Raw genomic sequence first — 54,175 nt, 5'->3', positions numbered from 1 at the left:
TCCTCCCACCAGGATCCACGCGACGTAGGTGAGTGCGAAGCCAGCCAGGCCGAGGATGGTGGTGAGGACGGTCCAGGTCTTGAGGCCGTCCGTGACAGTGAGCCCGTAGTAGCGGATGACGGTCCAGAAACCTGCATCCGTCACGTGGGACAGCCCCAGCGCGCCGAATCCAATGGCGATCACGATCACGGCGATCTGGGCGGGAGTGTAGCCGCCTTCCATCACGGCGGAGGTGAGCAGGCCGGTGGTCGTGACAATCGCAACTGTGGCCGAACCTTGGGCGGCCCGGAGTGCCAGGGAGATGATGAACCCGAGCACGATCACCGGCAGTCCGAGGCTGTCCAGGGTGTGGGACAGTGCGGCGCCGATGCCGGAGGTGCGGAGGACTTCACCGAACACGCCTCCCGCGGCGACCACCATGAGGATGGACGCAATGGGAGGAAGCGCGCCTTCGAAGATCTCGCCGGTTTCCTTGAGGGACCAGTTGCGACGAACCGCCAGCAGGAAGAAGGAGAGGGCTACAGCCACGAGCAGTGCGAAGAACGGGTTGCCAACGAACGCGGCCACGCCATACAAGTAGTTGTCCTTGGCGAGAGTCAGCGTCCCCAAGGTGCCGACGAGTATCTGGACGATCGGAGCAGCGATCAGGAACATGATCAGGCCGGGACGCGGAGGGGCGATTGCGCGGGCGCCGGGACCGTTAGAGCCAACGTGCACCAGCGAATCAGCCGAACCGAACTCGTCCACCTGCGCCTTGACGCCGGGGAGCAGTTCGTAGTCCTTGCGGTTCATGATGCTGGCAACCCAGTAGGACAGGAAACCGAGGGGCACGCAGATGATCAGCGAGATCAGGGTGATCAGTCCAATGTCGGCGCCAAAGACGCCGGCGCCTGCAACAATGCCCGGGTGCGGCGGGACGGCCACATGGATAGACAGCATGATGCCAGCCATGGGCAAGCCGAACTTGATCGGGTGAACGTTGGCGATCTTGGCGAAAGCGTAGACGATCGGCACGAGGACGATAACGCCGACCTCAAAGAACACGGGGATAGCAACCAGGAAGCCCACGGCCGTCAAGGCGATGGCGACACGCTTTGCACCGAGCTTCTCAGTGAAGTGGCTGGCCAGCGACTGCACGCCGCCGGAGACCTCGATCATGCGGCCAAGAATGGCTCCGAGGGCAATCAACAAAGCGACCTTGCCCATGGTGCTGCCAACGCCGTTGGCCACCACAGTGAAGATGTCCTTGAGCGGGATCTGGGCTGCGACGCCCACCAGGATGCTGACGGCCAACAGTGCAACAAAGGCCTGGATCTTGAAGCGGATGATCAGCACCAGCAGCAGGGCAATGCCCGCGGCCGCAATGGTCAGCAACAGGGGTGTTCCCAGTTCCACTGCCGGTTTGATAGCGGGGGCATCAGCAGCCCGGACCATCAAGGAGTTGATGAGGGGATTCATTGGGGGTGTCTCCTTTGACATACCAGTCTAGAGAAGACCGGCGGGAGGTGGCGGCGACGGCGAAGGGGGGATCGCCGTCGTCGCGGGTTTTATTGGGGTGCTTAGGCGGTGCGCTTTGCGGGCGCTACAACCTTGATGACGGCGGAGTCGTCGGCGGCGGCGAGGCCCTGGGCCTGGCCGAGAAGGTAAAGCTGTTCCGCAGCAGCAGCAACGGGTGCGGCAAGGCCGGCAGCGCGGGTGGCCTTGCCGACGATGCCCATGTCCTTGACGAAGATGTCCAGGCGGCTGAGGACCTCGGCTCCTTCGTCGGTGTAGGCCTCGAGGATGCGCGGGCCACGGTTGGAGAGCATGAAGGAGCCTGCAGCGCCGGCTTCGAGAGCCGCGAGCGTCTTGGCTTGGTCGAGGCCGAGGGCGTCGGCAAGGGCCATGGCCTCAGCAGCGGCGGCAATGTGTACGCCGCAGAGGAGCTGGTTTACGGTCTTGAGGGCCTGGCCGTCGCCGGGCTTGTCACCCACGATGCTCAGGGTGGACGCGAGCAGTTCCAGCGCAGGGCGGGCCTTTTCCAGGGCCTCGGGTTCGGCCCCAACAACGATCAGCAGGTCACCTTCGCCGGCACGCTTGGGGCCGCCGGACAGAGGAGCGTCCACCAGCGCGACGCCGTACTCGGCCAGCTTGGCCACCGTGGCCGGGATGGCTTCGGTGCCGACGGTGCTGCCGAGGATGACCACGGCTCCCGGCTTCAACACCGAGGCCACGCCGTTCTCGCCGAAAAGGACATCGTTGAGTTGCTCGCCGTTCCGGACGGCGAGGAGCAGCGCGTCGGCGTCCTGGGAAGCTTCGCGGGCTGAGGCGAAGGTCTTGATGCCGGCCGCCGCGGCAAGCTCCAAGCGGGGCTCTGCGATGTCGAAGCCGTGGACGGTCAGCTGGGACGCGAGGCGGGTTGCCATGGGCAGGCCCATGGCACCAAGGCCCAGGACGGTGACGGTGTAGTTGCTGCTGGTCATGGTGTTCTCCATTGAATTCAGGTGGTTCTAGAAGGTGGCGCTGAGTTTGCGGGTGACCTGGGCCAGGGACTGGTCGTCGCCCACGTTGCCGGCGAACACGATGTACGGGATGCCCTTCGCGGGGCCGTCCACCGGTTCCCAGAGGGAGACGATGCCCGGCAGCATGGGACCGCGGACTATCGCGTGGCGGATCTCCAGTCCGTGCGCGGCGACGTCAGAGGACGTGATGCCCCCCTTGGCGATGACGAACCGCGGCGGGAAGGTCTTCAGCGTCCGGTTCACAACAGCCACGACGGCGGCCGAGACCGTGCGGGCGATCTTCAGGCTCGCTGCGGCGTCGTCGGTCTTGATGAGCAGGCGGCTGGTGTGGACGATGACGTCGCCTTGGTGCAGGGCATCGACGACGTCGGACACGACGGTTGCGATGTATGCGTCGGCTTCTGCAGCTGTGTGGGTTTCGGCAACGAGTCTCTCAACGTCGATTTCGATGGTCCGTGCCGAGCTGTGCGCGGCCGTCAGGGCGTTGAGCTGGCGGGTGGTGACGCCAACGTGCGAGCCAACCACAATCAGGCCGCCGGCTGTGGAGGGAGTGTTGCCGGCGTAGGCCTCTTCGGAGGTCAGTGCGGTGCGGATTTCCTGGCCGATGCGGCCACGGACGAACGGCGGGCCCACGCGGTAGAGGAGCTTCTTGCCGCGGCGTTCGGCTTCCTCCAGGCCCAGGGCCAGGGCACGAAAGTCGTTTTCGGTGACGATGTCGGCCACGATCGGCGTGGAGTTCGTGGCCGACTCAATGGCGTCGGCGATGGCCTTCGCCGAGATGGCCGGTTCCTGAGCCGATGCGCCGGCACGGATGGTGTTGAGGTCAAGGACGATCACATCGCTGGCGGGGAACCGGCCCTGCGACTTCTCCTCCACGTACTTGGCCATCTCGGAGTTGGCGAAACCGAAGGACGCGTCCTTCGCGAATTCTGTCTCGGCAACTGGGGTTAGGGTGCCGGCATCGCCGCGCATGTAGTGCACACCGCCGATGGTGACCCTGCCGGCGTCGGGGAATGCCGGGACGATGACGACGCCGTCGGTGACCTCACCGGTTTCGGCGGCCACAGTAGCGGCAATGACGTCCGGTTCCAGGGGGTAGTGGCCGCGGAGGGTGGAGTCGCTGCGGCTGACGAAGCCAAGGCTGACCTTTCCGGCCGCTGCTGCCAGTGCATTCCGAACGATTTCCTCGTTCCGTGCTGCTGCTTCGGCCGGGTCCAGGCTGCGGGTGTTGGTGAGGACGTAGACGGCGGGCTTGGTCTGGTTCTCGCGAATGTGGGTGAAGGCCCAGGTGAAGTCCGCGACGTCCCAACGGGTGAGGACAGCGAGATCCGCGACGGACTGCGTGCCGGTGGGGTCGTCGTCGAGGACTACCAGGACTCGGGGGGACGTCGCCGAGGACGCGGCAACGGCGTCGGCAACCAACTGAGCCGGAATCTGGACCTCCGCCGGGAAAGCGGCCAGAACGTCTGCTTCAAGGGTCACGGTGCACTCCATCGTGGGAAATCTGTCTAGCGGTTTAGTGAATGTAAGATGTCAGACATCTAACATTTGATTGCCAGTGTGACACACTCCTCTTCACCGCGCAAGGTGGCCCGCGTCACTAGGCTGGACGCATGGCTAACAGCGTGGTTCCGATCCCTTTCATAGACGTTCGGTCACCCGCGGACACTGCCGGCGATCAGCTTCCAGCCGTGCTCATCCACGGCTGGGCTTCGGGATCCGTGTACTGGCAGCCGTTAGCGAAGTTACTGCTCGACGCCGGACGCGAAGTTTGGATCCTCGACCTCCCGGGGTACCACCCAGGCGAGCAACTGCCGACGGACTTCGAGTGGACGCTGGACTCTGCTGCCGCTTCCGTGGCCGCCGCAGTTCAGGCGCGGACTGACGGTCCGGTGCACGTGGTGGGGCACTCCATGGGCGGCAGCGTCTCACTGACCCTGGCAGCAAAGCATCCAGGACTAGTGGCAACAGTGACGCTGGTAGGAATGGTTCCGGCGCCACCGAACGAGGCCTTCAAGAACCTCCTGCTGTCACAGTTGGAGCAGGGATTCTTCGACGCCGATACCAAGCTGAAGCTCATGAACGCCTGGTACGGGCAACTGTCCGCGGAAGACATGGAGCGGCTCAGCAAAGGGTTCGATACGCCGTTCCCGATCCTGGCCGCCAGCGCCTGGGCGGCTACCACCGGCGTCGAACCTTCAGTACCCGCGCGTGTCCATGCGCCGCTGCTGGTGCTGGCCGGAACCGGGGACCGCGTGCGGTCCCTCGAGCAGATGACCGCGTTCGTGGAGGCCAGTCCAACGCGGAGCTTGAAGGCGATTCCCAACGCCGGACACAACGTCCACTGGGAGCAGCCAGACGAATGCGCCAAGACGTTGCATGAATTTTGGAAAGAGAGCTGGCCACCGCCAGCGTAAGATGTCTGGCAACCATCTGTGCCTGAAGGAAAACATCCACGAGGCACCGGACGGTCTGAAATACAGGAAATGGGGATACATGGCACGCAAGTCGCTGGTCGGCGTAGTTGCTGATGAGCTGCTGGATCGGATCATCGCGGGCGAATTTCCGCCAGGAACGATTGTCCCGGGCGAACTGGAGCTCAGCGCCCGGCACGAGGTGAGCCGCATGACCGTGCGCGAAGCCATGAAAACACTTGAGGCCCAGCGGATCCTCAGCGTGGAACGCGGCCGCGGTACGTTCGTTAACCCCCTGAACCAGTGGGCATCCCTGGAGGCCGTCCTGCGTGCGGCATCCGAAGGAACCAAAGACGCGGCTGCCGCCGTGCAGCTAATCGAGCTACGCCGCATGCTCGAGACGGGCGCTTGTGAACTCGCCGCGGAACGCATCTCGGACGACGAGCTGATAACGCTCAAAGAACACGTGGAAAAAATGCACTCGGCCCACGAAGTTAATGACGTTGCCGCCTTTGTGGAAGCCGATCTTGCCTTCCACGATGTCATCCTCCACGCCTCCGGCAACGTCTTCGTAGCCGTGCTGTTCGAGCCGCTGCACCGCGTGCTCGAGGCCCGCCGCGCCCAGACCTCGGCATTCCCGGAAATCCAGGAGCACGCAATCGGCCATCACCGGAAGATCGCGGCGGCCCTGGAGTCACGGAATCCACAGGAGGCACGGCTGGCCATGGACGCCCACATGCAGCAAACCTTGGACGACCTGAAGACGTACGTCCTGGAGGCGAAACCCAACTGAGGGACAGCACTTGTCGCTACGCGTGCTCAGAGCGACAAGTGCTGTCCTCTACATGGGAGGGGCTACGCGTCCACGTCCGTGTTCACGATGTAGACGTCGCACGGAGCGCCATGTGCCACGCTGTTGGCGATGCTGCCCAGAACACGGCCAATGCCCTTCATCCGCTTGTTGCCCACAACGATCAACGAGGCGTTGTTGGTCTCGGCGTAGTTGATGAGCGCGTTGGCTGGCGTACCACGGGCTGCGAAGTACTTGATGTTACCGCTGGGAACATCAAGTTCCTCAGAGACCTTACGGGCTACGTATTCTGCAGAGTCCGCCGAAGAAACCGTGATGCGGTCGCTGCCACTGCCAAATTCTTCAATGCGGTCATCGGAGAACCCGCTGATGACGTGCAGCTCGGCGCCAAGGGCTGTGGCGAGCTTCGCTGCTGCCACTGCTGCGCGTTTGGCCGTTTCGCTGCTGTCAACGCCGACAACAATAACTTCTGACATGAGTACTCCTGGTTGTGGGAATTCACTGGTGCTGCAGCTAAGAATCTACACGCCCTAATGATCTGCCGCGGGGATGCGGGAAGAACGGGCATCTTCCCGCCAGGTGTTTACGGTCGGGTGTGTCCGGGTAGGGATTAGTCGTCGGAACCACCACGCGACCGAAAGGCAAGGACATGAGCGATGCATCGTTTTCCCCGCAAACCGCCATCGTCACAGGATCAGACTCAGGCATAGGCCGCGCCACGGCCGTTGCGCTGGCCGCGGCGGACGCATCATCGCTGTCACCAGCGTCCACGAGTTCCAGCCGCGCGTTGGAGCCTCTGCCTACGACGCCTCGAAGCACGGGCTTGGCGGGCTCATCAAGACCATGGCGCTGGAGCTCGCGGAGTTCGGCATTACTGCCAACAACGTTGCGCCCGGCGAGATCGCAACACCCATGACGGGGCAAACGGACGAGGACCCAAGGCAGAAGGAACGGCCGGGCGTGCCGCTTGGCCGTCCCGGTGACGCACGCGAAATTGCGGCGGTTATCGCTTTCCTGGCTTCCCCGGATTCCAGCTACGTCACTGGCGCCTCGTGGCCTGTGGACGGTGGAATGCTCCAGATGGGACCGCATGCGGGATCGCACATCACGGGCAATGAATGGCGCGAAAGCTGAGCCCGCCGGACCTCTGGCCCGCACGGACGTCCGTGGGCTAGTCTGCATGAACGGCCTGCCGAGCGGGCCAGCATTTTCAAGATTCAGGGACGATGATGAGGAGCACCATGGCTGACCACACATATAGCGTTTCCGAAATTGTTGGCACTTCTTCCGAGGGCGTCGATGCGGCCGTCAGGAATGGCATCGCCGCAGCCGCCCAGACCTTGCGTAACCTCGACTGGTTCGAGGTGAAGGAGATCCGCGGCCACCTGGAGGACGGCGCAATTGCCGATTGGCAGGTAACCATCAAGCTTGGCTTCCGTTTGGAGCGCTAATCCCTCCGCGGGATGACAGTTAACGCCCATGTTTCCCAAAAATATGGGCGTTAACTGTCATCCCGGCGGGCAGGTTCGGGTGCAGAAACAGGCTCAGCGCCAACCTCCCCAAAGCTGCTGAGCAGCGTCAGGGCGTCCGACGACGCCGAGCCCACCTTTGCGGAATACACCCGCAGGAGCTGGTCGGGATCGTCCGGGAGACTCAGCGTCTCAAAGTTCAATTCGAGGTCACCGACAATCGCGTGGTGCAACCTCACTGTGCCGGCTGAGCGCGAGGCCACCCGGTGCCCGGCCCACCATTGGCGGAAATGCTCACTGTGCACCGCTAGTTCGCCCACGAGCTGGTTGGTCTGGGGATCGTTGGGGTGCCGGCCGACATCCATCCGCAATGCCCCCACTGCCTCGGCGGCAACGGTCTTCCAGTCCCTGAAAAGGTCCTTGGCTGCAGGATCCAGAATGATCCACCGGGTGAGGTTCCGTTCAGCGGCGGGCAGTGATGGGAAGTCCGTGAAAAGCAGGTGCGCCATCCGGTTTCCGGCCAATACGTCTGCGCGTCGTCCCAGGACCATCGCCGGAACATCCCCGACGGCGTCCAGCAGCTGCCGCAAGGCAGGGCGCACCTTTTGGGCTGGGCCGGGATTACCGGCCGAGCTGGCGCAGTGCTCCAGAAGGTCCATCATGTGTGCCTGCTCCCCCGCGTCCAGGCGCAGTGCCCTTGCTACAGACTCCAGGACAGCCTTGGAGGGGTGGATGTTCCGGCCTTGCTCCAGGCGCGTGTAGTAGTCGGTGCTCACGCCGGATAGCCTCGCCACCTCTTCGCGGCGGAGGCCCGGAACCCTGCGGGAGCCGCTGGAGTCCGGAGCCCCGGCGTCCTCGGGCGAGAGGCGGGCACGCATGACTTTGAGGAATTTTCCGAACTCGGCACTTTGACCCATTCGTCCATTCTGCCGTTATCGCAGCCGGCAGGACCAGAGCAGACCCACCATTTTGGGTAGGACTATCAGACCTAGGAAAAACAGGATCAGGCTGGATTGCTGACTCTGCCACGAAAACTGAATAGGCTCAGTACAGAGCCTCCCGAAAACGCTTTCTGGCAACCGGCGCACACAGCCGAACCCACAGGAAGCAGCGGCCAGGCCCAGAAATATCTACCTCTAAGGAGACCTCATGCCAGAGCTGACCCTAAACAACGGCGTCACCATTCCCCAGCTCGGATTCGGCGTTTTCCAGGTGCCTCCGGAAGAAACACAGAAGGTGGTGGAGGACGCTCTGGAGGCAGGCTACCGGCACATCGATACCGCGGCCGCCTACCGTAACGAGGCAGGTGTGGGCGCAGCCATCGCCGCTTCGGGCCTTCCCAGGGAAGACCTTTTCATTACCACCAAGCTCCGGAACGGCGAGCAAGGCGAGGCCTACGATGCTTTCCAGCGCAGCCGCGACGCACTTGGCCTGGAAGCAGTGGACCTGTACCTGATCCACTGGCCCGTCCCTTCGCAGGGGCTGTACACCCAGGCTTGGAAGGAGATGGAGAAGCTCTACCAGGACAAGCAGATCCGGGCCATCGGCGTTTCCAACTTCCTTGCGGACCACCTGGATACCTTGCTGCGGGAAGCGGACATAGTGCCGGCCGTCAACCAGATCGAGCTTCACCCCACGTACCAACAGGGCGATCTGGCAAACAAGTGCCGCGATCTCAGCATCGCCGTGGAGGCCTACAGCCCCCTGGGACAGGGCAAGGACCTGAACGCCGAGGTGGTGGCCCTGGTGGCTGCGGCACATGAAACCACCCCAGCACAGGTGATCCTGGCCTGGCACCTCGCACAGGGAACAATCGTGATCCCCAAGTCCGCGGACTCAGCCAGGATGCGCGAAAACCTCGCAGCCGCCGACCTCACCCTCACCCAATCCGAACTGGCCGCCATCACGGCACTGGAGGCCGGAGCGCGCATAGGTTCCGATCCCGCCGTCGCGGCTTTTACGCAGTTCTAAATACCCCTACGCAGTTCTAAACAAAGGACAAGAACATGCAGTACACCCACCTTGGCCGTTCCGGCCTTAAAGTCTCCCGTCTCTGCCTGGGCACCATGAACTTCGGCCCGCAGACTGACGAGGCCACCGCGCACTCAATCATGGATTCCGCGCTGGATTCCGGCATTAACTTCTTCGATACCGCCAACGTCTACGGCGGCTCGGGTCACCGGGGCTGGACCGAGGAAATCATCGGGCGCTGGTTCGCAAAGGGCGGCGAGCGCCGGGAACGGACGGTGTTGGCCACCAAGCTGTACGGGACCATGACGGATCGTCCCAATGAGTCCAAGCTCTCCGCCCTGAACATCCGTCGTGCCCTGGACGCCAGCCTGAAGCGGTTGCAGACGGACTACATCGACATCTACCAGTTCCATCACATCGACCGCCAGACGCCGTGGGATGAGATCTGGCAGGCGATTGAGGTGGCCGTGCAGCAGGGCAAGATCCTGTATTCGGGAAGCAGCAATTTTGCGGGCTGGCACATCGCCCAGGCCCAGGAAGCCGCCCGCAGGCGCAATTACACGGGCTTGGTCAGCGAGCAGTCCATCTATAACCTCTTCCGGCGCGAACTGGAGCTTGAAGTCATTCCCGCCGCGCAGCAGTACGGACTCGGCTTGATCCCTTGGTCTCCCCTGCAGGGCGGTTTGCTGGGTGGGGTGCTGAAGAAGGAGGAGCAGGGCGTCCGCCGCACGGAAGGCCGTGCGCTGGAGACGCTGCGCAAGCATGAGGACCAGATCCGTCAGTACGAGGATTTTGCGGACGAACTCGGGCAGAAACCCGGCGATGTCGCCTTGGCTTGGCTTCTTCATCAGCCTGCCGTGACGGCGCCGATCGTTGGACCGCGCACGCAGGAGCAATTGGATGCTGCAATCCGCGCCCTGGATGTAACCCTCAACGAGGATGCCCTCAAGCGGCTGGACGACATTTTCCCGGGACACCGCCCCGCCCCGGAGGACTACGCCTGGTGAGCAGCCTCCTCCCACAAGCGGACACCGTCTCGCCGCGGAACATACTGTTCATCGGCGGGACCGGGGTCATCAGTGCGGCGGCGGCTGAACGCGCCGTCGCCCTGGGCCACCGGCTGACCATCCTCAACAGGGGACGGTCAGCCGGGCGGCCGGTTCCCGAGGGCGCCGAGGTACTGCATGCAGACATCCGGGACAGCGGGGCTGTGCGGGAGGTGGTTCGCGGAAGGGAGTACGACGCCGTCGCGGACTTCATCTCGTTCACCCCGGATCACGCGCGGGCGGGCTTGGAGCTGTTCCAGGGAAGGACCGGCCAGTACGTTTTCATCAGTTCCGCGTCGGCGTACCAAAAGCCACCCACAACCCTGCCCATCAGGGAATCGACTCCGCTGAAGAATCCGTTTTGGAAGTACTCGCAGGACAAGATTGCCTGCGAGGAGTTGCTGTTTGAGGCATACCGGGAGCAGGACTTCCCTGTGACGGTGGTCCGGCCATCCCACACCTACGACCGGACCAAGATCGCCATGGTGGGAGGTTGGACCGACATCCACCGTATGCGTGCGGGAATGCCGGTGCTGGTTCATGGGGACGGGACCTCGCTCTGGACACTGACCCATAGCCGCGATTTCGCCAAGGCTTTCGTTGGGATCCTGGGACGGCCGCAGGCTGTCGGAGAGAGCTACACCATCACCTCGGACGAGTTTCTGCCGTGGAACCAGATCTACCGCCTATTCGCCCGGGCAGCCGGAGTTCCTGATCCGGAGCTGTTTCATGTTTCCTCCGAGACCATTGCCGCCCATCACAAAGAACTCGGCCCCAACCTCCTGGGCGACCACACTCGGTAGTGTTCGATAACTCCAAGATCAAGGCACTCGTGCCCGACTTCACGGCAACCATCCCGTTCGCCGACGGTGCGAGGGAAATCGTGGACTGGCACGATCAGCATCCCGGACTGCAGGTGCTGGCGGAAGACTTCATGGAGTTGAGCGATCGGCTCTACGACTGGTCGCGGCGGTAGCTGTTGCCAAGCAGTCAATGGCCAGCGTAGAACAGCAAAGAGACCCGCCCGTCGAGTTTCATGGAATAGAGGAGATCAAGCCCATGACACCTGCCCCGCTCATCGAACTCAACGACGGCTACAAGATCCCGCAACTGGGCTTGGGTACGTGGCCCCTGGATGATGCCCAGGTTGCCGATGCCGTGGTGGAGGCTGTTTCCTGCGGCTACCGGCACATTGATACGGCGGTCAAATACGGGAATGAGAAGGGAGTCGGCAACGGTATCCGCGCCTGCGGTGTGGACCGGGGCGAGCTCTTCATTACTACCAAGCTCGACGGTGAGTTCCAAGGCTCGGGCAAGGCGGTGGCGGGGCTCGATGGCTCGCTGCAACGCCTGGGGCTGGACTACGTTGACCTGCTGCTGATCCACTGGCCACTCCCCCGCCGCGACGAGTTCGTCTCCACGTGGAAGACCTTCGAGGAACTGCAGGCCTCGGGCAAGGTACGTTCCATCGGCGTTTCCAATTTCAAGCCAGCGCACCTGGAACGCCTGTTCCGGGAAACGGACGTCGTGCCGGCTGTCAACCAGATCCAGGTCAGTCCCTCCATCCCCCGCCCCGTTGCCATCGCATTCAATAGGCAGCACGGCATTGTCACGGAGTCCTACAGTCCCTTGGGCGCCAGCAGCGATCTCCTTAATGCACCCGTACTGGCAGGAATCGGCAACAAGTATGGAAAGTCCCCCGGCCAGGTGGTTCTCCGCTGGCACGTCCAGCAGGGCCTGGTGGCCATCCCCAAGACTTCAAATCCGCAGCGTATGCAGGAGAACCTTGATGTCTTCGACTTCGAACTGGACCAGGACGATCTCCTAAGGTTGCAGACCCTCGACTCCGGGCCTGATGCCGGCGTCGACTCGGACGTACAGGGACACTAAGGAATGGGGGAACAACGCTTGGAAGCAACTGGTACTGGAATGATTTGGACCGGATCCTACACGGCCGACCGGAACGGGAATGGCGAAGGAATCGGCGCACTTAACGTGGATGCGGATGGGGAGTTGACCTCCCTTGGCCTGGCTGTCGCAGCGAACTCGCCGTCCTTCCTCGCCGTCCACCCAACCCTCCCGGTGCTCTACGCCGTGGCTGAGGAGGGCAAGATGGTGCGGGCTTACCGCCGCAGCGGCGCCGCTGAACTGGAGGAAATGGGCCAACCGTGGCCGGCAGGGGAGGCCGCTTGCCACGTCGCGGCGGATCCCCAAGGGCGTTTCATTGTGGTCACCTGCTGGGGTGATGGCCAAGTGATCCTCTACGAACTGGACCACGACGGCGCTATGACCTCGCGCACCAGCGCGGAAGCCGCCGTCGACCCCCATCAGGTCGGCCCCACCGACGAGCCCCGCCCCAGCCGTGCACACTCCAGCCTCATGCTTCCCGATGGTCGCGTGATGACCACGGACCTGGGGCACGATCTTGTTCGGGTCTGGCGCTACGAGCCAGGCCAGGGACTGCTGCCCGACCACCAGGTGATCCTGCCCAGGGGCTCCGGCCCGCGGCACATGGTGCGGCATCCGAGCGGAACGGTGTTCATCGACACCGAATACTCGATTGAGGTTGCCGTCGTCAGGGCCGAACCGCAGGGAGTGTACGAACTCACCGCCATGGTTCCCGCCAGCGTGAATAAAGCGTTCGACGGCGACTCCGCGGCCGAGATTGCGATGTCGCCCGACGGTCGATTCGTCTATGTGGGCGTGCGTGGCTCAAACCGGATCTGCGTCCTGAAGGTGGGTGGCCAAGGCACGGAGCTGACGCCCTTGGCCGACGTGCCCAGCGGCGGCGATAGGCCTCGGCACCACTTGGTCCGCGATGGCTGGCTCTTCGTGGCGCATGAAGGTTCCAACGACGTCCTGAGCTTCAGGCTGGACCCGGAAACGGGACTGCCTGACGGACCAGTGGGCCGGGTGGAAACCGGGTCCCCAAGCGCACTGGTTCCCGCGGCTTGAGTTCCCGCGGCTTAAGCCGCCCAGACCTCGACGTCGTCTGTTCCGCAGATCAGTCTGCGGCCAGTAGGTTCAAGGACCACCCACAGCAGTTCCTGATGCTGCGAAACTTCGTCAACACGTCCAGTCCCGGCACCCCATGCGACGTCGTAGATCCATACGGGATCGCCAGCGCTGAGTTCGGTCCATTGCGCCGCCGGCACGTGCCGATAGTCCAGGGGCCTGTTCAGGATGGTGCTGGTCATGCTGACGCTTCACCGGCGGTCCGGCGCCGCCAGACAGTGGGTACTCCGTTGTGCGCAGGCAGCACGTGACCTTCGGCGAATACCTGGACCGCATCCGGCTCAGAATCCGGGCTCCACAAACCCGAGGCCGGGCAGTGGGAACCGGTGGGCATGACACGGGTGGCTCGCTCGCGCAGGAGGGCGATGCTCTTCATCGTTGAAACTCATCCTTGGTAGTTCAGGGCACTGCACGTTGTGTAGCAGGGCGTGGTGTGAAGCAGATCTCTTCAACCCTATGCAAGTCATAAGTGCTTCGTTATGGGCAGTTGCATAGCATTTCGCCGTGGTGCCATGCAGGCGAACAATGGGAAATCCGCGAAATTTCAGCTAGTCGGACTGCAAACGTTTCCAGCCCGCATTGGCGTAATAGCTCTTCACATCCAGAAAACCTTCACTTTCTGTGGATCAAAGGAACGCAAGCGCTTACAGTTGTGAGTTGCCACACAGCAGAGTCGCTTAGCGGAAGGTTTCATTACTTGCTATCTCACAGCTATAGATCCGTTGTCCCCGCCATCGTGCTCGCCACCGCAGTCGTGACGGCATCCACCGTCCTGCCCGCGAGCGCGATGGTCGCCACTAAGAAAGCTGCGCCTGATCCCGCCGGCCAACACTCGGTCCGCGGCGGCGTCAGCGACCAGAACTTCTATTTCGTCATGGCTGACCGCTTCAACAACGGCACCAAAGCCAACGACGACGGCGGACTGGGTTCCGATCCGATGGTGTCCGGCTACGATGCCACCCGCAAGGGCTTCTACAACGGCGGGGACCTGTTGGGCCTCCAGGGCCGCTTGGACTACATCCAGGGTTTGGGCACCAATGCCCTCTGGCTTACACCGAGCTTCAAGAACAAGGCAGTCCAGGGTGACGGGTCAGTGGAGAACAGCTCCGCGGGGTACCACGGGTACTGGGTCACGGACTTCACGCAGATCGATCCCCACCTGGGCACGAATGCTGAGCTGAAGACGCTGATCGATGCCGCCCATGCACGCGGCATGAAGGTGTATTTCGACATCATCACCAACCACACGGCTGACGTGATCCAGTACCAGGAGTCAGATTCGGCTCCCTACATTTCCAAGGAAACGGAGCCGTACCGTACGGCAGCGGGCGAGGCCTTCGATGACCACGACTACGCTGGTACGCAAGACTTTCCAGCACTGGATCCAGCGACGTCCTTCCCTTACACACCCGTGGTCCCGGAAGCCGAGCAGGACGTCAAGGTTCCCGCATGGCTCAACGACGCCACGCTCTACCACAACCGCGGCAACACGACCTTTTCCGGTGAGGACGCGCTCTACGGCGACTTCTTCGGCCTGGATGACCTGTTCACCGAGAACCCTCGGGTGGTCAATGGATTTGTTGATATCTACAAGACGTGGATCCGCGACTTCGGGATCGATGGTTTCCGCATCGACACCATGAAGCACGTCAATGACGAGTTCTGGCAGCAGTTCGGTCCGCAGGTGCTCAGCTATGCCAAGGAGCAAGGCAAGGACGAGTTCTTCATGTTCGGCGAGGTCTTCGATACCTCCAAGAGCGTCACGTCCAAATTCACCACCAAGAACAAGATGCAGGCTGTTCTCGACTTCGGTTTCCAGGGTGCCGCGCGCAGCTTCGCTTCCCAGGGCAGCAAGGCCAGCGGTTTGGCCGACTTCTTCAACGCCGATGACTGGTACACCGACGCCGACTCCAACGCGTACCAACTGCCCACCTTCCTGGGGAACCACGACATGGGCCGTATCGGCACGTTCATCGCCCAGGACAATGCTGGAGCGTCCGACACCGAACTCGTGGAGCGCGACGAACTCGCCCACGAGCTGATGTACTTCTCGCGCGGCAACCCGGTTGTCTATTACGGCGACGAGCAAGGTTTCACCGGCGCAGGCGGGGACCAGGACTCGCGGCAATCCATGTTCGCCAGCCAGGTTCAGGAATACCTCGACGACGACCTGCTGGGGACAAGCGCCACGCACGCCACGGACAACTTCGATACCCAGCACCCGCTCTACAAGAAGATCAGTGAGCTTGCATCCCTCACGGCGGAGCACCCGACCCTCCGCAGCGGTGCCCAGCAGAACCGCTACGCATCCGATGATGCGGGGATCTACGCCTTCTCCCGCATCGACGCCAAGGACCAGCGCGAGTACGTGGTTGCCGTGAACAACAGCGAAAGTGCCCAAACGGCGGAGATCCCAACCTACGAAGCCAAGCAGCCGTTCAACCTCGTCTACGGTGATGCAGCGGCTGATGCCAAGACCGACGCTCAAGCGAAACTGTCTGTCACCGTCCCTCCGCTTTCCACAGTGGTGTACCAAGCAGCGGGGCGACTTGCGCAGTCCAAGGCGGCTCCCGGCGTCGTACTCAAGAAGCCGGTCACCGCTGCCGGTGACGCTACGCGCATGAAGGTAACGGCCGACGTCGACGGTAGCTCGTTCTATGAAGTCACCTTCCAGGCGCGGACGGCGGGCGGCGAATGGGAGTCGATCGGCACGGACGACAACGCGCCGTACCAGGTCTTCCACGATGTGTCCGCGATGCAGTCCGGCACGTCGGTGGAGTACCGTGCCGTGGTGCTGGACAACGCCGGCCACACGTCGGCGAGTGAGCCGCGCAGCGGTGTTGTGGGCGAGCCAGCCCAGCCCGAAACGGTCACCGTGGCTGGCAGCCTCAACACCGAGCTGGGCTGCCCGGAGGACTGGCAGGCGTCGTGCGAGCAGGCTTTCATGAGCTACGAACCGACGCATCGGCTGTGGCAGCTGAGGGCCCCGAACCTGCCAGCCGGGACGTACGAGTTCAAGGCTGCGCTCAATGGCACATGGGATGAGAACTATGGTGCAGGTGGTGAGCCGAATGGCCCGAATGTGGTGTTCACGCACACCGGAGGGGCCGTGACCTTCCTCTACGACCACGCAACCAACGTGATCAGCGCCGTGACCGCGGGCCAGCAACCTGCCGCCGTATCAGTGCCCGGGAGCCTGAACTCGGAGCTGGGCTGCACCGGTGACTGGATGCCCGATTGCCCCCAGGCCCAGCTGGCTTTGGATCCTTCGGACGGTATCTGGAAGCTATCTGTGCCGGACTTGGCTGCGGGTAGCTACGAGTTCAAGGCCGCGATCAACGGCTCCTGGGCTGAGAACTACGGCCTGGGCGGCGCCGTGAACGGCAGCAACATCACGCTGAACCACGACGGCGGACCGGTCACCTTCCGGTATGACCACGCGAGTCACCTGATCACTGTGAGCTAGCCCAAACTAGCTAGCAGTTGTGGTTGTTTTGACGCGTCATTACAACCACAACTGCTAGTCAGGTGGGGTTAGTTGTAGCTCAGGCTCAGCAGCAGGGCCTTCAGCTGCGAGTACTGTTCGCTTCCCATCCAGGCCTTCGCGGCTTCGGGGGTGGCGAAGGTGGGCTGCTTTTCAAAGTCGAACAGAACACGGGCGGACATGACTCCGTTGGGCATCATGATCTGGTTGGTCCCCGAACTCCTCTCCCCCGCTTCGAACTCCGAGGAAAGACGCACATCCATGAAGTAGTACGGTCGGCTGTCCGCAGGGACTGTGGGTTTGGGCTTCCCCTCTTCCGGATAAATCAAACCTAGATCCGACCCGAAACCGAACTCCACAGGATTGCCTGATTTGTCGGTGATCCCCGGGACCGACGCCCTATCCAGGACGGTCCTTTTCACCCATCCACCGGTGCCATCCCCATAGAAACCGCTGTACACGTAGGCGACTTCCGCGCCCGTGCTGTCCACGAGAGTGGCGCCGACCGATGCCGCCTTCGTTTCCTCCGAAAGATACGGACCCTGCTCCGTTCGGACAGTCCAGCCGCTCGGGTACCTGAACGACAAATGCCCGTCCGGGAACGTGAACGTTTGCAGCGTGGCAGCTGGCGGCTGGGTAGGCGCCGTAGTAGCTGCCACCGGCGGAACAATCGCTGGAGCCGATTGGCTTGCAGTCGGCGTCGGGGTGCCGGACGACGTGGCTGACGCGCTGGGCGAAGGCGTGGGTGTGGGCGTGGCAGATACGCTCGGTGTTGATTCCGGAGTGACAGTGACAGCCGGAGCGGGCGTCGAGCTCACCGGGCCGAAATTGGATGCAACCAGGACACCAGCAGTCACTGCTGCCGCGCCCAACAGGAGTCCGGCCGCGATCCGCATCTTGCGGTTCCTGCGTTCTTCGAGCGACGCCACGCCAGCGGGCAACGTGTCACTGAATACGCGCGGGCCGGACAACATGCGGCTCAGGGCCTCAGCCCCGTTAATCTCAGACTCCGGCTCATTCTTCAGAGGGTCGATCGCGGAAATCTGGCTCTTGATCGGATCCATCTCAGACTCCCATCTTTTGTGTAGTCGTTTCGGCGCCGGCGGGCAGCTGTTTCCGGAACGCGGTCCGGGCCCGGTGCAGACGGACCTTGGCTGCTGATTCACTGCACTGCAGCACTCCGGCGAGGTCAGTGGTACCTAGTCCGTCCCAGTAGGCCAGCTGCAGAATTTCGCGGTCCTGCACCCGCAAGCGGTCCATCGCATCCTGTACCGCGACGTTCCCGGAGTCGTCCCCGAAACGCTCCACCGCCGTCGCGCGCAGTTTTTCCTGCAGAGCCTGCTGACGTTCGCGGCTGCGGTAGGCATTACCCACAAGGTTGCGCGCTATGGCGAGCAAGTATCCGAGTTCCGGCCGGGCATCATCCGACCACTTTTGCCAAACGACGCGGAACACGTCTGCCGCGATTTCTTCGGCCATCTCCGCCGATTCAACCCGTCGGCGGACAAACCTGAAAACGGACGGATAACTGTCTTTGTGAATGGCGATAAACGCCAGTTCGCGCTCGGAAAGCACGATTTTCCCCCTGAAAGTAGTGTCCTGAAGTGCAGGATACTTCTATAGTTTCCGGCCGGGCTCCCGCGGTTACACGCGGCTAGGAGAATCTTCGATAGATTCTTTTCACCTAACCCGAGCGAAAGTGTGGAACAGCCATGGTGGAAACAGGTCCCGCGGCGGACTGGGCCCGAAAGCAAGTCGATCTGGGGCGTGTGCCCGTTGCGGTCCTTGGTATTGCCTCCAGCGAGGGCATCTCGGACCTTGTCGCTTTTGGGCACGACGGCGGCAGGCAAGCAACGGCCGACGACCACTTCGCGCTGTTCTCAGTCACGAAACCCATCACCTCGATGACTGTGATGCGGCAGGTTGAGCTGGGGAAACTATCCCTTGGAGCTTCCCTGGGTGAAGCACTTCCCGGTTTTGGCTCAGACCGCACCGACACCGTCACATTGGAACACCTTTTGAGCCACCGCTCGGGCATTGCGGACCCGGAGCTCGACGGCGGCGCGCCGCTCCGCGAGGACCTCACCTCTGCGGAGCAAGCCTTTTACGCGGGCTCGTTGGTCCAATACTGCAATGTCGCTTTCGAGGGTGCCGCGGCCATGGCCGAATGGGCAGACGGGCGCCCGTTCGATGAGCAGCTCCGTTCGTTGGCAACCGACACCGGGGCCAAGGGCCTCACCTTCGAAACCGATTGCAACCCCCACACAGTCCACGGCACAGAGGCGGCGGGCCTGGACGTTGAGGCTATGTACAAGAAGAAGCACCCCGGTGCCGGGCTCTTCGGTACGGCCACGGACCTGCTCAATCTCGGATCTGAACTGCTGCGGAATTCCGGCAAGGCTGTCCGGCCTGCGACGCTTGCCTCCATGCGTCGGCCGCGAACCACCGGGCTTTCCCACATCTCCATCCGGCCCAAGCCCCTGCGCCATACCGGGCTTGGGTTCCAGATGCCCGCAAACGAATCCGAGCTCCTGGCCCGTGGGATCTATGGCCACCCCGGCTGGTCAGGCACGGAATGGTGGATGTTCCCGGAAGAGGACCGCTGCGTCGTGTTCCTGACCAACGTGCTGGATACACCCGACCTTGGCGTGGACACGAACGAGCTGTTCAACGCAGTGGCGGCTTCCTAGGGGGCGGGCTTCATCCGGCCGCGCCAGCCAGAGATTGCCCACATCACCACGAACAGGCCAACAAGGAGCAGGCCGGCGTCGCCGAGGTCGATTTCCCCGAGCCACGTGGTCAGCGGGTCCTCCAAGTCCAAGGCAGCGTTGAGGAATCCGCCCAGCGTGATTACGGAGATGAACAGGGCAGAGGCAGCCGAGATGCCGGTGATCACCACATTGAAGCCAAGCTTCCGTTGGGGGTCATTGATGGCCGATTTGTACATCTTCATCATGGCCACGCCATTGATGGAATCGCACAGCGTCATGGCCGCAGTGAACGCGAACGGGAGTGCCATTAAGGCGAGAAGTGAGACTCCGGCGAGTGACGCCGTCGTGGTGATAACCAGTAGCCCGATGGTGGTGGCGGTATCGAACCCCAGCCCGAACAGGAAGCCGATCACATAAATGTTCCGTGGCCGCTCCACCTTCGACAGGGGCTTGGCCAGCAACCTCGCAACAAATCCTTTCGCCTCGAGGTCGTCTTCGTGGATCCCGGCGCCGGCCTGAACACTCCTGTACACCTGTCTGGCGCGGACGAACGCGGAACCGTTGAACAGGCCCATTGCGAGCAAGAACAGCCCGGACACGCCGCTGCCGATCAGGCCGAGAACCCTGTTTCCAGTGGTGCCGTCTTCCATGAACTGCCCGATCACCGTTGCGCCGGCAACCACCAGCAAACCGGCCAGGATGACCACGGAACTGTGGCCCAAGCTGAACGCAAAACCCACGCTGACGGGATCCTTGCGCTGCGAAACGAACTTTCGGGTGGAGTTGTCGATCGCGGCGATGTGGTCCCAGTCGTAGCTGTGCTTGATTCCAGCCACGTACGCGGTAACCACCAAGCCGAGCGCCAACGGCTGCGTGGCGCCTGCCCCTCCTGGCAGCAAGAGCACGACGGCGGCAACGTGCAGGGCGGCCACCGCACCGAACGTAAAGAGCAGCCGGGTCCGCAAGGACAGGTTCTCCCGTTCCCGGTACAGCGTGGCGAACTCAGTCAGCGCAGTCATCTAGTACTTCCTCAGGTTCAAGGGCTCCTGCCCGTGCCAGCGCTTGCGGAGAAGCGCCGTGCAGGTACCCAGCAGAATATTGAGTTCTTCCGTGCTGTTCGACAACGATCGCAGCACGAGGCCCGTGGTACCGCAAACAGTATTGGTCAGGGAAACGCCCGTATAGGCGTCCAGGTGGCGGGTGAGCTCGTGCAGCTCATCGGCCAGTTCCTGATCCACCCTATGATCTACCACTATCAGGGAACCCAGGTGACTGAAGCCCTCCATGAAACCCATGCCTGTGACCTCGCCGAGGGACGGCCGGATCAGGAGATTATCGAGGGCCAACAGCTTGGGTCCGTCAACCGTTTCGATGTGAATCTCGTTCCTCAGCCGCAGCTCCTCGTACCGGAACTCCCCACCGTCCGGGGCCCACCCCGGCGTGATGACCTCAGCCATGACAAGGCTCGACGTCGGGTGGAGGCTGATGTGCGAATTCTGCCGGTAGCTCGCCTCCCGATAGGCAATCAACTGGTCAGGCACGAACTCCAACAGTGCCCCCTCCCCCAACCGCACACTCATGCGCTGCTCAGCAAAGGACCCCGGAGTCCGATACACCTTCGTAGCCGACTGCGTCGTCAACAAAAGATCCGCCCCAGCCTCGACCTCCACATCAATAAGGAACAGATCGGCCCCCAAATACGCCCCGCCAGGATTAACCATGACGTAGCAAACCTGCCCGGACTGATCCAAATAATGCGGCCGGAGCACCCTCAAAGCGCCCTCATGGAATTGCCGAGAAGCAACAGACCTCCCGCCACGCGCACTGACCCCGAGCTCCAGCCGCCCCCGCGCAGGGCGGTGAGCGGACGCGGATGAAGGGGGCCGCGGCGTGGCGGGTTCCGCGGGGGGCCCACTGCCGCGAGGGCCCCGGCTCGAGCTTGCGAGAGTTGGGAGCGGCTGGGGACGGGCACGGCCCCCTTCATCCGCGGGCGCCGCCCCAGGTGAGATGAGAACGGACTTGGGCGGGGTCATGACGCCAAGTCGAGCATCAGGACGTCGCGTCGGATCCAGTTCAGGACCTGCTCGAGGCCTTCGTCGGTTTTGAGATTGGTGAAGCAGAAGGGTTTGTTGCCTCGGAATTCCTTGGAGTCGCGTTCCATCACGGAGAGGTCTGCTCCGACGTGGGGCGCGAGGTCCGTTTTGTTGATGATGAAGAGGTCGGATTTGATCATGCCTTGGCCGGCTTTGCGGGGGATCTTTTCGCCCTGGGCGACATCGATGATGTAGATGGAGAAGTCGACGAGCTCGGGACTGAACGTGGCGGAGAGGTTGTCGCCGCCGGATTCGACGAAGATGACCTGCAGGTCCGCATGGCGCCTCTTGAGTTCCTCGATGGCGGCGGTGTTCATGGAGGTGTCTTCGCGGATCGCGGTGTGTGGGCAACCGCCGGTTTCGACGCCGATGATCCGGTCTTCGGGCAGGACACCGTTGGCCGCGAGGATTTTGGCGTCTTCAATGGTGTAGATGTCGTTGGTGATGGCGGCCATGGAAATGTCGCCGCTCATGTGCCGGGTGATCCGCTCGACGAGTTGCGTCTTGCCGGCGCCGACCGGCCCGCCGACGCCGATTTTGATGGGTTCAGACATGTGTCCTCCTGATTAGCTCATGAACATGCGGGCGCGCTGCCGTTCGTGCCGCATTTGTGAAATTTCGAGTCCGGGGCTCACGGCCCCAAAGTCGTCCCAGCACAGCTGTGCTACATCCCGCACGACGGCAGCAACGGCGTCGTGCGCGTCCCGAAGTACCCGCTGCCCGGCGTTTTGACCGAGCGGAATGGCGCGCACGGCGTTCTGCGTCAGACAAGTAACGGTGGCAAACAAATAGGCAGAAAGAGCCTCTTCGTATGGAACCTGCAGTGACCGAGCAATCACCCCAAAAGCCAAAGGTTGATGCCCTTGTGCCCGCCCCTCCCGGACCAGTTCCCGATAAGCATCCAACTCCCCCGACGGGAACACCTCCCCACCAATCTCGAGCAACCGCCCACCCATCTTCAAAGAAGCCTCCCGAACCTCCCGAGCCAACAGTTGCGCAGACAACACGCCATCCAACAAGCCAACATCCACCCCCTCATACAAAAACCGCACAGCCAACCCATCCGAATAGGTCAACTGCTGCCCAACAAACGAGGAAAGCCAATCAGCGAAAGTAACCTCATCCCGGACCAACTCACGATGTATGTAGCTCTCAAACCCCAAAGAATGAGCAAACGCCCCCGTAGGCAACGCAGAGTCCGTCAACTGCTGAAGAGCAAGCTGATATGAGGTCATACTGCCTCGCTGGTGGGCTCGACGACGACGCTGCCGCGGCGAACCTCGGCGGAGGCGGGTGATAGGGGCCGCGGCGTGGTGGGCACCGCGGAGCGGGCACGGCCCCTATCACCCGCCGCAGGCTCGCCGACCGCGGCGCCCCAGCCACGGTCACCTACGGACAGCGCGATGACCGCTGTATTAGTGCGAATGCTCAGCATGGCGGAATGGCACCGGCATGACCCGCTCTTGCCTGTCGTAGGGGACGCCGACGCTCTTCAGGTAGTCCTCGACGGTGTGGTCGTACTGGCACACCATGACGTCGGCTCCGTACTCAGAGAGGGAGTCGAAGAATTGTGCCTGCAGGTGCCGGTTGCCGAGGGAATGCGCCACGACGCCCATTTCGTGGATGGTCCTTGGCGCAATCACCAGGACGTCTGTGGGCAGCACGGAGATAACGATGAGGTTGGCGTCGTCGATGGCGAGGATGTCGCCGTCGCGCAGGTCGCCGGATCCGGTGGGGAGTCGGATGCCGAGTTCTTTGCCGTGGTCGGTGGTGACGCGCTGGATGCGTTTGACGAGCAGGGCGCTGGGGAGGACCACTTTTTCCTTGTGGTGGCCGGCAAAGGCGTCGGGCTGTTCGTGGAGGTTGCCCAGTATTTTTTCGATGATCATGAGGGTCCTAGAAGAGGAAGTAGCGCTGCGCCATGGGCAGCACGTCGGAGGGTTCGCAGGTGGCTTCGACGCCGTCGACTGTCACCTTGTAGGTCTCGGGGTCGACGACGATGTCCGGGGTTTCGCCGTTGAACTTCAGGTCGGCTTTGCGCAGATTGCGGATGCCGGAGACGGGCCGGATGATGCGTTCGAGTCCGAGTTTTTCGGGGATACCGGCGTCGATCGCGGCTTTGGATAGGAACGTTATGGACGTTTGTTGGAGTGCTCTGCCGTAGCTGGCGAACATGGGCCGCATGGTGCGTGGCTGCGGCGTGGGAATGGAGGCGTTGGAGTCGCCCATGAGTGCGTAGGCGATCTGCCCGCCCTTGATGACGAGTTCGGGTTTCACTCCGAAGAAGGCGGGGTCCCACAACACCAGGTCAGCGAATTTGCCTTCTTCGACGGAGCCAATGACGTCCGCCATGCCCTGTGCGATGGCTGGGTTGATGGTGTATTTGGCTACGTAGCGTTTGAGCCGGAAGTTGTCGCTTTCCGCCGAGCCGTGCGAGGTACCGGATGGGTCGTTCAGCACGCCGCGCTGCCGTTTCATGGCATCGGCCACCTGCCAGGTCCGGGTGATCACTTCTCCCACGCGGCCCATGGCCTGCGAGTCTGAGGACGTGATGGCGAAGACGCCGAGATCGTGGAGGACGTCCTCCGCCGCAATGGTCTCGGCACGGATGCGGGAGTCCGCGAAGGCCACGTCTTCCGGGATGTCCGGGTTGAGGTGATGGCAGACCATGAGCATGTCCAGGTGCTCTTCGATGGTGTTCTTGGTGTACGGCAGCGTGGGGTTGGTGGACGCGGGGAGCACGTTGGGCAGGCCTGCGATCTTGATGATGTCCGGGGCGTGCCCACCGCCGGCGCCCTCCGTGTGGAAGGTGTGGATCACCCTGCCGTCGATCGCTTTGATGGTGTCCTCCACGAAGCCGCATTCGTTGAGGGTGTCTGTGTGGATAGCTACTTGGACGTCGTATTCGTCGGCCACGCGTAGGGACATGTCTATGGAGGACGTCGTGGAGCCCCAGTCCTCATGGACTTTGAGCCCCACGGCACCAGCTTGGATCTGCTCAGCGAGGGGTTCGACGGCGGACGCGTGGCCTTTGCCGAGCAAGCCGATGTTGATGGGGAGTCCTTCGGCCGCTTGGAGCATCCGCGAGATATGCCACGATCCGGGTGTGATGGTGGTGGCTTTAGTACCTTCCGCTGGTCCCGTGCCTCCGCCCACCATCGTGGTGACCCCGCTGCAGAGAGCAGTGGGAACCTGTTCGGGGGAAATGAAGTGGATGTGGGTGTCGATGCCACCAGCTGTGAGGATCTTCCGCTCGCCGGCGATGATTTCCGTGCTGGCGCCGATCACGATGTCCACGCCGTCCATGATCTGCGGGTTGCCGGCTTTGCCGATCTTGAAAATGTGCCCGTCCTTCAGGGCTACATCGGCCTTGTAGATGCCGGAGTAGTCCAGGACAACGACGTTTGTGATGACTGTGTCAGGCACTCCGCCGCCGTCACGCGTCACCTGGCCGTTCTGGCCCATGCCGTCGCGGATTACTTTGCCGCCCCCGAAGACCACTTCTTCGCCGTAGACGGTGTAGTCGTTTTCGATTTCGAGGAACAGTTCCGTGTCCGCCAAGCGGATGGAGTCACCTGTCGTTGGGCCGTAAAGCTCGGCGTATTGCCGGCGGGGAAGCTCGAAGCTCACTTGGTGTCTCCTTCCGTAGCCGCGCCCGGACGAGCGGTCCCGCCGAGGCGGGTTCCGCCGTCGAGCGTTCCATTGACGGCGTTACTTAAGCCAAAAACCTCACGGGCACCTGCCAACCCCACCAGCTGGACGGTCTTCTTATCGCCTGGTTCGAACCGGGCAGCGGTGCCGGCAGGAATGTCCAGGCGGCGGCCATAAGCGGCTTCACGATCAAATTCCAGGGCGCGGTTAGCCTCCGCGAAGTGGTAGTGCGAACCGATCTGGACTGGGCGGTCGCCTCGATTGACAACCTCGACGGCGATCGCCTCACGGCCGTTGTTGCATGCGATGGGCTCGGGGCGGAGCCTGTACTCACCGGGGATCATGGGGTGGCTCCTATCGGATGGGGTGGTGGACTGTGACGAGCTTTGTGCCATCGGGGAAGGTGGCTTCGATTTGGACGTCGTGGATCATCTCCGGCACGCCTTCCATCACGTCTTCGCGGCGCAGCAAAGTGGTTCCGTAGCTCATGAGCTCCGCAACGGACTTGCCGTCACGGGCGCCCTCGATGAGTTCGTAGCTGATGATCGCGATGGCTTCCGGGTAGTTCAGCTTCAATCCGCGCGCCTGCCTTCGTCTGGCCAGATCGGCGGCTACCACGATCATGAGTTTTTCCTGCTCACGGGGTAAAAGATGCATCGATTCTCCTCAAAGCCACTACCTGGGTGCACACGAAGGGACAGTTTGTGATCAGCGTAAGGACTGGACGTTTCAGCCACGTTTCCAGAGGGTCTCAGTCAGCTGTGGGTTTGGCCGCCGTTCGATGCTTTCGGACCTGCCACACGCCGAGGATGACAATCACGACGACGCCCACCACCACTGCGGCACCGCGCCCCACTGCATGGGCTAGTTCCTCGTAGGAGCTGCCGGCGATGAATCCCAGGGTCACGAACAGGGCACCCCAAATGATGCCGCCGGTGAAGTTCCAGATGGCGAAGCGGCGGTATGGCATTCGGCTGAGCCCGGCGAGTGCGGGCATGACGGCGCGGAAAAAGGCGGTGAAGCGGCCCAGGAATACTGCCAGGCCGCCACGGCGGGCAAGGAAATCCTCGGCTTTCTGCAGCTGGGCCCGTCTCTTATCCAGGAGTTTTAGGGCCATAATCCGGGGGCCCAAGTGCTTGCCAATCTCGTAGCCCACCGTGTCTCCGAGGATGGCTGCCGAGATGACGATCATGATCATGCTCCACAGCGGAAGATCACCCCGGCTGGCAAAGACTCCCCCCACCACGGCAGCCGTTTCGCCTGGGACCACGAAGCCGATAAACAAGGCATCCTCGGCAAAGACCAGTGCGAACACGATGCACATCACCACCAGTGGGCTGGCGTGAAGGAGTCCGTCGAACAACGACTGCATGGGCTTGAGTGTGTCAGATCAGCCGGCCTGACGGGAGTCGTTTTCAGCTCCGCTTAATTGCGGGTTTATCCATAGACAGCCTAATACATCACTAATATACTAGTTGAGTACTTCACGTGAGACGTGATCAGCTCGATGAGGAGTTAAACAGCAGATGCAGAAACTCGCACACCGGCTCGAACGCCTGGGCACCGAAACTGCTTTCAGCGTCGCGCAGGCCGCTGCCGCTTGGAAGTCGAAGGGAAACCTGGTGTATCCCTTCCACCTCGGCGACATCAATATCCCGACGGCCCCGCACATTATTGAGGCCATGAACAAGGGAATCGCCGACGGGCACACCGGCTACTGCCCGGGCCCTGGCATCCCCCAGCTCCGGGAAGCCCTGGCCGAGGACCTCGGGTCGCGGCGTGGCATGGAGTTCTCTCCCGAGAACGTGGTGGTGATGACCGGCGGCAAGCCCGTGATCACCAAGTTCCTGCAAGCCGTGATGAACCCTGGCCAGGAAGTGCTCTACCCCAACCCTGGTTTCCCGATCTACGAATCGCAGATCGAATACCTCGGCGGCACGGCCGTGCCGTACCGTTACGTGCCCACAAGCAAGGGCTTCGCGATCGACCTGGACCAAGTCCGGGCCTCGATCACGCCGAACACGGCCGCGATCATCTACAACGACCTGCAGAACCCCATCTCTGCCGAGTCCACGGCGGCCGAACGTGAAGCCATCGCCCAGATCGCGATCGAGCACGACCTCTGGGTGCTCTCCGATGAAGCGTATTTCGAAACCCGCTACGAGGGTGTCTCCAGCTCGATTGCTTCCCTTCCGGGCATGGCCGAGCGCACAGTGATCCTGTACACGTTCAGCAAGAAGTTCGCCATGACCGGTTCACGCCTTGGCTGTGCTGTGGCGCCGCGCGAGATCGCCCAGGTGCTCAGCACCCTGAACACCAACGATGAATCGTGCACCACGCACTACGTGCAGTGGGCCGGCATCGAAGCCCTCCGCGGCCCCCAGGAACCGGTCCAGCAGATGCTGGACATCCTGAAGGAACGCCGGGACGCCGCGTGCGGGATCGTCAATGCCATCCCCGGCATGAGCGTGGCCGTGCCGCAGTCGACGTTCTACCTGTTCCCGGACGTCACCGAGGCCATGCAGCGGCTGGGCTACACCGCAGTTGGCGACTTCGCTTCCGACGCCCTCTACAAGACGGGCGTTTCCTTCTGCACCCGTGAACACTTCGGCCGGCGCCTGCCAGGCGAAGAGCGGCAGTACATCCGCCTGGCCTACTCCGGCATCGAATCGGACGCCATCCGTGAGGGCCTGGGCCGCCTGCGTGAATGGATCGAAACCGCATGAGCCGGGTAGTCGTCACCGGACGCGTACCCGAACCCGCACTCGAAAAGCTCCGCGCCATGCACGAGGTCGATGCCTGGGAGGGATCGGAGTCCATCAGCCGCCAGGAACTTCTGCGGCGGGTGGCCGGAGCCGACGCGATCGTGAGCCTGCTCACCGAACGAATCGACGCTGAGCTACTCGACGCCGCGGGCCCGCAGCTAAAAGTGGTCGCGAACGTCGCCGTTGGCTATGACAACATCGATGTCCCTGCCTGCACCGAACGCGGGATCATCGCCACCAACACCCCTGGGGTGCTCACTGAGGCCACTGCGGACATCGCTTTCGGACTCATCCTCATGGCCACCCGCCGCCTCGGCGAAGGCGAACGGCTCATCCGGGCCGGTCAGCCATGGAAATGGGGCATGTTCTTCCTGCTCGGGTCCAGCCTGCAGGGCAAGACCCTGGGCGTGGTGGGAATGGGCGGCATCGGCCAAGCCACAGCACGCCGCGCCAAAGCCTTCGGCATGGAAATCGTCTACCAGTCCCGCAGCGAAATCGATCCGGCCATCGCCGCGGAACTCGGCGCACGGCGAGTGGATCTCGACGAACTGCTGACCATCTCCGATATCGTCTCCCTACACTGCCCCTACGGCCCGAACACGCACCATCTGATCGGCGCCGAGCAGCTGGCTACTATGAAGGACACCGCGTACTTGGTCAACACCGCGCGCGGACCCATCATCGACGAATCCGCACTCGCCCTGGCCCTGCGCGAAGGACAGATCGCAGGCGCCGGGCTTGACGTCTTCGAACAAGAGCCCAAAGTCCATCCCTGGTTGCTGGAGCTGGAAAACGTGGCCCTGGTGCCGCACCTCGGCTCCGCCACCGTCGAGACGCGTACTGCCATGGCGGTACTCGCGGCGGACAACACGCTCGCCGTACTCGGAGGCAAACAACCGCCGACTCCTATCGGCTAAGGGACGCGAGAGTTGCTGTGACGGCGGGTAAATTTCCGCCCGCCGTCACAGCCTGATACCCCAGGCGACAGGCTAGTTATTCTTGCCGCGCGCTGCGACCCTCCATGTGTCCACCACTGTGCCCCCGCGAACCACGGTGACCTCGTCCACCAGGTTCATGGCCAGGCAGACGTGGTTCGGGATTAGCCTGAGCCGCGTGCCTAGTGCCGGCAGTTCCTCCGACTCCGGCCAAACCACCGTGGCGTGGTGTTCGGAGAGCGCAGATATCCGGGCCTCCCGGTATTCCGGCAGCCGCCCGTATCCGGTGGCCCAGTCCGGACGGTCGCTGCCCAGTATCTTGCTGCCCGCGTCCACAACCACCCGCCGGACGTTCCCGCCCTTGGACTCGTGGCGGCTCACCACAGTCGCAGCGACGGTCAGAGCGATGTCGTCCCACGTGCAACGTTCCAGTTCAAGCTGCTGGGCATCACCAAAAACGTAGACGCCGGGGCGGAGCTCAGTGGCCAGCGTTTCGGCGTCGAGCAGTGCGGTCGGGGTGGAACCGCCGCTGATGGTGCGGACCTCAAAGCCGGCATGCTCCAGTGCGGCGGAAGCACGGCCGAGGGCCTCATTCTCGTTACTCGCTGCATCCCTTGGCATTCCCGGTTTGTAGCTGTGTCCGGGGAATGTGAAGACGCCAGCAACGTTCAGGCCGCTTGCTGCGGCCGCGCGCGCAACCCCCACCACTTCTTCGGGCAGAACTCCGCTGCGGTGATGACCGCTGTCCACTTCGATCAGCACATCGATGCTTCTAGCGTCTGCGCCTAACTGGCGGCCCATCGCCGTCGCGCTTTCCGCTGAATCAGTGCCGACCGCAATGCTGCACGTCTTGGCAAGCGTCCGCAGCCGCTCAGCGTGATGCTTCTCAACCCACAGCGGGTAGGCGATGAAAATATCCGTGGCACCCCCGGCTGCGAATACCTCGGCTTCCCCGATTGTCGCCACTGTCAGGCCAACAGCTCCGGCCGCAAGCTGCTTGGCCGCGATCTCCAGGGTCTTGTGTGTCTTCACATGCGGGCGGAGCCTTAGCCCCCGGCTGAGCATGCTCGATGCCATCCGTTGGATATTCCGGTCGAGGATATCGACGTCGATCATGATGGCTGGTGTGACGATTCCGTCCGGGACTGCGTGATTCATTCTTAGAACAGTAACGTCCTACCGACGGACTGCGGGACGCGGACGAGAACGCCACTGTTGCGCTGCATGCCTCAGGCGTAGTGTCGATAGTAGGAGATTTCGGGAGTGGCAAAGGGTCCGGAGTTGAATATCCGGGTTGTGCGCGAACTCGAGCGCACTGCCGCCAGCCGGAGTCAATCGCTCTGGCGTTGCCTGGAATGAGGCCGAATGGCCCAGAACGATGCAGTACCCACAGCGGAACAGTTGCAGGACCTGCTGTTGGAGAGCCCCGGCTTTACGGAATTCCTTCTGGGATTGACCACCATTTCGGCTTCCTTGTTGGGCGGGGATGTCCCCATGCTGTGCGCCATCACCGTTGAGCGTAACGGAGGACCGTCGACGGTGGCGAGCAGTACTGAGGCGGCTCAACGCCTGGATGAAAAGCAGTACGAGTTCGACGACGGACCATGCCTTACGGCGCTCCGGCAGCAGCAGACCGTTTTGGTTGAGGACCTTCAGGCCGATGTGCGCTGGCACCACTACGCCGACACTGTTTCGCAGGAAGGTATCACCACCATGCTGGCGGTCCCCATCGCAACGGATGACGACTCACGGGCGGCGTTGAACTGCTACTCCACCGAAGCAGGCACTTTCGATCCAGAGACCGTGGCATCCATACGGAAGCACGCAGAATCCTTGTCGAGGGTTCTCCGGCTGGCCCTGCGCCTGCACACCCCGGATCCATATCCTGTGCATCTGCGTTCCGCCTTGGAGTCGCGGGCCATAGTGGATGCGGCTGTTTCCCTGATCATGATGCAGAACCGCTGCAGCAGGGACTCCGCCATCAGACTCATCCAGATGGCGTCCCGTAACAGCGATAAGCGGCTCCACGAAATAGCCGAAGACATTCTGAAACGGGCAGGCGACGAACGGTAAGGAGGATAAGCAGGTTCTATGAATGCCGAACCTTGGGGGGCATCGGAACACGATGGAAAAATGGACCAGCGGATGCGGGGACTTCTGGTTCTTGCCCCAGGCCAGATGGAACTCGTAGATATTGCCTTCAGGGAACTCACCTCAGACGGCCGGACGAATCCGCCGGGCAGTAGTGCCGAGCGGCAGTAAGGAAAGACAATGACTGAAACCCAGCCGGCACGGCACGTCGCCAGCCCTCCCAGGTTCCTTGGCACGTATGCGGACAAGGTGGATCTCACGGACTTCGTGGAACATCTGCAGGATCTCTTGGTGGAGAATGCCGATATCCGTGAATTCCTCCAGGACCTCGCCTCATTGATCGCGAAGAAGCTCACCAGGAACGGAAACACGATTGCCTGCGGAGTGACCGTCATCCGGCAGAAGAAACCTGTAGCCGTGGCCGATAGCGATCCCCTTGCCCGGAAGTTGGACGACATCCAGAACAGCTTCAGCGATGGCCCTTGCCTTTCGGCCCTTCGAACACGCACCATCACCCACGTCCCTGATGTCCACCGCGAAGATCGCTGGCCTGAGTACATGCGGGCGGCTGCGGGCACGAATGTGGGCTCCATCCTGGCCTTTCCCATGGAATTGAACAGCACGGCGGAGGCTGTGGTGAATCTTTACTCCGCGCGGGCTCACGGTTTCTCCCACGAGGACGTTTTGTCGGCAGAGCGCGTCACGGCCACTGGCGCGAAAGCCCTCCACTTGGCATTGAAGATCGCCCAGCTGCGGGATGCCCGCGAGAACCTCGCCGCCGCTCTGGAGTCCCGCACGACCATTGACACCGCCGTCGGAATCATCATGGCGCAGAACCGCTGCAGCAGGGATGCCGCCTTCCAAATCCTGGTCAGGGCTTCCAGCCACCGCAACATCAAACTCCGCCTGGTGGCGCAGGGGATAATCGCCCATGTTGCTGGAGATCGGAAGATCGCAGCACCTTTTGAGGAATAGCAGGCAGCGTGCCTACATGCGGATTTCCTGGCCAAAAACCCATTAGGCTGGATTTACAACACGGGAGTCCAGCGATTCTAAGATTGTTTCAGTCGGCCAGCCGACCTGAACGGCCGGAAAGAACACCATGACCAAGAAGCATCTTCCTCTGGATGAGTTGTCTGCTGCCGTCGGTCGGATTCTGGGTCTTCTCCTGACCGAAGAGAAAGTGGACCGTGCCGTCCAGAACCTCTCCAAGGCCATTCAGGAGTCGGTGCCCGGCACCCTCGGAGCGGGGGTTTCCATCCTGGATGCCCAAGGCCGCCGCACGAGTGCGGGGTTTACCGACCCGGTAGTGGAGCAGGCGGACATCCTGCAATACGAGTTAGGCCAAGGGCCGTGCCTCACAGCGTGGGCTTCGGAAGAAACTGTGATCGCCCAGGATATCGGCACTGACCCCCGCTGGCCGGAGTGGTCGGCCACCGTCAGTGGCCTGCCCATCAAGTCGGTGGTCAGCGCACCCCTGTTGGCCGACGGGCACAGCATGGGTGCCATGAAGGTTTATGCCGCCCAACCCTTTTCTTATGACGACACCACGGCGTCCCTCATGGAGCTTTTTTCGTCCCCGGCCGCAACGCTCCTATCCCATATCCAAAGCGCTGAAACGCCCAGGCGCATCAGCGAGGGCCTGCAATCCGCCCTCTACAGCAGGGATGTGGTCAACCGTGCCTGCGGGATACTCATGGAACGCCACAAAATCCCGCACCCAGATGCCCTGCAGATATTGATGGGATACGCGCGCGATCAACGCAGTACGTTGCAGGAAGCCAGCGCCGAGCTCGTAGCCGGAACACCGGCCGATCCGCGATAGGGCCGCAGGACATGGGCTTCGACATCAACGAACCCGAGCAACGCCGCAAGCTTAAAGCGGCGCTCTCCGCCGCGCGAATCAGCACGGCAGCGTTGTGGCTCCACTACTTCAGCATCGGCGGGTCAGTGGGTGAATACGAAGTTGAGGCCTATTTGCAGGGAATGCTGTCCATTCCGGAGCTGGAAAGGGACCTCCTGGCCATGGCAGCAAACGAACTGTTGAACAGCCAGTCCGGCCCCCGTGCGCCCTACGCTGATGAGCTTCCCCATCCGGATTCGGCTGGTTCCGAACCGGATGTTCCAGGCGAGGAAGCCGAGCCCTCCTAGCTGTCACACACCGCTCATGCGCCTGCAACGCTCCTGCAACATGAATGCGGAAGGCTGGGGTCACGAGGCCGATGAGCCCACGGGACAGCAGCCAGCATGAGGGGAGCAGACATGAGCACTGCAAACAGGGATCTTTTTCAGGCGCTGAAAATGCAGGCCAGCTTGGCACAGGCTTTTGGCACGGTGCCTGGCAACCAGGAGGAGCCGCACCTTCTCAGCCAAGGAGAATACATAGAGGCTTGGCACAACGGGCGCCTCTACCACCGGGGCACGGTGGTCAAGACAATCGCAGGTACTGACCTGTTCTGGCTCCAGGATGCAGAAACCGGAAGCCGGCGGCTGCTGGATATGGAATCGCTGGAAATCGTCGCCGCTGAGCAACCGGCTCCGACGCCCGCAATGCAGACGCCAGGAACCTTCCAGGACGACCCCGCGGAAGCAACAGTCACACCGATTTCGCTGTATCCGGTTTTCCAAGACGGCTCGCAGGCGATCGCCTAGGCTTCCAACGACAACCGGATCATTGTCCAGCTCACGGCCGGAAGCCCGGCGGTGAGCCGCCCGCCGTCGAGCGTTACACTGACGTTCTCTGAAGGCAGGACGGACGTCGAATCATCCGCGGTTGCCTGCCAGTACGGGTCCTTGTTCGTGTAGGTGACGGCCTCGATGACGCTGGCGGTCCCCAAACCCCCGACGGCGGCGTCGAGCGTAAGTGCGTCCGTCGCCGAACGGTTCACGGCGAAAACTACAACCTCCTTGGCTTCGGCGTCGTAGGTAGCCACGGCTGACAGTGGGCTGAAGCTGGCCGTCTTACCGCTGTCCAGCTTCGGCGCCTCGACAGCAAGGTTCAGCACCGTACCCGAGGCGTGCTTCGAGGTGAGCGCGAAGGGGTGGAACGTGGTCTGCTTCCAGGAGCGCCCGCCCGGCTCGGTCATGATCGGTGCAATGACGTTGACCAGCTGCGCGAGGCTGGCCGAGTGGACGCGATCCGTGTTGCGAAGTGCTCGACGAAGGCACCGAAGGTCTTCCGCCTGACGGGACCCACGATAAATGCGGGATCAATGGTGATTTTGGCGGTCGGGGTTTCCGGGTTCTGAGTTCCCAAGGGGCGTCCTTGAGAAGTTTTTTGGGGAAACACCGGCCAAAGGACAATTCACCCCTGCGTGCGGCAGTGATTTGTCCGTTGACGGGGGTCGGGCTGCGCCGGCCAAGCGGGAGACAAAAAACAGGCCGGAGACTCAACGTCTCCGGCCTGCAGGAAGGGTGGGCCCTGTGGGGATCGAACCCACGACCCACGGATTAAAAGTCCGATGCTCTACCAACTGAGCTAAAGGCCCCTTCAGCTGTTGAAACAGCCATGAATACTGTACCTCAACGTCAAGGCAGTCGAGGAACGGGGTCGTCAACGCGGCGTCGTGACCTACTTTGAGCGAACGGCCGACGACGGCGCGCGGCGGCAGCGGCGTGTCGGCCCACCTGCTTGGGCAAAGTAGGTCGGGAAGGCACGCGGGCAACACCCACCAGCCCAAGAAACCGTTACTCGACCCCATCAGAGCACAGGAGTACGGTGAACTCATGAGCGAACAGCCAGGACCACGTGCGTACGGCGGAGCGAACAGGCACCACAAGCCCAAGCCCTTCGCGCCCATCGATTTCGAACCGTTCGCCGGTGGGGCAGACCCAGCCCGCGTCTCCGAGGCTGCCCATCTGGCGGCCCAGGCGCTCGTAAAACGTGGCCGTGACAGTGATGACCCCAAGGTCACCCGACGCCTGGTAAAGCTGGCCGATGAGCAGGGCCTTGAAGCCATCGCCGAGATGTGGGCCGAAAGCCCGGCCCGTTCCCTTCCCGGCGCGCTGTGGAGACTGTACGCCCTCCGCGCCGCCACCATCCAAAACCCAGAGCGCATCTCCGTGTACTTCCGCGCCGGACGCGATACCGCCCAAGTATCCAATGTGGTCGCAGGCGCGGCTGAACCACCTGGCGCCGACGAAATGAAGTCCATGGCGGACGCCATTTTGTCAGGCGCCTTCGACGGCGATTTCGACGTCGCGCTGGAACGTTCGGCTGCATTCTGCCGGGTTGTGGCGCTCGGCCAGGCAACCCTGGCGGACGGGGCGGAGCACAGCAATGAAAGCCATGCAAGCAAGCTCACACGCAACTCGCACCAGCTGGTAAAGACGGCCGAGGACCTCGAACACGCAGCCAATGCTTGGCGCTTGGGAGAGCTGGATTAGGGCCCAAAAACCCCTGAATCTACCCACGTCCGGCCCTGCCTGTCAATGTTGACTTAGCCCCACCGACGTAGAACACTGAAACTGGTGCCGAACCGCGAAACCCCCGGGCTTCAACTTATAGCCGCTCCGAGCGGCCTACCGCCGAGAGGCGTATCCGGTTCGGCACCATTTTTATGCCCGGACTTTTTTGCCCGCACCCAGTTCCCGGCTAGCCACCCCCGACGGTAGTTGCGACAACACCGGCAGACTTAGCGGCGGCCGTCGTCGTACCGGTAAAGTTGGGGCCGAAGCGGGAAGCGTCAAGTCAAGCGGCCCGCGGCCCATCCGTCCCCGGCCCGGAAGCGATATGAAGCTGCGCCTTTTCCCCCAGGAACCTGCCGGGCTCGTACTGCTCGCGCAGATGGCCGGCGTCATTGTTGCCGCCACCGGAACACTCTCAGAGATCCTCGGTGCCCAGGCCAGCGAGCACGGACGCCTGACAGAGGAACTTCACGAGCACGAGTCGAAATCCCTGGACCTGCACTTTGCGCTCCTGACGCATATGCGCACCAGCTTTGTGAACCCGCTCCCCCGCGAGGACATGTACACGCTGTCCCGCCACCTCAACGAGGCCATGGAGAAGCTCGACGCCGCGGGCGAACTGGTCGCCCTCTACAAGCTGGAGCGGCTGCCAAAACGCGCTGCCGACCAACTGGAAATCATCAGCCGCCAAGCCGAGCTGACAGTGGACGCCATGCGGAAGCTCGAGGACCTGGACGAACTTGAGGACTACTGGATCGAGATCCTCAGGCTGGCGAAGCGTGCCGAGCGAACCCACCGGACCTGGGTGGCCGAGATGCTGAAGGATATGAAATCCGCGCAGTACGCGCGGCATCGAGACATCGCCAACCAGTTGGTGGAAGTCACCAAGGACATGCGGAAGATAGCCACGCAGGTAGGCAGCATCATCGTCAAGGAATCATGACGTGACCGTTGCATTCCTGATCCTCGTGGTGGGTTTGGCTTCAGGGTTCGCGTTCCTCAACGGCTTCCGTGACGTCTCCAATGCCGTAGCACTTTCCACAAGGACACGGGCCCTCACGCCGTCCGTGGCTGTGCTCCTTGCAGCTGTTTTCAACTTCCTTGGCGCCATGCTCAGCGGCAGCTTCGTCCTTGCGTTTACCCAGTCCTGGATCAAACTGCCCAACGGCATTAGCGGGCTCACAATGCTGACCTCTGCCCTCGCCGCCGCCATCATCTGGGGCATCTACGCATGGTGGCGGGGCATTCCTTTATCCTCCACCCACTCACTTGTGGGCGGATTAATCGGCGCCGGCGGTGCGAGCGTACTGGTTGGTGGGAATTCGATCAACGGCGTGGACAACGTCCTCCTTACCCAGGTGGCTTTGCCTTTGGTCCTCTCCCCAGTGATCGCATTCCTGGCGGCCTACTTGCTCGTGTGGCCGGTGACGTGGGCGGCACGCTATACGCAGCCGAATGTCATCAACAGGCGTTTTCGCCGTGCGCAGGCCGTTTCTGCCGCAGCCGTGGCGTTCGGCCATGGCCTCCAGGATGGGCAGCGTACTGCCGCCGTCCTCCTGCTGGCCTTGGTAGCGGCCGGGTTGTCCAGCGGGGGCGAGTTGCCCCTTTGGATTCTGCTTCTGACGGCGATCATGCTCACAGCGGGCACCATGTTTGGTGGCTGGAGGATCTCGCACACCCTGGGTTACAAGTTGATCCGCGTGGACCCTCTTCGAGGGTTCGTGGCGCAAACCCTGACGTCCGTGATGCTCTTCATCGGAGCAATCGGACTCCAGTTACCGCTGTCCACAACCCACACGCTGACCGCGTCCGTGCTGGGAGCGGGCACCCACCAGCGTTTCGCCACCACCAACAGGCGCCTTGTGCGGAGGATTCTCCTGTTCTGGGTGGCCACGCCTCTCGTTACAGCCGCCATGGCTTTCATCCTGGAGTTGGCGTTCTCGCCCCTCTCGGACCTGTAAATCCAACAAAAAGTGACGGCGGCCGTACCCCCAAGGCGACGGCCGCCGTCGTTCATTGCCGGCTCCCCCAAAAGCCGGAACCTGCTGACCCTTATCCGAAGCGGCCGGAGACGTAGTCTTCCGTGGCCTTCTGGGTGGGGTTGTTGAAGATACTGGTGGTGTCCGCGAACTCGATGAGCTTTCCGGGCTTTCCGGTGCCGGCGATGTTGAAGAACGCAGTCTTGTCGGACACGCGGGCCGCCTGCTGCATATTGTGGGTCACGATCACCACGGTGTACTGGTCCTTGAGCTCATTGATGAGGTCCTCAACAGCCAGCGTGGAGATGGGGTCCAGCGCGGAGCAGGGCTCGTCCATGAGGATCACCTGCGGTTCCACGGCGATTGCACGGGCGATGCACAGACGCTGCTGCTGGCCACCGGAAAGGCCGGAACCTGGCTTATTCAAGCGGTCCTTGACCTCATTCCACAGGTTGGCTCCGACCAAGGACTTCTCCACCAGGGCATCGGCTTCGCCCTTGGAGATCTTCTTGTTGTTCAGCTTCACGCCGGCCAGAACATTGTCCCGGATGGACATGGTGGGGAACGGGTTGGGGCGCTGGAAGACCATGCCAACCTGGGTCCGAACAGTAACGGGGTCAACGCCGGGGGCGTAGAGGTTGTCGCCATCCAGCAGGACCTCACCTTCAATGCGTGCGCCGGGAAGGACCTCGTGCATGCGGTTGAGAGTGCGGAGGAAGGTGGACTTGCCACAACCGGACGGACCGATGAAGGCCGTGACGGATTTGGCTTCAATGTTGATGTTGACGTCCTCGACAGCCAGGAAGCTGCCGTAGTAGACATTCAAGTCTTTGACGTCGATGCGCTTGGACATGGTGTTCCTTATTCCTTGGGGGTTTTGGGAAGTTGTTCGTTTGGGTGGGCCCGGAAATCTGACGACAGGCCCGGCTAGCGTCCCTTTTTGGGAGCGAACAGACGGGCAATGAGGCGCGCTCCGAGGTTCAGGAGCATCACCAGGATGATCAGCACCAGAGCGGCGCCCCAAGCCCGCTGGTCAGAAGGACCGGGGTTGGACGGCGACGTCGGGTTCAGGATCTGGGTGTAGATGAACGTCGGCAACGAGGCCATCCAACCGCCAAACACGTTGTTGTTGATGGTGGTGGCGAAGCCTGCAGTGACCAGGATCGGGGCGGTCTCGCCGATTACCCGGGCGATCGCCAAAGTGACGCCGGACGCAATGCCTGAGATCGCCGTCGGGATAACCACCTTGGTGATGGTGCGCCATTTACGCACGCCGAGCGCGTACGAGGCCTCGCGGAGCTCGTTCGGGACGATCTTGAGCATTTCCTCGCTGGAGCGAACAACTACCGGGATCATCAGTACGGAAAGCGCGACGGCGGCTACCGCACCGGTCTTTGTGCCGGGGCCGACAACCGCGAAGAAGAACGCTGCCGCGAAGAGGCCGGCCACGATGGAGGGAATGCCTGTCATGACATCCACGAAGAACGTGATGGCGCGGGCCAGCGGGCGATCATTGCCGTATTCCACCAGGTAGATCGCGGTGAGAAGGCCGACCGGCACGGAGATGACCGTGGCAAGGAGCGTGATCTGGAGGGTGCCCAGCAGTGCGTGGTAGATGCCGCCGAGGACTTTGCCGCCTTCTTCCGCAGCTTTGTTGTCGAAGGCACCGGTGACGCCGTTCATGGACGTACCCAGGAATCCGGGAGTTACCAGGCCGGGAATGCCGTTCACCAACACAGTCCAGATGACGGAGATCAACGGCAGGAGGGCAATCAGGAAAGCCCCGACAATCAGGCACGTGGCCAGCTTGTCCTTTGCCTTTCGGGCACCTTCAACAGCAGCGCTCCAGGAGACCAGGCCAATGGTGAAGAGGATCGCGGAGACAAGTCCCCAGCCGAAGGCGTTGAAACCGATGAGGGCCAGGATGGCTGCGCCCACGATCAGTGCAACTGCCAGGACGATGTAGGGCGCGAACTTGGGCAGCTGGCCCTTGGTGAGCGCCGAACGCTTGCGGACTACGGTGGCGGTCATTTAGTTGGCTCCCGAGAATTCTTTGTGCTTGGTGATGATCCAGCGGGCAATCATGTTCACGCCAAGGGTGATGACGAACAGCACCAGGCCTGCGGCGATCAACGTGTTGACCTTGAGTCCACTGGCTTCCGGGAAGTTCAAGGCGATTTCGGCGGCGATGGTCTGGTTGCCCGACTGGATGAGGCTCGCAGTCAGGACTCCAGAGGAAAGCACCAGCGCAACGGCCATGGTCTCGCCAAGGGCACGGCCCAAGCCCAGCATGATGGCGCTCACGATTCCCGGACGGCCGAACGGAAGAACAGCCATTCGGATCATTTCCCAGCGGGTGGCTCCCAATGCGAGCGCAGCTTCCTCGTGCAGCTTGGGGGTCTGCAGGAAGATTTCGCGCGACAGGGAGGTGATGATGGGCAGGACCATGACGGACAGGACGATGCCGGCGGTCAGGATGGTCTTGCCGGTGGCCGATGCCGGGCCCTGGAAAATGGGGATCCAGCCCAGGTTGTTTGCGAGCCAGTCGTAGGCCGGGGAGATTTCCTTGGCCAGGAACGCGGCACCCCAAGCACCGTAGACAACGGAGGGGATGGCGGCCAGCAGGTCCACAACGTAGCCAAGCCCCGAGGCCAACCGGCGCGGGGCGTAGTGCGAGATGAACAGTGCCACGCCAATCGCGACGGGCGTGGCGATGACGAGCGCGATCAGGGCAGCGATGAGCGTGCCCACCACGATCGGGGCGATGTAGGCGAAGAAGCCGTGGCCGCCTTGGATGTCCTCAGGCGGCGCGACGAGCGCGGGGATTGCCTGCACCACGAGGAACAGGGCGACTCCGAAGAGAACCGCAAGAATCAGGCACCCTGCGGCCAAGGCGGCCCCGGAGAAAACCTTGTCCCCGGCGCGGCCTGCGCCTTGGGAGGTTGTCAGGGAGTTGGTGGTCACTTCACGATCCTTCAGTCTCAGTGAACTGGTCTTACATGGCTAAGTTCCCTGCCCCGCCGAAGTGGCACTGTGGCAACTTCGCACGGGACAGGGAACTTCAGTGTTTAGCCGGGTTCAGGCAAACCCGCCGGAAACCTTAGGCCTTGGCCTTGATGGTTTCGATGGCGGCCTTGGCCTTGTCCTGCAGAGTCTTGGAGAGCGGTGCGGACTTGGCAGCGTCAGCGGCGGTCTTCTGTCCTTCGTCGGAAACTACGTAGCTTTCGAAGGCCTTGACCAGGTCAGCAACGTCCTTGGTCGGGTACGTGGTGCACACAACGTGGTAGGAAACGAGCACTACCGGGTAGGCGCCCGATGCGGTGGTCTTGCGGTCCAGCTTGATGGCAACATCGTTGGCCGCGCGGCCATCAACGGGCTTGCCGGCTTCGACAGCCTTGGAAGCGGCATCAGCGGAGATCTTGACGAATTCCTCGCCAACCTTGATGGAAGCGGTGCCCAGCTTGCCGGAGACAGCGGAATCGTCGGCATAGGTCACGGCGCCCGGGGTGTCGGTGACGGTCTTGACCACGCCGGAGGTGCCCTTGGCGTTCTCGCCCTTCAGGGTTGCCGGCCAGATGCCTGCGGCCTTGTCCGTCCAGACCTCAGGAGCAGCAGCTGCGAGGTAGTCGGTGAAGTTGGTGGTGGTTCCGGAGTCGTCAGAGCGGTTCACCGGCGTGACCTTGAGGTCCGGCAGGGTAACGCCAGCGTTCAGGGCGGCGATTGCGGGGTCGTTCCAGTTGGCGATTTCGCCGCGGAAAATCTTGGCGACCGTTGCGGCGTCGAGCTTCAGGTCCGTGACGCCCGGAACGTTGAAGGCGACGGCGATCGGCGAAATGTAGACCGGGATGTTGATGGCGCCTTCGGGGCCGCACTTGGCCTTGGAGCTCTCGAGCTCTTCGTCCTTCAGGTACGCGTCCGAGCCTGCGAACTGTGCCGAACCATCGATGATGGCCTTGCGGCCTGCGCCGGAACCGTCCGGGGAGTACTGCACGGTTGCGCCCTGGTTGGCTGTTGCGAAGCCGGCCTTCCAGGCGTCCATGGCTGCGCCGGTGGAGGAAGCACCGATGCCGGTCAGTGTGCCGGTGACCTTGGTGCCTGATGCTGCCGACTGGGTGCCAGCGGCGGTGCCGGTTGCGTTGTCTGAACCGCAAGCGGTAAGCGCGAGAGCGCCAGCTGCGATGACCGCGATTGCCGCGTTGCGGCCGAAGCGAGTTGCCTTCACTTGGATGTACCCCTTCCAGGGATTCTCTGATGCGGGCCGAACGGAGATTTCGGCGTGCGTGAGCTGTGGACCTTTTGTGCCTTTACTGAAGGTAAGCAGCGCAGGTAACGGGACCTGACGTGGAAGGTGAACGCAAGGTGAACGACGGCGGACCATTGGGTTATGTGGCGCGTGCCACCTTGAATGGGCCTGCGTGGTGCACGGCTTAGTGTCCTTCACGTCATCGCTGCCCGGGTTGGGCAAATAGACTGGTGGACATGGCTGCCGCGAAGGGATTTTCTGCAAGCAAGAGGTTCCTGCGTGCCAGAGTCCGGACAGGTTTGGTACGGAGCCGGAACTCCCTGACGCCAGCTATTCAAATGACGGTGTGTGCCGTTGGCGCCTACGCTTTCGCGGAATACGTCCTGGGCCACCAAGGGCCTTTGTTCGCAGCGACTTCTTCGTTGATTGCCCTGGGCTTCTCCCGCGATCCGCGCTTGCGTCGTGTTGTGGAGGTTGGTCTGGGCTGCACGCTTGGCATCGTGGTGGGCGACCTCCTGCTCCACTGGCTGGGCGCTGGGATCCTGCAGGCCGCCGTCGTGCTTCTTTTCTCTATCCTGCTGGCAAGGTTCCTGGACAGCGGCACGATCTTTACCACCCAGCTGGGGCTCCAATCGCTGTTGGTGGTGCTGCTGCCGGCCCCGGCAGGCGGGCCGTTCACGCGAAGCCTGGATGCCGTGGTGGGCGGGGTGTTCGCGTTGCTGGTGACTATTTTGGTGCCAAAGGATCCACGCCGGGAGCCGCGAAAAGACGTCCAGAAGATCCTGCACGAACTCGCCGAAGTACTGCGTGAGTGCGCCAAGGCCATGGTCGAAAGCGACTCGACCATCGCCTGGCATGCCCTGATTCGGGGGCGTAATTGCCAGCCTTTGGTGGACCGGATGCGGCAGACCCTGCGGGCCTCGGGAGAAGTAGCGACGCTGGCTCCTGCACATCGCAGGCACCGCGATGAGCTTGCTGGTCTGGAGCACTCATTGGAATACATCGACCTCGCGCTCCGTAACAGCCGGGTTTTTGCCCGCAGGCTCACCAGCGCAATCAACCATGCTGCGTTGTCCGACGAAGCAATTGAAAGCATCTCCGAGGTGCTGCAGGAAACTGCCGCTGCCATCGATGAGCTGACCATCGGTTTGGCGGAGCAGAGCGAGGGAACACGCCGCGTCCACATACGGCACGCCCGTAATGAGCTGACAGACATCGCCTCGCGCCTGCACCCCAAAATGCTGGACGTTCAGAAACTTGAGGGCGAAACCGTGGTGATGCTGTTCCGGCCGCTCATGGTGGACCTGTTGGAGGCGAGCGGACTGGAATCCGACGAGGCACGGGCCGTGCTGCCGGCTCTGTAGGTTCCCGCCGAGATGGCACTTAATGACAATTCTGCTGACTGGGATTGTCATTAAGTGCCACCTCGCGGGGCAAATACTGTCAGTCCCCCCGACTAACCTTGAACCCATGGCTTCCAAGACCTCCCGCGCATCCAAGACACCCGCTTACAAGTGCGCCGAATGCGGCTGGACGGCCATCAAGTGGGTGGGCAGGTGCGGTGAGTGCCAGGCGTGGGGAACTGTTGAAGAGTTCGGCGCCACAGTCGCGCGTACGACGGCGGCCGCCACAGTTTTGGAGCCGGCCCGCCGTATCGCTGAGGTAGATGGCACTACCGCGGCGTTCCTGCCCACCGGCGTCGACGAACTCGACCGCGTTCTGGGAGGAGGGCTCGTTCCCGGTGCCGTCATCCTGCTCGCTGGGGAACCCGGCGTCGGGAAGTCCACGCTGCTGCTGGACGTCGCCGCGAAGTTCGCGCGCACCGGGCAGGACGTCCTATACATCACCGGTGAGGAATCCGCCGCGCAGGTGAAACTGCGCGCGGAGCGGATCGACGCCGTCGCCCATACTCTTTATCTTTCGGCGGAAACGGATCTGGGGCAGGCGCTGGGCCAAGTGGAGAAGCTTGAGCCAAAGCTGCTGATCGTGGACTCTGTGCAGACGCTCAGCAGTGCCGACGTCGAAGGAAGCGCCGGTGGCGTCTCCCAGGTGCGGGAAGTAGCTGCATCGATCATCGCTGCGGCCAAGCGGCGGAACATGACCACCCTGTTGGTGGGGCATGTGACCAAGGACGGCACCATCGCTGGGCCTCGCCTCCTGGAACACTTGGTGGACGTCGTGTGTCAGTTTGAAGGCGAGCGCCATTCGCGGCTAAGGCTGCTCCGGGCCGTCAAGAACCGGTACGGCGCCACGGACGACGTCGGCTGCTTCGACCTGAACGAGGCCGGCATTGAAGGCCTGGCCGATCCCAGTGGGCTGTTTGTGTCGCGAACCCGGGAGCCCGTCTCAGGCACGTGCATCACGGTGACCATGGAAGGCCGCCGCCCGTTGCTCGCTGAGGTCCAGTCGCTGCTCGCCGAGAGCGCCAATGCCCAACCCCGGCGGGCTACCAGCGGGCTGGAGAGCTCCCGTGTGGCCATGTTGCTGGCAGTCCTTCAGCAGCGCGCGGGGTGCATGCTTCACAAGGACGATTCCTATGTGGCTACTGTCGGTGGCGTAAAGCTCAGCGAACCGGCCACGGACCTGGCCGTTGCTTTGGCCGTGGCCTCGGCAAAATCGCGGAAGGCACTCCCCCAACGGCTCATTGCCTTCGGTGAAGTTGGGCTGGCAGGCGAGGTCCGCCCCGTCCCGGGCATTAACCAACGCATCCAAGAGGCACACCGCCTGGGCTTCACGCACGCCATTGTTCCTGCCAGTCCGGCCGGTGCGGGCGTTATCCCGGAGGGCTTCTCCGTGCGCGAAGTGGGGCATCTTGCAGAGGCACTGGAGCTGCTGATCACGTAGCGGGCGGGCGTGGCCGGAGTGCTGGGCCGCTCCCGGAGTGTCGCAGGCATGCGGCGACGCGGCTTCGGCAAGGATTGGGCCATGACCAAAAGGACTGTGCTTATTGGGGGACGCCTCTTCTTTGGCCTTTTGACCTTGGTGGCAGTGGGAACGCAGCTGACGGTTCATTTAGGCATGGGGTACGACGTCTGGAACTTCTTCAGCTACTTCACCAACCTGTCCAATATCTTCGCGGCCGTGGTGCTGCTCATCAGCGGATACAGGGTCCTGATCCGGAAACGACCCAGCGAAATCGACGACGTCACCCGCGGCACGGCGACCATCGCCATGGCCGTAGTTGGACTGGTATTCGGAGCTTTGCTTGCCGGCGAGGACCTGGGCTCACTTCTTCCCTGGGTCAACTTCGTGGTCCACTACCTGATCCCTGTGGTCATGGTGATGGACTGGCTCTTCCAACCACCCCGGGCAACCCTGACCACCCGCCACATCTGGTACTGGCTGCTCTACCCTGTGGGCTACCTGGTCTACAGCCTGATACGCGGCGCTTTCGTGAACTGGTACCCCTATTGGTTCATCGACCCCAGCCGGGCAGGCGGCTGGGGCGGCGTTATTGTCTTTGCCCTGGCCATTTCCGTCGGCTTCCTCGCGGTGAGCCTGGCGATGCTATGGCTGGGAAACAAGCTCAAGCGGCAGGTGGATTACTAGAATATCTACACCAATTTGTTATATTGACGCACGTCAACCACCCAATAGGCCCAAACAGCCCTTGCCAGCGAGGCAAGAAAACGCACCTTCAGGCAGTTCCCGTACATAACGAAATGACCCACTTTGGGGCTTGCTGGTGCGGTTAACGGTGCCCGGAAGCCATATCATGGTGCTAGTCGTCATCAGGGCATTTTTCGAAGCGCCCGCAGATGCCGGATTCAGCTTTTCTGTGAGCCATGGCTTGCACCTTCGAAGGGAAACCCTATGGCCCGGAGCCCGGAAGAGTCGCTCAAGGCGACTCTGGCCAGAGTCGCACCCGGAACTCCCTTACGGGACGGCTTGGAGCGCATCCTTCGTGGACGCACCGGCGCCTTGATTGTGTTGGGCTCGGACCGCACGATCGATTCCATCTGTTCCGGCGGATTCGATATCGGCATCGAATTCTCGCCCACCCGTCTGCGTGAGCTCGCCAAGATGGACGGCGCCATCATCTGCGACAAAGACGCCAGCAATATTGTCCGCGCCGCTGTGCAGCTTGTTCCCGACTCGAGCATCGAGACCCAGGAATCCGGCACCAGGCACCGCACAGCCGAGCGCGTCGCCATCCAGACCGGCGTTCCCGTTATCTCTGTCAGCCAGTCCATGCAGATCATCGCGCTGTACGTGAATGGCTTGCGCCACGTGCTGGAGGGCTCGGAGAAAGTCCTCGCCCGCGCCAACCAGGCCCTCGCAACGTTGGAGCGGTACAGCGCCAGGCTGGACCAAGTCACCAGTTCCCTTTCAGCACTTGAGATTGAAGCACTGGTCACCGTCAGGGACGTCGCGGTCACCCTACAACGCCAGGAAATGGTCCGCCGCATTTCCGAGGAAATTGCCCAATATGTCCTGGAACTGGGCGAAGACGGCCGCTTGCTCTCGCTGCAGGTGGAGGAACTCACCATGGGCCGCGGCCCCGGCAGCGACGTCATCATCCGCGATTACTCAGATCCGGACGCCACACCCGAGGACATCGAGGAAGCCGTGCAGGCACTCCTTAACCTTGGCCCGACGGAATTGATTGACCTCAGCAGGATCGCCCACATCATCGGCTTCGCTGGTGGCGTTGAGCAGCTGGATGCTGTGGTCCAACCCCGCGGCTACCGTCTCCTGTCCGGCCTCAAGTCCGTGCCGAAGGCCGTCGCCGATCGCTTGGTGGACTACTTCGGCGGCTTGCAGAACCTCATGGCAGCCACCATCGATGACCTCATGACCGTGGATGGAATCGGCGATCAGCGCGCACGCACCGTCCGCGAAGGTTTGAGCCGCATGGCCGAGGCAAGCTTGCTGGACCGTTTCCTCTAAAAGCCGCTTGCCGCCGTCGGACGCTTTCCGGTCGCCCTCAACCAGCCGCTAGTTCAGTTGAAATACCGCCTTGGCGCTGGACTTGTTCCCCAACCGGGCCTCGAACGTGTAGTAGGCGCCGCCTGTGCCGGGCTTTGCGTCGATCGCAGCGCAGCCTTCCAGCGTCCGGTTGCGTTGCCATGGGAAGTTTGCGGTCTCGCTCTTGCCGGGCTGGATGGTCTTGACCAGGTCTTCACTTCCTGCCTGGCAATCCTTGGAGGAGAAGATCCGGTCCGAGCCGCTCATCACCACATACTCCATCTGCGACGTGCCAACGTTGACCTCGCATGGCGCCGTCCCGCCGTTGGTGATGGTCATGGTGAGCAGCGGCTTTTCTTCCGCCCCATAGGCTGGCTTGTCGGTAGCAGCAGCGACGGTCACCAGGTTCAGGTCGCATACCGGCGTGGGCTTTGCGGAAGGGGAAGCGGTGCCTGCTGTGGGCGCATTCCCTTGGGTGGGGACCTGCGATGGTTCCACCGTGTTGATCGCTTGCGGCTCGGACTTACTTGCGAGCGCACCGCTGATTGCCATCACGCCAGCCACCACCAGGGCGATCACCAGCAGCAGCGCACCGAAGACAAACTGCCTACGACGGCGGTATACGGCCGGGCTTGGACGTCGACTCTGCGTCGGGGTGCCAGGGCGGCCTGCACCGCCCGAATTACGGGCAGAACCCTTCGCCGGCGCTGATGTGCGCGCGGACGACTGGTTCTTACCCTGATTGGCCATGTTTCTAGGCTAGGCGGGCCCACTCCGCAGCACGCCACCACCACGCCGCCGGACGCCAAACCCACCCTGTGTGACGTGCACCGCAGCAGCATTGCCGTTCCCGTTTCCACTACAGTAGAGGGCAGCATTCCGGCGCTCCGGCGCCAGCCAACCTCAACAGTCCGGGAGATCTGACGCATGGCACTTCCCGGTACCGACCACCTCGGTGAGCTCCACCACGCCCTGGACGAATGGTTCGGCGAGACCGCAAGAGACCTCCCGTGGCGCGAGGCTGAGTGCAGCGCTTGGGGGATCCTGGTCAGCGAAGTCATGCTCCAACAGACCCCGGTGGTCCGCGTGCTGCCGGTCTGGCGGGACTGGATGGAACGCTGGCCCACGCCCACCCACCTTGCCAGCGAGCCTTCAGGGGAGGCGGTGCGCCATTGGGGCCGTCTTGGCTATCCGCGCCGGGCGCTGCGACTGCACGCGGCCGCCGTCGCAATCCGGAACGAGCACGGAGGCGAGGTCCCGGACAGCTGTCCGGAGCTCCTTACCTTGCCGGGCGTCGGGAATTACACCGCTGCCGCCGTCGCCGCCTTTGCTTTCGGACGCCGCGAAACAGTGGTGGACACCAACATTCGCCGCGTCCATGCACGCCTCATCTCCGGTCACGCCCTGCCCGCTCCGACGCTCACCGCAGCGGAGATGCGCCTGGCCGACGCCGTGCTGCCCGAAGACCGCACCCTGTCCGTGCGGTGGAACGCCTCCGTCATGGAACTCGGTGCCATGGTGTGCACTGCGCGCACTCCCAAATGCGTGGAGTGCCCCGTGCGCTCGAGCTGCGCCTGGCTCGCGGCAGGTGAGCCGCCGCCGTCGTACACGCCCAAGGGCCAGTCCTGGCACGGCACTGACCGGCAAGTCCGCGGAGCCGTGATGGCCGTCCTCCGCGAAGCTGATACCCCGGTTCCTCGCGAAATGTTTGAACAGGCGCCTGCCGACCTCGGTTTCGCCCCATCCGGCGTCGGGGTCCCGCTAGCGGCGCTGCACCGGCTCAATTCAGCACCGGAACAGCTGGAACGGGCACTCGACGGGTTGCTGCTCGACGGCCTCGCGGAAATGCACGACGGCGGATTGCGGCTTCCAGCCTAGGCGGCAATTGGGGCGTGGTGTCGGTTCGGCAACGGGCCCGTGGGTGCCGTAACGATGCGGGTGCTTTTGCCTGGGATCCGGGTGCAGGGACCAAGGCCCGGCTTACGCTGAATCATGGGCAAGATCGGGTTGGCCTGGACCCTTGCGGCGATGACCTCGCTGATTCCTGGTTGCTATCCGGAATCGCCACCCCCGTGCCCGGCCATCGCTATGGCGCCGGTGGTGGCCCTGACCATTCAGGCCAGCTACGTGGACGGGGTTAAGTCCATTCGCATGAAGGCATGCCAAGATGGCGCCTGCACGGAGGCGGAGCTGGAACTGTTTCCCGGAAGCGTCTCCGTAGATCAGGGCTGCGCACCGGAGGGCGTGTGCTCGGCAACGTCCTCCCCGGACGGCACCCTGCACGGCAACCTCTTCCTGCCCAACCTGACGGAATCCCCCATTGATGCCACCGTGAGCGGCACCTCTCCGTCCGGGACCGCACTGCCTGTGCGGACGCTGACCTTCACCCCCAAGGGCGACTATCCGTTTGGTGAGCAGTGCGGTCGTTTCATCACGGCCAACCTTGTGTTGGATGCCGACGGGCTGCGGCAAGGGTAAAGCTGGCCGTTTCCTCTAGCGATTTGATTTTTGGAACGGTATTCTCGTCTCACCCGTGCCATGTTGATCGATTCCTGGAGGTGTTGTGCACCGGCCTGAGCAGCCTCTCCGTGACTCGTTTTCTCTTGCAGCGCCCGTTCCCCCGGCCGTCGACGCACCTGCAAACACCGCAGAAGAGGGACCGTTGGCCAAGGACCTCAACGCGAGGATCCGCAATAAACATGGCGCCGAACTCAATGAACTCCGGCAGGCAGTCAGCGGGCTTTCACACCGCGATGGCCACATCGGCCGGCGACTCCACCGAATGGGTCCCGCTTCTTCGTTCGAAAACGAGAACATCAACGTGACGATCGTCGTCGAGACCGTGGAATGGGGCTGGTTTGCCGCGGGCCCAGCCCCCGCAGGAACATGTGTCACTGTGTCCATTGCTGCTCATAGCAGGGATAGCGGAATTCAAGCTTCACTCTCGTTGACTGAGTGCGACTCGTGGCTTCGAGCCCTCCTGCCCGGCCCGTGGATGACGCACGTCTACCGCTGCTGCTGCTCCACCGGTTCCGTGAATGCGGGCGTCGTCTCCTACAGGTTGTTTCTCGATGAGCTCCACAAGCCGACGACAAAGCCATCTGAAGTGCTTGCCGAAGGCTGCCGACCACTTCAACTGAACTAGCGTTTTCGTATCGTGAAATCTTGATTCCGATATTAAACACAAAGAGGCATTGAAATTAGCATTTCCGAAACACGCCCCTCATAGCGTCATGTGTGATCCCCGGCCGTGACCCTGCATGGCCTCGCACAGATAGGCGCCACCTTGAAGACTCCCGCACTTGCTGTTGCTGCGAGCCCAGCGGCAAAGAAGCCACTCTATAAATCCCTGTTCTTCCAGATCCTGGTGGCGGTGGTGCTGGGGGTCGCCATCGGCTACCTCTGGCCGGGTATCGGGTCCGCGCTTCGCCCCCTCGGCGACGGCTTCATTCAGCTCATCAAAATGATCATTGCTCCACTGATATTCCTGGTCATCGTCACCGGCATCTCGGCTGTGGGCGACGTGAAGTCGGTTGGCCGGGTTGGCGTCAAAGCGCTCATCTATTTCACCGCCGCAACTCTCTTCGCGCTGGCATTCGGGCTGCTCGTGGCCAACATCGTCCAGCCGGGAGCCGGCTTGAACATTGATCCGGCCTCCCTGTCCGAGGACGCCGTCAACGCCAAGACCACGACGGCCCCACCCAAGGATGCAGGACAATTCCTGCTGGGCATCATCCCCACCAGCGTGGTTGGAGCTTTCGCATCCAACAGCCTGCTGCAGGTCCTCTGTTTCGCCGTCTTCTTCGGAGCCGCAATCGTTGTGGTGGGAAGGGAGAAGTGCAAGCCCGTCATCGACCTCATGGAGACGACCCTGGAACTCTTCTTCAAGATCATGGCCTGGGTGATGCGGGTTGCCCCGGTGGGGGCCTTCGGGGCAATGGCATTCATCATCGGCCAGTACGGACTCAGTTCTTTGAGCACGTACGCCCTGCTGGTGGCTGCATGCTACGGTTCGGCACTGGTCTTCATCGGACTGCTGTTCATCGTGGCCTGGGCCTACCCACGTGTTCCACTGTGGCAGTTCATCAAGTACTCCCGTGAAGAGTTCATCCTGGCACTGGGCACCGCATCCACGGAATCAGTGCTGCCGCGCATCATGGCCAAGCTGACAAACGCCGGATGCTCCCGGGCAACCACGGGGCTAGTAGTTCCCACCGGCTACTCTTTCAACCTCGACGGCGCCGCGCTCTACCTTTCGATCTCCTTGCTGTTCCTCGCCCAAGCGTTCGGCCATAACCTCGATTTGGGCCAACAACTGGCTGCCCTGGGCATTCTCATGCTGACTTCCAAAGGCATGGCCGGCGTTCCCGGTTCAGCCTTCCTTGCCCTCTCCGCTACGGCAGGAGCCTTGGGAATCTTTCCCGTGGCGGGCGTGGCACTGCTGCTCGGAGCCGACAGGCTGATGGATTCCATGCGCGTGGTGGTCAACCTGCTTGGCAACTGCGTTGCCACGTTCGTGGTGTCAAAGTGGGAGGGACAATTCGATCGCGAGGCGATGCTGGCCGCCTTCCGCGGGGAGACCACGACGCCGGAAGTCAGCAAGGGGGCGACCGAACCTTCGGTGCGGGTTTCTGCGTAGTTGGCAGCAGGGTCAACCTGCTGCTGCGGGAGCGCGGCTAACTGCCGACGGCACGCCGATAGGTGCTAGGCGTGAGCCCCAAAAACTTCTGGAAGTCGTTCGTGAGGTGTGCGTGGTCGGTGTACCCAAGCTCGGCGGCGATGTCCGCAAGATCAGCGGAAGGATCCAAACGTGCCTTCTCGGCGGCGTCCTGCAGGCGACGGCGACGGATCAGCGCAGACGGGCTGATCCCAATGTATTTCCTCGCAATTCGCTGGAGCGTCCGGCCCGAAACGGCAAGCCGGGCGGCGACGTCGTCAACCCGGGCCACCTCCGGATCGGACCCAATAATGTCCATCATCCGGTTCGCCAGCAAGGCTTCTTCGGAAGGTGAGTAGCCAAGGGCACCCAGCCACGACGCAAAGGCGTCCACTGCCCTCTCTCGCCGGGTGCCGCCGTCGGGGGCGTTCATGGCCCTGGCGACGGAACTCTGGAGGTCCCCCAACGGCAATGCAAGTTCGGCGTCGCGCAGGCTGCCGGGATCGTCAGTGAACACAGGAACCGCGGCCGGGCGCAGCAGCGCTCCCACTGCCCAACCCCGGCCATTCAAGTCGCGATAACCGGCACGGGTTGTAGGACCGGAATACACCACGTTATCCATCTGCACAACGAGGTTGGCTGCGGGGTTTGCGATCAGATGCTGCCGGGAGGTGCGGCCTGGTTCAATATCCCATTCGGGAATCCAGAACCACTGGACCAACTCCGCAACAGATTCCGGCGCCGCCAAACGGTTGAACGTGGGAAGTCGCGCGGGGTACAGAATGCCCTTGAACGAACCATCCATGAGGCCCCTCCCCAACAAAGTCTGTCGCGAATCTCCAAGCGCCGGGGACAGCCCGGCCCGTAGCGTCGTGGACATGACAGATACTACAAGCACAGAGCCAGCCACTGCCGCCCACGGCAAGTACACCACCCACGGAATTCCCAACGGCCTGACCAGCCTCACGCCGTTCCTTGCCATACCCAATGCCAAAGATGCGATCACGTTCTACACGGACGTTTTCGGCGCACGGCTGGTTGGCGCTACGGAGATGGGCGGAGTTGTGGTCCATGCCGAACTCGACCTTGGCAACGGCCACCTTCAGCTCGGCGAGCCAAACCAGGAATATCACTTGGTCCCGGCACCCGATGGCGATGATGACTGCTACTCCATGGGCTTCTACTGCCCGGACGCAGACGCACTTGTGCAACGGGCGGAACAAGCCGGGGCCACCATCCGCGAACCGCTCACCACGTTCGTCTCAGGGGATCGATATGCCAGCATCCGCGATCCTTTCGGCGTCCGCTGGTCCATCATGACCCGCGTGGAAGATCTCTCCGAAGAGGAAAGCAACCGGCGCGTTGAGGAGTGGGCGGCCCAGCAGGGTTAGGACAGGCACAGGCAGAACGGATGGCCGGCCGGATCAAGGAACACCCTAAAGGTGGTCCCCGGCTGGTGCTCCGCTTTGCTTGCACCGAGCGAAAGAGCCACTTCCTCGCCCTTGTCCAGGTCCTCCACCATCAGATCAAGATGCATCTGTTGAGGAACCGTTTGCCCCGGCCAGTCCGGCGCGTGATAGGACTCCACCTGTTGGAAGGCGATGCAGTTGTTCCCATCACTTGGACGGATCTCGAACCAATCAGTTTCGCCCTTGACATCCCAGCCCAGCAATTCGCCGTAAAAGGCAGCCAGGGCGGGGGCGTCCGGGCAATCGATAACAACACTGGGGAATCTTGCTACAGCCATTTTCCTAGACCTCGTCTGCCGTTTTCTTAAAGCGAGCCAGTGCACTCTTGGTTCCCCGTTGGGTGAGAACGTGAACCACCGCACCAACGCCCGCCGAAACCACGGCGAACACCAGTACTCCAGGCAAGGAATCGTTCAGGTTGGTTCCGTCCTTGGGGGCAGGCTTTCCTGTCTTCTTCTCCCAGAGCCCTTCAAGCGTCTTGTTTGCCAGCACACCAGCTCCGAGGCTGACTGCCAGACCGAACAATTTCACCAGCAAATTCACGAAGAATCCTCCATCTGATCGCACGGGGTATTCCCTATTAAACGCAAAAGCAAGGCGGGGCCGCTGCAAATTGCAGCGGCCCCGCCCGAATTCCTAGTCGTTCTTGAAGGCGTCCTTCACCTTCTCGCCGGCACCCTTGAGGTCGCTCTTGACCTGGTCGCCCTTGCCTTCGGCTTCCAGACGCTCGTTGTCGGTAAGCTTTCCGGCAGCTTCCTTGGCCTTGCCTGCGATCTTCTCGCCAGCGTTCTCCATCTTGTCGTCAGCACCCATGTCGCACCTCTTCCTAGTAGTGAACCTGTACCTCTACAACATCACTAATCAGCATACTTAGCAATATTTGGGCCGGCGCGGTTTGTTGAAGCTTGTGTTTACAGCTCCCCGAACCCCTCGCCTACCAGCCGCCCGACATACTGAACAGCCTTTGCTGCATCCTTGCCACGGGCCTGCACGCGCAAGGTTGCGCCCTGCCCTGCCGCGAGCGTCATCAGCGCCATCATGGACGTCCCGTCAACGTCGTTGATAGTCACCTCAGCGTCAAGGCCAGACAGTCCACCGGCTATCTTGGCCGCCGGCCGGGCGTGGATGCCCATGGGGTTAATCAGCTCAAAATCGCCGGTAGCATCTGGTTCGGGCGACGCGCTGGAAGCGGCCTTCGCGCCAGTAGCAGTGGAAGCCGCGGATCCAACAGCCTCCGCCGCCTTACGCACCTCCTCGACGCCGGCCCCGCCCTGAGCCGCGACAGCCGCAGCCACCAGCCCTTCAACCAGAGGCGCATCGGCAAGCAATATGGCGTCGGGATCGCTGGCGAATTCGATCGCGGATTCAGCAGTCATCACCGCCGAGCCCAAGTCCGTCAGCACCACCACGCCGTCGCCTCCCGCATCAATCAGTGACTGTTCGACGGCGGCCAGCACCTTCTCGAGGCTGGTACCGATCCGTTCGTCGTCAGTGCCCCCGGCGGCGACGAGTTCGACGTCGGGCGCCATCTGGGCTGCCAGCTCCACAGCGCCTT

The 54,175-nt window shown here is 62.4% G+C and carries 58 protein-coding genes, 1 tRNA gene and 3 pseudogenes (2 of these 62 running past the window's edge); 30 read left to right on the top strand and 32 right to left on the bottom strand.

The features are described 5' to 3' along the window. The 3 genes from LDN75_RS01105 to LDN75_RS01095 form a co-directional block, all read right to left on the bottom strand. On the bottom strand, window positions 1-1,458 hold the 5' portion of the coding sequence (locus tag LDN75_RS01105; RefSeq protein ID WP_223935361.1) for a GntP family transporter. Its footprint begins 12 nt before the window's first position; the window shows 1,458 of its 1,470 coding nt (coding positions 1-1,458); the start codon lies at window positions 1,456-1,458; its stop codon lies off the left edge, out of view. A gap of 101 nt (window positions 1,459-1,559) precedes the next feature. Beyond that, window positions 1,560-2,462 (bottom strand): NAD(P)-dependent oxidoreductase, encoded by a 903-nt coding sequence (locus tag LDN75_RS01100; RefSeq protein ID WP_223935360.1) that lies wholly within the window; start codon window positions 2,460-2,462, stop codon window positions 1,560-1,562. 27 nt (window positions 2,463-2,489) lie between these two features. Beyond that, window positions 2,490-3,983, bottom strand: a complete 1,494-nt coding sequence (locus LDN75_RS01095; protein WP_223935359.1) for a four-carbon acid sugar kinase family protein — start codon at window positions 3,981-3,983, stop codon at window positions 2,490-2,492. Window positions 3,984-4,114: 131 nt separating this feature from the next. Here LDN75_RS01095 and LDN75_RS01090 point away from each other — a divergent pair, with 131 nt between their 5' ends. Continuing rightward, a complete protein-coding gene (locus LDN75_RS01090; protein ID WP_223935358.1) occupies window positions 4,115-4,918 on the top strand; it encodes an alpha/beta hydrolase in 804 nt (267 codons plus the stop codon). 79 nt (window positions 4,919-4,997) lie between these two features. Beyond that, window positions 4,998-5,708, top strand: a complete 711-nt coding sequence (locus LDN75_RS01085; protein WP_223937450.1) for a FadR/GntR family transcriptional regulator — start codon at window positions 4,998-5,000, stop codon at window positions 5,706-5,708. A gap of 62 nt (window positions 5,709-5,770) precedes the next feature. Here LDN75_RS01085 and LDN75_RS01080 read toward each other — a convergent pair whose 3' ends face one another. Then, a complete protein-coding gene (locus LDN75_RS01080; RefSeq protein WP_223935357.1) occupies window positions 5,771-6,202 on the bottom strand; it encodes a universal stress protein in 432 nt (143 codons plus the stop codon). A gap of 253 nt (window positions 6,203-6,455) precedes the next feature. Between LDN75_RS01080 and LDN75_RS01075 the strand changes: the two are divergent. Continuing rightward, window positions 6,456-6,860, top strand: a pseudogene (locus tag LDN75_RS01075) (SDR family oxidoreductase); the annotation flags it as partial. Between the two features lie 107 nt (window positions 6,861-6,967). Then, window positions 6,968-7,177: a dodecin gene (locus LDN75_RS01070; RefSeq protein WP_216922612.1), complete on the top strand. Its 210-nt coding sequence runs from the start codon at window positions 6,968-6,970 to the stop codon at window positions 7,175-7,177. 50 nt (window positions 7,178-7,227) lie between these two features. Here the strand turns inward: LDN75_RS01070 and LDN75_RS01065 are convergent, their stop codons facing one another. After that, entirely contained in the window at window positions 7,228-8,112 is an 885-nt protein-coding gene (locus LDN75_RS01065) for a helix-turn-helix transcriptional regulator (RefSeq protein ID WP_223935356.1), read from the bottom strand. Between the two features lie 232 nt (window positions 8,113-8,344). Between LDN75_RS01065 and LDN75_RS01060 the strand changes: the two genes are divergently transcribed. The 5 genes and pseudogenes from LDN75_RS01060 to LDN75_RS01040 all read left to right on the top strand — a co-directional run bounded on the left by LDN75_RS01060 (window position 8,345) and on the right by LDN75_RS01040 (window position 13,167). Next, window positions 8,345-9,166, top strand: coding sequence for an aldo/keto reductase (locus tag LDN75_RS01060; protein ID WP_223935355.1), 822 nt, complete (start codon window positions 8,345-8,347; stop codon window positions 9,164-9,166). Between the two features lie 35 nt (window positions 9,167-9,201). Beyond that, complete coding sequence (locus LDN75_RS01055; protein WP_223935354.1) at window positions 9,202-10,173, top strand: aldo/keto reductase; 972 nt, start codon at window positions 9,202-9,204, stop codon at window positions 10,171-10,173. Next, window positions 10,170-11,188, top strand: a pseudogene (locus LDN75_RS01050) (NAD-dependent epimerase/dehydratase family protein). Before LDN75_RS01055 ends, LDN75_RS01050 begins: the two are co-directional and overlap by 4 nt. An 83-nt stretch (window positions 11,189-11,271) precedes the next feature. Continuing rightward, window positions 11,272-12,102: an aldo/keto reductase gene (locus LDN75_RS01045; RefSeq protein ID WP_223935353.1), complete on the top strand. Its 831-nt coding sequence runs from the start codon at window positions 11,272-11,274 to the stop codon at window positions 12,100-12,102. A 39-nt stretch (window positions 12,103-12,141) separates the two neighbouring features. Further along, the gene (locus tag LDN75_RS01040) at window positions 12,142-13,167 is read left to right on the top strand and encodes a beta-propeller fold lactonase family protein (protein WP_223935352.1); all 1,026 of its coding nucleotides are present in this window, start codon (window positions 12,142-12,144) and stop codon (window positions 13,165-13,167) included. An 11-nt stretch (window positions 13,168-13,178) separates the two neighbouring features. Here LDN75_RS01040 and LDN75_RS01035 read toward each other — a convergent pair whose 3' ends face one another. After that, window positions 13,179-13,409, bottom strand: a complete 231-nt coding sequence (locus LDN75_RS01035) for a hypothetical protein (protein WP_223935351.1) — start codon at window positions 13,407-13,409, stop codon at window positions 13,179-13,181. Beyond that, entirely contained in the window at window positions 13,406-13,603 is a 198-nt protein-coding gene (locus LDN75_RS01030) for a hypothetical protein (protein ID WP_223935350.1), read from the bottom strand. Before LDN75_RS01030 ends, LDN75_RS01035 begins: the two co-directional genes overlap by 4 nt. Window positions 13,604-14,014: 411 nt before the next feature. On the opposite strand from LDN75_RS01030, the gene LDN75_RS01025 reads away from it, so the two are divergent. After that, window positions 14,015-16,693, top strand: coding sequence for an alpha-amylase family glycosyl hydrolase (locus LDN75_RS01025; RefSeq protein ID WP_223937449.1), 2,679 nt, complete (start codon window positions 14,015-14,017; stop codon window positions 16,691-16,693). 68 nt (window positions 16,694-16,761) lie between these two features. Here the strand turns inward: LDN75_RS01025 and LDN75_RS01020 are convergent, their stop codons facing one another. After that, window positions 16,762-17,775 carry a hypothetical protein gene (locus LDN75_RS01020; RefSeq protein ID WP_223935349.1) on the bottom strand — a complete coding sequence of 338 codons (1,014 nt, stop codon included), beginning with the start codon at window positions 17,773-17,775 and terminating at the stop codon, window positions 16,762-16,764. Window position 17,776: 1 nt separating this feature from the next. Then, window positions 17,777-18,286: a sigma-70 family RNA polymerase sigma factor gene (locus LDN75_RS01015; protein WP_223935348.1), complete on the bottom strand. Its 510-nt coding sequence runs from the start codon at window positions 18,284-18,286 to the stop codon at window positions 17,777-17,779. A 137-nt stretch (window positions 18,287-18,423) separates the two neighbouring features. Between LDN75_RS01015 and LDN75_RS01010 the strand changes: the two genes are divergently transcribed. Then, complete coding sequence (locus LDN75_RS01010) at window positions 18,424-19,401, top strand: serine hydrolase domain-containing protein (protein ID WP_223935347.1); 978 nt, start codon at window positions 18,424-18,426, stop codon at window positions 19,399-19,401. On the opposite strand, the gene LDN75_RS01005 is transcribed toward LDN75_RS01010, so the two are convergent. The 10 genes from LDN75_RS01005 to LDN75_RS00960 form a co-directional block, all read right to left on the bottom strand. Then, window positions 19,398-20,441: a nickel transporter gene (locus tag LDN75_RS01005; RefSeq protein ID WP_223935346.1), complete on the bottom strand. Its 1,044-nt coding sequence runs from the start codon at window positions 20,439-20,441 to the stop codon at window positions 19,398-19,400. The genes LDN75_RS01010 and LDN75_RS01005 overlap by 4 nt on opposite strands. After that, window positions 20,442-21,455, bottom strand: a complete 1,014-nt coding sequence (locus LDN75_RS01000) for an urease accessory protein UreD (RefSeq protein WP_346347155.1) — start codon at window positions 21,453-21,455, stop codon at window positions 20,442-20,444. Beyond that, window positions 21,452-22,069, bottom strand: coding sequence for an urease accessory protein UreG (gene ureG / locus LDN75_RS00995; RefSeq protein WP_223935344.1), 618 nt, complete (start codon window positions 22,067-22,069; stop codon window positions 21,452-21,454). Before ureG ends, LDN75_RS01000 begins: the two co-directional genes overlap by 4 nt. 12 nt (window positions 22,070-22,081) lie before the next feature. Further along, window positions 22,082-22,750, bottom strand: a complete 669-nt coding sequence (locus LDN75_RS00990; protein ID WP_223935343.1) for an urease accessory protein UreF — start codon at window positions 22,748-22,750, stop codon at window positions 22,082-22,084. Continuing rightward, window positions 22,747-22,950 (bottom strand): hypothetical protein, encoded by a 204-nt coding sequence (locus LDN75_RS00985; RefSeq protein WP_223935342.1) that lies wholly within the window; start codon window positions 22,948-22,950, stop codon window positions 22,747-22,749. The genes LDN75_RS00990 and LDN75_RS00985 overlap by 4 nt, the downstream gene beginning before the upstream one ends. After that, complete coding sequence (gene ureE / locus LDN75_RS00980) at window positions 22,931-23,404, bottom strand: urease accessory protein UreE (protein ID WP_223935341.1); 474 nt, start codon at window positions 23,402-23,404, stop codon at window positions 22,931-22,933. Before ureE ends, LDN75_RS00985 begins: the two co-directional genes overlap by 20 nt. A gap of 7 nt (window positions 23,405-23,411) precedes the next feature. Beyond that, entirely contained in the window at window positions 23,412-25,145 is a 1,734-nt protein-coding gene (gene ureC / locus LDN75_RS00975; RefSeq protein WP_223935340.1) for an urease subunit alpha, read from the bottom strand. Beyond that, entirely contained in the window at window positions 25,142-25,510 is a 369-nt protein-coding gene (locus LDN75_RS00970; protein WP_223935339.1) for an urease subunit beta, read from the bottom strand. The genes ureC and LDN75_RS00970 overlap by 4 nt, the downstream gene beginning before the upstream one ends. Window positions 25,511-25,520: 10 nt before the next feature. Beyond that, window positions 25,521-25,823, bottom strand: coding sequence for an urease subunit gamma (locus LDN75_RS00965; protein WP_223935338.1), 303 nt, complete (start codon window positions 25,821-25,823; stop codon window positions 25,521-25,523). A 94-nt stretch (window positions 25,824-25,917) separates the two neighbouring features. After that, entirely contained in the window at window positions 25,918-26,538 is a 621-nt protein-coding gene (locus LDN75_RS00960; protein WP_223935337.1) for a DedA family protein, read from the bottom strand. Window positions 26,539-26,692: 154 nt separating this feature from the next. Between LDN75_RS00960 and LDN75_RS00955 the strand changes: the two genes are divergently transcribed. Together LDN75_RS00955 and LDN75_RS00950 are read left to right on the top strand one after the other, a co-directional pair. Next, window positions 26,693-27,892: an aminotransferase class I/II-fold pyridoxal phosphate-dependent enzyme gene (locus tag LDN75_RS00955; protein ID WP_223935336.1), complete on the top strand. Its 1,200-nt coding sequence runs from the start codon at window positions 26,693-26,695 to the stop codon at window positions 27,890-27,892. Then, a complete protein-coding gene (locus LDN75_RS00950) occupies window positions 27,889-28,848 on the top strand; it encodes a D-glycerate dehydrogenase (protein ID WP_223935335.1) in 960 nt (319 codons plus the stop codon). The genes LDN75_RS00955 and LDN75_RS00950 overlap by 4 nt, the downstream gene beginning before the upstream one ends. 72 nt (window positions 28,849-28,920) lie before the next feature. On the opposite strand, the gene LDN75_RS00945 is transcribed toward LDN75_RS00950, so the two are convergent. Beyond that, window positions 28,921-30,024: a D-TA family PLP-dependent enzyme gene (locus LDN75_RS00945; protein WP_223935334.1), complete on the bottom strand. Its 1,104-nt coding sequence runs from the start codon at window positions 30,022-30,024 to the stop codon at window positions 28,921-28,923. 207 nt (window positions 30,025-30,231) lie between these two features. Here LDN75_RS00945 and LDN75_RS00940 point away from each other — a divergent pair, with 207 nt between their 5' ends. The 5 genes from LDN75_RS00940 to LDN75_RS00920 all read left to right on the top strand — a co-directional run bounded on the left by LDN75_RS00940 (window position 30,232) and on the right by LDN75_RS00920 (window position 33,609). Then, complete coding sequence (locus LDN75_RS00940; RefSeq protein WP_223935333.1) at window positions 30,232-30,939, top strand: GAF and ANTAR domain-containing protein; 708 nt, start codon at window positions 30,232-30,234, stop codon at window positions 30,937-30,939. 198 nt (window positions 30,940-31,137) lie between these two features. Next, window positions 31,138-31,932: a GAF and ANTAR domain-containing protein gene (locus tag LDN75_RS00935; protein WP_223935332.1), complete on the top strand. Its 795-nt coding sequence runs from the start codon at window positions 31,138-31,140 to the stop codon at window positions 31,930-31,932. A 127-nt stretch (window positions 31,933-32,059) separates the two neighbouring features. Next, on the top strand, window positions 32,060-32,782 hold the full coding sequence (locus LDN75_RS00930) for a GAF and ANTAR domain-containing protein (protein ID WP_223935331.1): 723 nt from the start codon (window positions 32,060-32,062) through the stop codon (window positions 32,780-32,782). 11 nt (window positions 32,783-32,793) lie between these two features. Beyond that, window positions 32,794-33,108 carry a hypothetical protein gene (locus tag LDN75_RS00925; protein WP_223935330.1) on the top strand — a complete coding sequence of 105 codons (315 nt, stop codon included), beginning with the start codon at window positions 32,794-32,796 and terminating at the stop codon, window positions 33,106-33,108. Between the two features lie 111 nt (window positions 33,109-33,219). Next, window positions 33,220-33,609: a hypothetical protein gene (locus LDN75_RS00920; RefSeq protein ID WP_223935329.1), complete on the top strand. Its 390-nt coding sequence runs from the start codon at window positions 33,220-33,222 to the stop codon at window positions 33,607-33,609. Here LDN75_RS00920 and LDN75_RS00915 read toward each other — a convergent pair. Beyond that, window positions 33,606-34,109 (bottom strand): annotated as a pseudogene (locus tag LDN75_RS00915) (alpha-L-arabinofuranosidase C-terminal domain-containing protein); the annotation flags it as partial. The gene LDN75_RS00920 and the pseudogene LDN75_RS00915 overlap by 4 nt on opposite strands. Window positions 34,110-34,372: 263 nt before the next feature. Then, window positions 34,373-34,445, bottom strand: a tRNA-Lys gene (locus tag LDN75_RS00910). A gap of 238 nt (window positions 34,446-34,683) precedes the next feature. Here LDN75_RS00910 and LDN75_RS00905 point away from each other — a divergent pair. The 3 genes from LDN75_RS00905 to LDN75_RS00895 all read left to right on the top strand — a co-directional run bounded on the left by LDN75_RS00905 (window position 34,684) and on the right by LDN75_RS00895 (window position 37,325). After that, window positions 34,684-35,343 carry a hypothetical protein gene (locus tag LDN75_RS00905; RefSeq protein ID WP_223935328.1) on the top strand — a complete coding sequence of 220 codons (660 nt, stop codon included), beginning with the start codon at window positions 34,684-34,686 and terminating at the stop codon, window positions 35,341-35,343. 346 nt (window positions 35,344-35,689) lie between these two features. Further along, entirely contained in the window at window positions 35,690-36,307 is a 618-nt protein-coding gene (locus tag LDN75_RS00900; protein WP_223935327.1) for a nuclease PIN, read from the top strand. A 1-nt stretch (window position 36,308) separates the two neighbouring features. Continuing rightward, window positions 36,309-37,325 carry an inorganic phosphate transporter gene (locus LDN75_RS00895; protein ID WP_223935326.1) on the top strand — a complete coding sequence of 339 codons (1,017 nt, stop codon included), beginning with the start codon at window positions 36,309-36,311 and terminating at the stop codon, window positions 37,323-37,325. A 91-nt stretch (window positions 37,326-37,416) separates the two neighbouring features. On the opposite strand, the gene pstB is transcribed toward LDN75_RS00895, so the two are convergent. The 4 genes from pstB to pstS form a co-directional block, all read right to left on the bottom strand. Beyond that, the gene (gene pstB, locus LDN75_RS00890) at window positions 37,417-38,196 is read right to left on the bottom strand and encodes a phosphate ABC transporter ATP-binding protein PstB (protein ID WP_223935325.1); all 780 of its coding nucleotides are present in this window, start codon (window positions 38,194-38,196) and stop codon (window positions 37,417-37,419) included. A gap of 74 nt (window positions 38,197-38,270) precedes the next feature. Continuing rightward, window positions 38,271-39,374: a phosphate ABC transporter permease PstA gene (gene pstA, locus LDN75_RS00885; RefSeq protein WP_223935324.1), complete on the bottom strand. Its 1,104-nt coding sequence runs from the start codon at window positions 39,372-39,374 to the stop codon at window positions 38,271-38,273. Further along, window positions 39,375-40,307, bottom strand: coding sequence for a phosphate ABC transporter permease subunit PstC (gene pstC / locus LDN75_RS00880; RefSeq protein ID WP_223935323.1), 933 nt, complete (start codon window positions 40,305-40,307; stop codon window positions 39,375-39,377). Window positions 40,308-40,443: 136 nt separating this feature from the next. Continuing rightward, the gene (pstS, locus tag LDN75_RS00875; protein WP_223935322.1) at window positions 40,444-41,565 is read right to left on the bottom strand and encodes a phosphate ABC transporter substrate-binding protein PstS; all 1,122 of its coding nucleotides are present in this window, start codon (window positions 41,563-41,565) and stop codon (window positions 40,444-40,446) included. Window positions 41,566-41,822: 257 nt separating this feature from the next. On the opposite strand from pstS, the gene LDN75_RS00870 reads away from it, so the two are divergent. The 4 genes from LDN75_RS00870 to disA all read left to right on the top strand — a co-directional run bounded on the left by LDN75_RS00870 (window position 41,823) and on the right by disA (window position 46,476). Next, window positions 41,823-42,950 (top strand): FUSC family protein, encoded by a 1,128-nt coding sequence (locus LDN75_RS00870; protein WP_223935321.1) that lies wholly within the window; start codon window positions 41,823-41,825, stop codon window positions 42,948-42,950. Between the two features lie 106 nt (window positions 42,951-43,056). Then, on the top strand, window positions 43,057-44,430 hold the full coding sequence (gene radA / locus LDN75_RS00865; protein ID WP_223935320.1) for a DNA repair protein RadA: 1,374 nt from the start codon (window positions 43,057-43,059) through the stop codon (window positions 44,428-44,430). Window positions 44,431-44,511: 81 nt separating this feature from the next. Continuing rightward, window positions 44,512-45,135 carry a Pr6Pr family membrane protein gene (locus LDN75_RS00860; protein ID WP_223935319.1) on the top strand — a complete coding sequence of 208 codons (624 nt, stop codon included), beginning with the start codon at window positions 44,512-44,514 and terminating at the stop codon, window positions 45,133-45,135. A gap of 264 nt (window positions 45,136-45,399) precedes the next feature. Then, window positions 45,400-46,476 (top strand): DNA integrity scanning diadenylate cyclase DisA, encoded by a 1,077-nt coding sequence (gene disA / locus LDN75_RS00855; RefSeq protein ID WP_223935318.1) that lies wholly within the window; start codon window positions 45,400-45,402, stop codon window positions 46,474-46,476. 48 nt (window positions 46,477-46,524) lie between these two features. Here disA and LDN75_RS00850 read toward each other — a convergent pair whose 3' ends face one another. Continuing rightward, window positions 46,525-47,244 carry a hypothetical protein gene (locus LDN75_RS00850; protein WP_223935317.1) on the bottom strand — a complete coding sequence of 240 codons (720 nt, stop codon included), beginning with the start codon at window positions 47,242-47,244 and terminating at the stop codon, window positions 46,525-46,527. 177 nt (window positions 47,245-47,421) lie between these two features. Between LDN75_RS00850 and LDN75_RS00845 the strand changes: the two genes are divergently transcribed. The 4 genes from LDN75_RS00845 (at window position 47,422) to LDN75_RS00830 (ending at window position 51,133) form a co-directional block, all read left to right on the top strand. Then, entirely contained in the window at window positions 47,422-48,372 is a 951-nt protein-coding gene (locus tag LDN75_RS00845) for an A/G-specific adenine glycosylase (RefSeq protein WP_275959797.1), read from the top strand. 114 nt (window positions 48,373-48,486) lie between these two features. Then, window positions 48,487-48,972 (top strand): hypothetical protein, encoded by a 486-nt coding sequence (locus tag LDN75_RS00840; protein ID WP_223935316.1) that lies wholly within the window; start codon window positions 48,487-48,489, stop codon window positions 48,970-48,972. An 85-nt stretch (window positions 48,973-49,057) separates the two neighbouring features. Next, window positions 49,058-49,639 (top strand): hypothetical protein, encoded by a 582-nt coding sequence (locus LDN75_RS00835; RefSeq protein ID WP_223935315.1) that lies wholly within the window; start codon window positions 49,058-49,060, stop codon window positions 49,637-49,639. A gap of 141 nt (window positions 49,640-49,780) precedes the next feature. Next, complete coding sequence (locus LDN75_RS00830) at window positions 49,781-51,133, top strand: cation:dicarboxylase symporter family transporter (protein WP_223935314.1); 1,353 nt, start codon at window positions 49,781-49,783, stop codon at window positions 51,131-51,133. A gap of 37 nt (window positions 51,134-51,170) precedes the next feature. Here LDN75_RS00830 and LDN75_RS00825 read toward each other — a convergent pair whose 3' ends face one another. After that, window positions 51,171-51,956 (bottom strand): helix-turn-helix domain-containing protein, encoded by a 786-nt coding sequence (locus LDN75_RS00825; RefSeq protein WP_223935313.1) that lies wholly within the window; start codon window positions 51,954-51,956, stop codon window positions 51,171-51,173. A gap of 73 nt (window positions 51,957-52,029) precedes the next feature. Here LDN75_RS00825 and LDN75_RS00820 point away from each other — a divergent pair, with 73 nt between their 5' ends. Next, window positions 52,030-52,542 carry a VOC family protein gene (locus tag LDN75_RS00820; protein ID WP_223935312.1) on the top strand — a complete coding sequence of 171 codons (513 nt, stop codon included), beginning with the start codon at window positions 52,030-52,032 and terminating at the stop codon, window positions 52,540-52,542. On the opposite strand, the gene LDN75_RS00815 is transcribed toward LDN75_RS00820, so the two are convergent. The 4 genes from LDN75_RS00815 to dhaM all read right to left on the bottom strand — a co-directional run. Then, window positions 52,539-52,898: a VOC family protein gene (locus tag LDN75_RS00815; protein ID WP_223935311.1), complete on the bottom strand. Its 360-nt coding sequence runs from the start codon at window positions 52,896-52,898 to the stop codon at window positions 52,539-52,541. The genes LDN75_RS00820 and LDN75_RS00815 overlap by 4 nt on opposite strands. Window positions 52,899-52,902: 4 nt before the next feature. After that, the gene (locus LDN75_RS00810; protein ID WP_223935310.1) at window positions 52,903-53,163 is read right to left on the bottom strand and encodes a DUF4235 domain-containing protein; all 261 of its coding nucleotides are present in this window, start codon (window positions 53,161-53,163) and stop codon (window positions 52,903-52,905) included. Window positions 53,164-53,256: 93 nt separating this feature from the next. Next, complete coding sequence (locus LDN75_RS00805; RefSeq protein ID WP_223935309.1) at window positions 53,257-53,433, bottom strand: CsbD family protein; 177 nt, start codon at window positions 53,431-53,433, stop codon at window positions 53,257-53,259. A 98-nt stretch (window positions 53,434-53,531) separates the two neighbouring features. Next, window positions 53,532-54,175, bottom strand: partial view of a dihydroxyacetone kinase phosphoryl donor subunit DhaM gene (gene dhaM, locus LDN75_RS00800; protein WP_223935308.1) — the 3' portion only. 46 nt of this gene lie beyond the right edge of the window; 644 of the gene's 690 nt are visible here — the last part of the coding sequence; its start codon lies off the right edge, out of view; the stop codon is at window positions 53,532-53,534.

The sequence above is a fragment of the Arthrobacter sp. StoSoilB5 genome (assembly GCF_019977235.1).
Lineage (GTDB): Bacteria > Actinomycetota > Actinomycetes > Actinomycetales > Micrococcaceae > Arthrobacter.
Note: the sequence above shows the minus strand (reverse complement) of the source record. Positions and strands in the feature narration are given on the sequence as shown.

What these genes read in the sequence shown, in the direction of transcription:
- LDN75_RS00960 (WP_223935337.1), bottom strand. Translation starts at nt 26,538, where the DNA reads ATGCAGTCGTTGTTCGACGGACTCCTTCACGCCAGCCCACTGGTGGTG.
- LDN75_RS00970 (WP_223935339.1), bottom strand. Translation starts at nt 25,510, where the DNA reads ATGATCCCCGGTGAGTACAGGCTCCGCCCCGAGCCCATCGCATGCAAC.
- LDN75_RS00825 (WP_223935313.1), bottom strand. Translation starts at nt 51,956, where the DNA reads ATGGATGGTTCGTTCAAGGGCATTCTGTACCCCGCGCGACTTCCCACG.
- LDN75_RS01025 (WP_223937449.1), top strand. Translation starts at nt 14,015, where the DNA reads ATGGTCGCCACTAAGAAAGCTGCGCCTGATCCCGCCGGCCAACACTCG.
- LDN75_RS00955 (WP_223935336.1), top strand. Translation starts at nt 26,693, where the DNA reads ATGCAGAAACTCGCACACCGGCTCGAACGCCTGGGCACCGAAACTGCT.
- LDN75_RS00930 (WP_223935331.1), top strand. Translation starts at nt 32,060, where the DNA reads ATGACCAAGAAGCATCTTCCTCTGGATGAGTTGTCTGCTGCCGTCGGT.
- LDN75_RS01080 (WP_223935357.1), bottom strand. Translation starts at nt 6,202, where the DNA reads ATGTCAGAAGTTATTGTTGTCGGCGTTGACAGCAGCGAAACGGCCAAA.
- LDN75_RS00840 (WP_223935316.1), top strand. Translation starts at nt 48,487, where the DNA reads ATGGGCAAGATCGGGTTGGCCTGGACCCTTGCGGCGATGACCTCGCTG.
- LDN75_RS01030 (WP_223935350.1), bottom strand. Translation starts at nt 13,603, where the DNA reads ATGAAGAGCATCGCCCTCCTGCGCGAGCGAGCCACCCGTGTCATGCCC.
- LDN75_RS00985 (WP_223935342.1), bottom strand. Translation starts at nt 22,950, where the DNA reads ATGCTGAGCATTCGCACTAATACAGCGGTCATCGCGCTGTCCGTAGGT.
- LDN75_RS00860 (WP_223935319.1), top strand. Translation starts at nt 44,512, where the DNA reads ATGACCAAAAGGACTGTGCTTATTGGGGGACGCCTCTTCTTTGGCCTT.
- LDN75_RS00935 (WP_223935332.1), top strand. Translation starts at nt 31,138, where the DNA reads ATGACTGAAACCCAGCCGGCACGGCACGTCGCCAGCCCTCCCAGGTTC.
- radA (WP_223935320.1), top strand. Translation starts at nt 43,057, where the DNA reads ATGGCTTCCAAGACCTCCCGCGCATCCAAGACACCCGCTTACAAGTGC.
- LDN75_RS00925 (WP_223935330.1), top strand. Translation starts at nt 32,794, where the DNA reads ATGGGCTTCGACATCAACGAACCCGAGCAACGCCGCAAGCTTAAAGCG.
- LDN75_RS01020 (WP_223935349.1), bottom strand. Translation starts at nt 17,775, where the DNA reads ATGGATCCGATCAAGAGCCAGATTTCCGCGATCGACCCTCTGAAGAAT.
- LDN75_RS01085 (WP_223937450.1), top strand. Translation starts at nt 4,998, where the DNA reads ATGGCACGCAAGTCGCTGGTCGGCGTAGTTGCTGATGAGCTGCTGGAT.
- LDN75_RS01090 (WP_223935358.1), top strand. Translation starts at nt 4,115, where the DNA reads ATGGCTAACAGCGTGGTTCCGATCCCTTTCATAGACGTTCGGTCACCC.
- LDN75_RS00900 (WP_223935327.1), top strand. Translation starts at nt 35,690, where the DNA reads ATGAAGCTGCGCCTTTTCCCCCAGGAACCTGCCGGGCTCGTACTGCTC.
- LDN75_RS00945 (WP_223935334.1), bottom strand. Translation starts at nt 30,024, where the DNA reads ATGAATCACGCAGTCCCGGACGGAATCGTCACACCAGCCATCATGATC.
- LDN75_RS01000 (WP_346347155.1), bottom strand. Translation starts at nt 21,455, where the DNA reads ATGACCCCGCCCAAGTCCGTTCTCATCTCACCTGGGGCGGCGCCCGCG.
- LDN75_RS01035 (WP_223935351.1), bottom strand. Translation starts at nt 13,409, where the DNA reads ATGACCAGCACCATCCTGAACAGGCCCCTGGACTATCGGCACGTGCCG.
- LDN75_RS00850 (WP_223935317.1), bottom strand. Translation starts at nt 47,244, where the DNA reads ATGGCCAATCAGGGTAAGAACCAGTCGTCCGCGCGCACATCAGCGCCG.
- pstB (WP_223935325.1), bottom strand. Translation starts at nt 38,196, where the DNA reads ATGTCCAAGCGCATCGACGTCAAAGACTTGAATGTCTACTACGGCAGC.
- LDN75_RS01040 (WP_223935352.1), top strand. Translation starts at nt 12,142, where the DNA reads ATGATTTGGACCGGATCCTACACGGCCGACCGGAACGGGAATGGCGAA.
- ureE (WP_223935341.1), bottom strand. Translation starts at nt 23,404, where the DNA reads ATGATCATCGAAAAAATACTGGGCAACCTCCACGAACAGCCCGACGCC.
- LDN75_RS00940 (WP_223935333.1), top strand. Translation starts at nt 30,232, where the DNA reads ATGGCCCAGAACGATGCAGTACCCACAGCGGAACAGTTGCAGGACCTG.
- LDN75_RS00815 (WP_223935311.1), bottom strand. Translation starts at nt 52,898, where the DNA reads ATGGCTGTAGCAAGATTCCCCAGTGTTGTTATCGATTGCCCGGACGCC.
- LDN75_RS01005 (WP_223935346.1), bottom strand. Translation starts at nt 20,441, where the DNA reads ATGACTGCGCTGACTGAGTTCGCCACGCTGTACCGGGAACGGGAGAAC.
- LDN75_RS00805 (WP_223935309.1), bottom strand. Translation starts at nt 53,433, where the DNA reads ATGGGTGCTGACGACAAGATGGAGAACGCTGGCGAGAAGATCGCAGGC.
- LDN75_RS01010 (WP_223935347.1), top strand. Translation starts at nt 18,424, where the DNA reads ATGGTGGAAACAGGTCCCGCGGCGGACTGGGCCCGAAAGCAAGTCGAT.
- LDN75_RS00845 (WP_275959797.1), top strand. Translation starts at nt 47,422, where the DNA reads ATGGCACTTCCCGGTACCGACCACCTCGGTGAGCTCCACCACGCCCTG.
- disA (WP_223935318.1), top strand. Translation starts at nt 45,400, where the DNA reads ATGGCCCGGAGCCCGGAAGAGTCGCTCAAGGCGACTCTGGCCAGAGTC.
- LDN75_RS00965 (WP_223935338.1), bottom strand. Translation starts at nt 25,823, where the DNA reads ATGCATCTTTTACCCCGTGAGCAGGAAAAACTCATGATCGTGGTAGCC.
- LDN75_RS00905 (WP_223935328.1), top strand. Translation starts at nt 34,684, where the DNA reads ATGAGCGAACAGCCAGGACCACGTGCGTACGGCGGAGCGAACAGGCAC.
- LDN75_RS01070 (WP_216922612.1), top strand. Translation starts at nt 6,968, where the DNA reads ATGGCTGACCACACATATAGCGTTTCCGAAATTGTTGGCACTTCTTCC.
- LDN75_RS00870 (WP_223935321.1), top strand. Translation starts at nt 41,823, where the DNA reads ATGGCTGCCGCGAAGGGATTTTCTGCAAGCAAGAGGTTCCTGCGTGCC.
- LDN75_RS01065 (WP_223935356.1), bottom strand. Translation starts at nt 8,112, where the DNA reads ATGGGTCAAAGTGCCGAGTTCGGAAAATTCCTCAAAGTCATGCGTGCC.
- LDN75_RS01045 (WP_223935353.1), top strand. Translation starts at nt 11,272, where the DNA reads ATGACACCTGCCCCGCTCATCGAACTCAACGACGGCTACAAGATCCCG.
- ureG (WP_223935344.1), bottom strand. Translation starts at nt 22,069, where the DNA reads ATGTCTGAACCCATCAAAATCGGCGTCGGCGGGCCGGTCGGCGCCGGC.
- pstA (WP_223935324.1), bottom strand. Translation starts at nt 39,374, where the DNA reads ATGACCGCCACCGTAGTCCGCAAGCGTTCGGCGCTCACCAAGGGCCAG.
- LDN75_RS01100 (WP_223935360.1), bottom strand. Translation starts at nt 2,462, where the DNA reads ATGACCAGCAGCAACTACACCGTCACCGTCCTGGGCCTTGGTGCCATG.
- LDN75_RS00820 (WP_223935312.1), top strand. Translation starts at nt 52,030, where the DNA reads ATGACAGATACTACAAGCACAGAGCCAGCCACTGCCGCCCACGGCAAG.
- LDN75_RS00990 (WP_223935343.1), bottom strand. Translation starts at nt 22,750, where the DNA reads ATGACCTCATATCAGCTTGCTCTTCAGCAGTTGACGGACTCTGCGTTG.
- LDN75_RS01060 (WP_223935355.1), top strand. Translation starts at nt 8,345, where the DNA reads ATGCCAGAGCTGACCCTAAACAACGGCGTCACCATTCCCCAGCTCGGA.
- LDN75_RS00920 (WP_223935329.1), top strand. Translation starts at nt 33,220, where the DNA reads ATGAGCACTGCAAACAGGGATCTTTTTCAGGCGCTGAAAATGCAGGCC.
- LDN75_RS01055 (WP_223935354.1), top strand. Translation starts at nt 9,202, where the DNA reads ATGCAGTACACCCACCTTGGCCGTTCCGGCCTTAAAGTCTCCCGTCTC.
- LDN75_RS00950 (WP_223935335.1), top strand. Translation starts at nt 27,889, where the DNA reads ATGAGCCGGGTAGTCGTCACCGGACGCGTACCCGAACCCGCACTCGAA.